61 protein-coding genes (2 of these 61 running past the window's edge) are annotated in these 57,671 nt (G+C 42.6%); 43 read left to right on the top strand and 18 right to left on the bottom strand.

The features are described 5' to 3' along the window. A protein-coding gene (gene smc / locus AC27HD_RS02850) for a chromosome segregation protein SMC (protein ID WP_487103625.1) crosses the window boundary here: on the bottom strand, positions 1-126 show its start. 3,423 nt of this gene lie to the left of the window's left edge; only the first 126 of its 3,549 coding nucleotides appear in the window; the start codon lies at positions 124-126; the stop codon falls past the left edge of the window. 453 nt (positions 127-579) lie between these two features. Between smc and cysZ the strand changes: the two genes are divergently transcribed. Continuing rightward, the gene (gene cysZ / locus AC27HD_RS02855; RefSeq protein WP_487103627.1) at positions 580-1,329 is read left to right on the top strand and encodes a sulfate transporter CysZ; all 750 of its coding nucleotides are present in this window, start codon (positions 580-582) and stop codon (positions 1,327-1,329) included. A 24-nt stretch (positions 1,330-1,353) separates the two neighbouring features. On the opposite strand, the gene AC27HD_RS02860 is transcribed toward cysZ, so the two are convergent. Both AC27HD_RS02860 and nlpI read right to left on the bottom strand, forming a co-directional pair. Continuing rightward, the gene (locus tag AC27HD_RS02860; RefSeq protein WP_487103629.1) at positions 1,354-3,072 is read right to left on the bottom strand and encodes an SEL1-like repeat protein; all 1,719 of its coding nucleotides are present in this window, start codon (positions 3,070-3,072) and stop codon (positions 1,354-1,356) included. Between the two features lie 13 nt (positions 3,073-3,085). Beyond that, positions 3,086-3,988 carry a lipoprotein NlpI gene (gene nlpI / locus AC27HD_RS02865; RefSeq protein WP_487103631.1) on the bottom strand — a complete coding sequence of 301 codons (903 nt, stop codon included), beginning with the start codon at positions 3,986-3,988 and terminating at the stop codon, positions 3,086-3,088. A gap of 135 nt (positions 3,989-4,123) precedes the next feature. On the opposite strand from nlpI, the gene cdd reads away from it, so the two are divergent. Further along, a complete protein-coding gene (cdd, locus tag AC27HD_RS02870; RefSeq protein ID WP_032094242.1) occupies positions 4,124-4,531 on the top strand; it encodes a cytidine deaminase in 408 nt (135 codons plus the stop codon). Positions 4,532-4,720: 189 nt separating this feature from the next. On the opposite strand, the gene AC27HD_RS02875 is transcribed toward cdd, so the two are convergent. The 3 genes from AC27HD_RS02875 to AC27HD_RS02885 all read right to left on the bottom strand — a co-directional run bounded on the left by AC27HD_RS02875 (position 4,721) and on the right by AC27HD_RS02885 (position 7,444). Further along, on the bottom strand, positions 4,721-4,846 hold the full coding sequence (locus AC27HD_RS02875) for a hypothetical protein (protein ID WP_487103633.1): 126 nt from the start codon (positions 4,844-4,846) through the stop codon (positions 4,721-4,723). A 61-nt stretch (positions 4,847-4,907) separates the two neighbouring features. Continuing rightward, positions 4,908-6,632, bottom strand: coding sequence for a gamma-glutamyltransferase (gene ggt / locus AC27HD_RS02880; protein ID WP_487103904.1), 1,725 nt, complete (start codon positions 6,630-6,632; stop codon positions 4,908-4,910). A 47-nt stretch (positions 6,633-6,679) separates the two neighbouring features. Beyond that, entirely contained in the window at positions 6,680-7,444 is a 765-nt protein-coding gene (locus AC27HD_RS02885; protein WP_487103635.1) for an enoyl-CoA hydratase, read from the bottom strand. A gap of 116 nt (positions 7,445-7,560) precedes the next feature. On the opposite strand from AC27HD_RS02885, the gene rrtA reads away from it, so the two are divergent. The 3 genes from rrtA to AC27HD_RS02900 all read left to right on the top strand — a co-directional run bounded on the left by rrtA (position 7,561) and on the right by AC27HD_RS02900 (position 9,397). Beyond that, the gene (gene rrtA, locus AC27HD_RS02890; protein ID WP_032094245.1) at positions 7,561-8,145 is read left to right on the top strand and encodes a rhombosortase; all 585 of its coding nucleotides are present in this window, start codon (positions 7,561-7,563) and stop codon (positions 8,143-8,145) included. Positions 8,146-8,673: 528 nt separating this feature from the next. Beyond that, the gene (locus tag AC27HD_RS02895; RefSeq protein ID WP_487103637.1) at positions 8,674-9,201 is read left to right on the top strand and encodes a hypothetical protein; all 528 of its coding nucleotides are present in this window, start codon (positions 8,674-8,676) and stop codon (positions 9,199-9,201) included. Further along, positions 9,194-9,397 (top strand): helix-turn-helix transcriptional regulator, encoded by a 204-nt coding sequence (locus tag AC27HD_RS02900; RefSeq protein ID WP_032094247.1) that lies wholly within the window; start codon positions 9,194-9,196, stop codon positions 9,395-9,397. Before AC27HD_RS02895 ends, AC27HD_RS02900 begins: the two co-directional genes overlap by 8 nt. 180 nt (positions 9,398-9,577) lie before the next feature. On the opposite strand, the gene AC27HD_RS02905 is transcribed toward AC27HD_RS02900, so the two are convergent. Beyond that, positions 9,578-12,064 (bottom strand): prolyl oligopeptidase family serine peptidase, encoded by a 2,487-nt coding sequence (locus AC27HD_RS02905; RefSeq protein WP_487103639.1) that lies wholly within the window; start codon positions 12,062-12,064, stop codon positions 9,578-9,580. 223 nt (positions 12,065-12,287) lie between these two features. On the opposite strand from AC27HD_RS02905, the gene AC27HD_RS02910 reads away from it, so the two are divergent. After that, positions 12,288-12,842 (top strand): glutathione peroxidase, encoded by a 555-nt coding sequence (locus tag AC27HD_RS02910; protein ID WP_487103641.1) that lies wholly within the window; start codon positions 12,288-12,290, stop codon positions 12,840-12,842. A 476-nt stretch (positions 12,843-13,318) separates the two neighbouring features. After that, positions 13,319-15,517 carry a fasciclin domain-containing protein gene (locus AC27HD_RS02915; RefSeq protein WP_487103643.1) on the top strand — a complete coding sequence of 733 codons (2,199 nt, stop codon included), beginning with the start codon at positions 13,319-13,321 and terminating at the stop codon, positions 15,515-15,517. Positions 15,518-15,591: 74 nt separating this feature from the next. Here the strand turns inward: AC27HD_RS02915 and AC27HD_RS02920 are convergent, their stop codons facing one another. Then, the gene (locus AC27HD_RS02920; RefSeq protein ID WP_487103645.1) at positions 15,592-16,839 is read right to left on the bottom strand and encodes a cystathionine gamma-synthase family protein; all 1,248 of its coding nucleotides are present in this window, start codon (positions 16,837-16,839) and stop codon (positions 15,592-15,594) included. A gap of 102 nt (positions 16,840-16,941) precedes the next feature. After that, positions 16,942-17,628, bottom strand: coding sequence for a 1-acyl-sn-glycerol-3-phosphate acyltransferase (locus AC27HD_RS02925; RefSeq protein ID WP_487103646.1), 687 nt, complete (start codon positions 17,626-17,628; stop codon positions 16,942-16,944). Positions 17,629-17,792: 164 nt separating this feature from the next. On the opposite strand from AC27HD_RS02925, the gene AC27HD_RS02930 reads away from it, so the two are divergent. The 34 genes from AC27HD_RS02930 to AC27HD_RS03095 all read left to right on the top strand — a co-directional run bounded on the left by AC27HD_RS02930 (position 17,793) and on the right by AC27HD_RS03095 (position 41,791). Next, a complete protein-coding gene (locus tag AC27HD_RS02930; RefSeq protein ID WP_487103648.1) occupies positions 17,793-18,599 on the top strand; it encodes an NRDE family protein in 807 nt (268 codons plus the stop codon). A 170-nt stretch (positions 18,600-18,769) separates the two neighbouring features. Then, positions 18,770-19,960 carry an amino acid aminotransferase gene (locus tag AC27HD_RS02935; RefSeq protein WP_487103650.1) on the top strand — a complete coding sequence of 397 codons (1,191 nt, stop codon included), beginning with the start codon at positions 18,770-18,772 and terminating at the stop codon, positions 19,958-19,960. 408 nt (positions 19,961-20,368) lie between these two features. Further along, positions 20,369-21,172, top strand: a complete 804-nt coding sequence (locus AC27HD_RS02940) for a TIR domain-containing protein (protein ID WP_487103652.1) — start codon at positions 20,369-20,371, stop codon at positions 21,170-21,172. A gap of 115 nt (positions 21,173-21,287) precedes the next feature. Beyond that, entirely contained in the window at positions 21,288-22,022 is a 735-nt protein-coding gene (locus AC27HD_RS02945; RefSeq protein WP_487103654.1) for a hypothetical protein, read from the top strand. A 607-nt stretch (positions 22,023-22,629) separates the two neighbouring features. Next, the gene (locus AC27HD_RS02950; protein ID WP_487103656.1) at positions 22,630-22,809 is read left to right on the top strand and encodes a hypothetical protein; all 180 of its coding nucleotides are present in this window, start codon (positions 22,630-22,632) and stop codon (positions 22,807-22,809) included. A gap of 120 nt (positions 22,810-22,929) precedes the next feature. Continuing rightward, positions 22,930-23,958, top strand: coding sequence for a hypothetical protein (locus AC27HD_RS02955; RefSeq protein WP_487103658.1), 1,029 nt, complete (start codon positions 22,930-22,932; stop codon positions 23,956-23,958). A gap of 148 nt (positions 23,959-24,106) precedes the next feature. Further along, complete coding sequence (locus AC27HD_RS02960) at positions 24,107-24,586, top strand: hypothetical protein (RefSeq protein WP_487103660.1); 480 nt, start codon at positions 24,107-24,109, stop codon at positions 24,584-24,586. Between the two features lie 214 nt (positions 24,587-24,800). Next, complete coding sequence (locus AC27HD_RS02965; RefSeq protein ID WP_487103662.1) at positions 24,801-25,040, top strand: hypothetical protein; 240 nt, start codon at positions 24,801-24,803, stop codon at positions 25,038-25,040. Between the two features lie 116 nt (positions 25,041-25,156). Next, a complete protein-coding gene (locus tag AC27HD_RS02970) occupies positions 25,157-25,678 on the top strand; it encodes a hypothetical protein (RefSeq protein ID WP_487103663.1) in 522 nt (173 codons plus the stop codon). Between the two features lie 108 nt (positions 25,679-25,786). Continuing rightward, complete coding sequence (locus tag AC27HD_RS02975) at positions 25,787-26,902, top strand: hypothetical protein (protein WP_487103665.1); 1,116 nt, start codon at positions 25,787-25,789, stop codon at positions 26,900-26,902. Positions 26,903-27,488: 586 nt separating this feature from the next. Next, the gene (locus AC27HD_RS02980) at positions 27,489-28,094 is read left to right on the top strand and encodes a hypothetical protein (protein WP_487103667.1); all 606 of its coding nucleotides are present in this window, start codon (positions 27,489-27,491) and stop codon (positions 28,092-28,094) included. 1,108 nt (positions 28,095-29,202) lie between these two features. After that, positions 29,203-29,448 (top strand): hypothetical protein, encoded by a 246-nt coding sequence (locus AC27HD_RS02985; RefSeq protein WP_487103669.1) that lies wholly within the window; start codon positions 29,203-29,205, stop codon positions 29,446-29,448. A gap of 103 nt (positions 29,449-29,551) precedes the next feature. Beyond that, complete coding sequence (locus AC27HD_RS02990; RefSeq protein ID WP_487103671.1) at positions 29,552-29,836, top strand: hypothetical protein; 285 nt, start codon at positions 29,552-29,554, stop codon at positions 29,834-29,836. A gap of 161 nt (positions 29,837-29,997) precedes the next feature. Then, positions 29,998-30,798, top strand: coding sequence for an alpha/beta hydrolase (locus tag AC27HD_RS02995; protein WP_487103673.1), 801 nt, complete (start codon positions 29,998-30,000; stop codon positions 30,796-30,798). Positions 30,799-30,997: 199 nt separating this feature from the next. Further along, a complete protein-coding gene (locus AC27HD_RS03000) occupies positions 30,998-31,291 on the top strand; it encodes a hypothetical protein (RefSeq protein WP_487103675.1) in 294 nt (97 codons plus the stop codon). A 263-nt stretch (positions 31,292-31,554) separates the two neighbouring features. Then, positions 31,555-31,869, top strand: a complete 315-nt coding sequence (locus AC27HD_RS03005; RefSeq protein ID WP_032095861.1) for a hypothetical protein — start codon at positions 31,555-31,557, stop codon at positions 31,867-31,869. A gap of 32 nt (positions 31,870-31,901) precedes the next feature. After that, entirely contained in the window at positions 31,902-32,381 is a 480-nt protein-coding gene (locus tag AC27HD_RS03010; RefSeq protein ID WP_487103677.1) for a hypothetical protein, read from the top strand. A 105-nt stretch (positions 32,382-32,486) separates the two neighbouring features. Then, entirely contained in the window at positions 32,487-32,744 is a 258-nt protein-coding gene (locus AC27HD_RS03015) for a hypothetical protein (RefSeq protein ID WP_487103679.1), read from the top strand. A 101-nt stretch (positions 32,745-32,845) separates the two neighbouring features. Then, complete coding sequence (locus AC27HD_RS03020) at positions 32,846-33,271, top strand: hypothetical protein (protein ID WP_487103681.1); 426 nt, start codon at positions 32,846-32,848, stop codon at positions 33,269-33,271. Between the two features lies 1 nt (position 33,272). Further along, a complete protein-coding gene (locus tag AC27HD_RS03025) occupies positions 33,273-33,602 on the top strand; it encodes a hypothetical protein (RefSeq protein WP_487103683.1) in 330 nt (109 codons plus the stop codon). Between the two features lie 187 nt (positions 33,603-33,789). Further along, complete coding sequence (locus AC27HD_RS03030) at positions 33,790-33,993, top strand: hypothetical protein (RefSeq protein ID WP_487103685.1); 204 nt, start codon at positions 33,790-33,792, stop codon at positions 33,991-33,993. A gap of 57 nt (positions 33,994-34,050) precedes the next feature. Beyond that, positions 34,051-34,647: a DUF6624 domain-containing protein gene (locus AC27HD_RS03035; protein WP_487103687.1), complete on the top strand. Its 597-nt coding sequence runs from the start codon at positions 34,051-34,053 to the stop codon at positions 34,645-34,647. 108 nt (positions 34,648-34,755) lie between these two features. Next, the gene (locus AC27HD_RS03040) at positions 34,756-34,965 is read left to right on the top strand and encodes a hypothetical protein (RefSeq protein WP_487103689.1); all 210 of its coding nucleotides are present in this window, start codon (positions 34,756-34,758) and stop codon (positions 34,963-34,965) included. 145 nt (positions 34,966-35,110) lie between these two features. After that, positions 35,111-35,308 (top strand): hypothetical protein, encoded by a 198-nt coding sequence (locus AC27HD_RS03045; protein ID WP_487103691.1) that lies wholly within the window; start codon positions 35,111-35,113, stop codon positions 35,306-35,308. A gap of 55 nt (positions 35,309-35,363) precedes the next feature. Then, positions 35,364-35,789 (top strand): GNAT family N-acetyltransferase, encoded by a 426-nt coding sequence (locus tag AC27HD_RS03050; RefSeq protein ID WP_487103693.1) that lies wholly within the window; start codon positions 35,364-35,366, stop codon positions 35,787-35,789. Positions 35,790-36,173: 384 nt separating this feature from the next. After that, complete coding sequence (locus tag AC27HD_RS03055; RefSeq protein ID WP_487103695.1) at positions 36,174-36,632, top strand: hypothetical protein; 459 nt, start codon at positions 36,174-36,176, stop codon at positions 36,630-36,632. Between the two features lie 24 nt (positions 36,633-36,656). Continuing rightward, positions 36,657-36,905: a hypothetical protein gene (locus AC27HD_RS03060; protein ID WP_487103696.1), complete on the top strand. Its 249-nt coding sequence runs from the start codon at positions 36,657-36,659 to the stop codon at positions 36,903-36,905. Then, positions 36,892-37,395, top strand: coding sequence for a TFIIB-type zinc ribbon-containing protein (locus AC27HD_RS03065; protein WP_487103698.1), 504 nt, complete (start codon positions 36,892-36,894; stop codon positions 37,393-37,395). Before AC27HD_RS03060 ends, AC27HD_RS03065 begins: the two co-directional genes overlap by 14 nt. Positions 37,396-37,646: 251 nt before the next feature. Further along, positions 37,647-37,898, top strand: coding sequence for a superinfection immunity protein (locus AC27HD_RS03070; protein WP_032095849.1), 252 nt, complete (start codon positions 37,647-37,649; stop codon positions 37,896-37,898). 270 nt (positions 37,899-38,168) lie between these two features. Beyond that, positions 38,169-38,537: a DUF3703 domain-containing protein gene (locus AC27HD_RS03075; RefSeq protein ID WP_487103700.1), complete on the top strand. Its 369-nt coding sequence runs from the start codon at positions 38,169-38,171 to the stop codon at positions 38,535-38,537. 185 nt (positions 38,538-38,722) lie between these two features. Next, complete coding sequence (locus AC27HD_RS03080) at positions 38,723-39,304, top strand: helix-turn-helix domain-containing protein (protein WP_487103702.1); 582 nt, start codon at positions 38,723-38,725, stop codon at positions 39,302-39,304. Between the two features lie 162 nt (positions 39,305-39,466). Then, positions 39,467-40,141 (top strand): hypothetical protein, encoded by a 675-nt coding sequence (locus AC27HD_RS03085; RefSeq protein WP_487103704.1) that lies wholly within the window; start codon positions 39,467-39,469, stop codon positions 40,139-40,141. Positions 40,142-40,202: 61 nt separating this feature from the next. Continuing rightward, complete coding sequence (locus AC27HD_RS03090; protein ID WP_269521140.1) at positions 40,203-40,532, top strand: DUF1801 domain-containing protein; 330 nt, start codon at positions 40,203-40,205, stop codon at positions 40,530-40,532. A gap of 89 nt (positions 40,533-40,621) precedes the next feature. After that, positions 40,622-41,791, top strand: coding sequence for an iron-containing alcohol dehydrogenase (locus AC27HD_RS03095; RefSeq protein ID WP_487103706.1), 1,170 nt, complete (start codon positions 40,622-40,624; stop codon positions 41,789-41,791). A gap of 43 nt (positions 41,792-41,834) precedes the next feature. Here the strand turns inward: AC27HD_RS03095 and AC27HD_RS03100 are convergent, their stop codons facing one another. The 5 genes from AC27HD_RS03100 to AC27HD_RS03120 form a co-directional block, all read right to left on the bottom strand. Next, positions 41,835-42,296, bottom strand: a complete 462-nt coding sequence (locus tag AC27HD_RS03100; RefSeq protein WP_487103708.1) for a YaiI/YqxD family protein — start codon at positions 42,294-42,296, stop codon at positions 41,835-41,837. Positions 42,297-42,344: 48 nt separating this feature from the next. Further along, positions 42,345-43,106, bottom strand: coding sequence for an SDR family oxidoreductase (locus AC27HD_RS03105; protein WP_487103710.1), 762 nt, complete (start codon positions 43,104-43,106; stop codon positions 42,345-42,347). 52 nt (positions 43,107-43,158) lie between these two features. After that, entirely contained in the window at positions 43,159-43,926 is a 768-nt protein-coding gene (locus AC27HD_RS03110; protein WP_487103711.1) for an SDR family NAD(P)-dependent oxidoreductase, read from the bottom strand. Continuing rightward, positions 43,923-44,930 (bottom strand): NADP-dependent oxidoreductase, encoded by a 1,008-nt coding sequence (locus AC27HD_RS03115; protein WP_487103714.1) that lies wholly within the window; start codon positions 44,928-44,930, stop codon positions 43,923-43,925. Before AC27HD_RS03115 ends, AC27HD_RS03110 begins: the two co-directional genes overlap by 4 nt. Before the next feature lie 71 nt (positions 44,931-45,001). Next, positions 45,002-46,804, bottom strand: coding sequence for an acyl-CoA dehydrogenase (locus tag AC27HD_RS03120; RefSeq protein ID WP_487103716.1), 1,803 nt, complete (start codon positions 46,802-46,804; stop codon positions 45,002-45,004). Between the two features lie 150 nt (positions 46,805-46,954). Between AC27HD_RS03120 and AC27HD_RS03125 the strand changes: the two genes are divergently transcribed. Beyond that, entirely contained in the window at positions 46,955-47,944 is a 990-nt protein-coding gene (locus tag AC27HD_RS03125) for a GlxA family transcriptional regulator (RefSeq protein WP_487103718.1), read from the top strand. Between the two features lie 162 nt (positions 47,945-48,106). Then, positions 48,107-50,383, top strand: a complete 2,277-nt coding sequence (locus AC27HD_RS03130; RefSeq protein WP_032095840.1) for a TonB-dependent receptor — start codon at positions 48,107-48,109, stop codon at positions 50,381-50,383. Between the two features lie 129 nt (positions 50,384-50,512). Here AC27HD_RS03130 and AC27HD_RS03135 read toward each other — a convergent pair whose 3' ends face one another. From AC27HD_RS03135 to AC27HD_RS03150, 4 genes are all read right to left on the bottom strand, one after another. Further along, positions 50,513-50,869 (bottom strand): hypothetical protein, encoded by a 357-nt coding sequence (locus AC27HD_RS03135; protein ID WP_032095839.1) that lies wholly within the window; start codon positions 50,867-50,869, stop codon positions 50,513-50,515. 242 nt (positions 50,870-51,111) lie between these two features. Beyond that, the gene (locus AC27HD_RS03140) at positions 51,112-53,364 is read right to left on the bottom strand and encodes a prolyl oligopeptidase family serine peptidase (protein WP_487103721.1); all 2,253 of its coding nucleotides are present in this window, start codon (positions 53,362-53,364) and stop codon (positions 51,112-51,114) included. Between the two features lie 33 nt (positions 53,365-53,397). Further along, a complete protein-coding gene (locus AC27HD_RS03145) occupies positions 53,398-56,547 on the bottom strand; it encodes an efflux RND transporter permease subunit (protein ID WP_487103723.1) in 3,150 nt (1,049 codons plus the stop codon). After that, positions 56,544-57,671, bottom strand: the 3' portion of a protein-coding gene (locus AC27HD_RS03150; protein WP_487103725.1) for an efflux RND transporter periplasmic adaptor subunit. Its footprint extends 120 nt past the window's final position; 1,128 of the gene's 1,248 nt are visible here — the last part of the coding sequence; the start codon falls outside the window, past its right edge; the stop codon is at positions 56,544-56,546. The genes AC27HD_RS03145 and AC27HD_RS03150 overlap by 4 nt, the downstream gene beginning before the upstream one ends.

Consider the following 57,671-nt stretch of genomic DNA (forward strand, 5'->3'; position numbering starts at 1 on the left):
ATCAATAACGTTAGATTTTCCGCAACCGTTTGGCCCAACCACAGCCGTCATTTCACCAGGAAATGGTATCGAGGTAGGCTCAACGAAAGATTTAAAGCCCGCAAGCTTTATCTTTTTAAGTCGCACACACATTCCCCAGTGGATGGCTGCCATCTATGTGCACAGCACCACTCGAACTCACAGTGCCAGACATACGCACAGTGCTAGCCATGAAAAAAGAACCACGAGTGTTACAGGAAAAGTGATGCGCCCCTGCTGAACACTGTTGTTGGGACTTAGGGTGATTTTTAGCTAAATAGCTAAGCGGATAGTCAACTAGGATGTTAACTATGCAGTGAAGTAAATAGCTAGGCGGAGAATTAAGGGTAATCACGTTAGTTGCGTATACCAATTAAAATACCATTACACGTACACTGCAATAGCACTTTGTTTTAGTTGTTATTATTCCAAGGACTCTACCAAAACATACAGCTTGTAACAATTAACATTTAAGTCTGACGCCCCTTGATATTAAGATGTTACTATTATTTTTATGACGTTTTATATCACCGAAGCAGCTGATTTATCAAAGGAGAGCGAATGAGTTCTGGCGGCGTACACTATTTTTTTATGGGTTTTTCGCTTATTAAAACCAAAGGGCTAAAGCGGTTCGTTTTTGTTCCCTTCAGCATTAACCTTATTTTGTTTTCGTTGGCCTTTTATTTCTTATTCGGCCAAATTGAAACCGGTATCTCCTATGTGATTAATTTAGTCCCAGAATGGTTAGGATGGGTCAAAACAGCAATTACCTTTTTATTGTGGCCACTGGCAGTAATAAGCGTTTTATTAATATTTGCGCTTATTTTTGGCACCCTTGCCAATTGGATTGCCGCACCTTTTAACGGCGTTTTGTCAGAAAAAGTAGAGCGCCATTTATCCGGTGAGGCTTTAGGGGATGAAGGTGTAATGGCATTGGTTAAAGACATACCGCGCACTATTGGTCGAGAATTGACTAAGCTCGCATGGTATTTACCTCGCGCTATTGGTTTCCTTATTCTCTTTTTTCTACTACCCGTTATTGGCCAAGTACTGTGGTTCCTCTTTAACGCTTGGATGATGGCGATTCAGTACTGTGATTATCCTTACGACAACCATAAAGTGTCCTTTACACGCATGCGCCTTCATTTATCAGAACACAAAGGCAAAGCGCTAACATTTGGCATGATGGTGAATGTGTTTTCACTTATTCCCGTGGTTAACTTTATTATTATGCCCGTAGCCATTTGTGGCGCGACAGCAATGTGGGTAAATGAACTGAAACAAGACGCACAAACGTCGCTTGGAAACTAGATAGTTTGAAGGGTCTTTATTTTATTAAGAGGTTTTACCAACAAAAGCTTCGTATTTGGCAAGCCAGTGTGCGGCCTCTTTTTGGTCGCCCTGGTGGTGAAATGCTTGGAAAAAATTCATCGATATAGGACGTTGAGCCTGCTGTTTCTCTAGCTGCTGTTGCCATAGCACCAAGTAAAGTGGCGGTATGGCTCCTGTATCGTGGTGTTCCATAAAGGTAATGCGCCTGCTTGGCTTATAGCTATTTTTAGATACGCCTTCACAGGTTTTGGCTTTCGCCACTATTGTGTTGGGGTCTATTTTCGCCCACCGGGACACGGTATCGACAGGGGCGTAATAGTGCGGGCTATCAATCACGAGGTTTGGCGGAGAGAAGTCACTGATACGCTGAATATCACATATCTTTCTGGCCATACTTCTGGCAATGGGATATTCATCGGCAAAACCTGCAAAATGCGCTAACTCGTGCACAAACACCGAATACGTATCACCAATGTCTAAAAACATCACCCCATTTTGAACGTTCGCCTTTCCTTGCTTAGCAACCACTACCGCATGACTAAACTGCCTCTTTTTCGCGATATTAGCTAATGGCTTTACGTCGCATCCCAGCACGTTTCTATTATTGTAATCGTCGCTGCATGACAACGCGTCTTTTGGTAACCAAATTGGCGGGGCAACACACAGCGACAGCGACGCTAGCCGCTCGTCATCATTGAATTGGCGATAAAAACTATCGGCACGGATCATGGTAGCCAGCGAGGCCGCAAATGGCTGAATTCGTTGCAAACACTGATTGCCACCAGCCCAGTCAAACGGCTTTACATCGCCAAGCGCTGTTACGCTGTAACGCTGTGTAATGGCAAGCGCATCTTTAGCCTGTTGCTGACCGAGGTTAGCGGCTTTCGTTAAGTAAATTTTTGCTTCATCAATGTTGCCCTCATCCCATAACAACCGGCCATATTTAAATGCGCTTTGCATATCTAATGATGCCGTGGCAGCAAGTAAAGGCTTGGCTTTCTTGTTTTGATCATGCAGCAAATACCAGTCGGCCAGTGCCGCTTGGGCAGGCAAATATTCCTGTTCGGCAGCGCGAATTAACCACTTCTCACGCTTGTCAGGTGACTGCGACGACATGGCGTACGCCAATTGCGCTTCAGCAACATTGCCTTTAGCGGCAAGTGCCATAAAACGCTCAGAAGCACTCTCCTCACCTATAAGCTGGTATAGCAACCACGCTGCGTCTGCATTATCTAACGACACCAGGTTCTCAAGCCAATATATGGGATCTAGCTTACTTACTTGAGCTGAAGTGGTGGCGGCTGTTTGTTCGTTTACCCGTTGTTGGGATAGCTCATCTGAATCGTCAGATTCCCCTGGCGGGGTTGGAAAACTTGACTCTGGGTTTAACTGATTAGACGTAACCTCTTCAATAGACGTCATTAGTGTTTTCTGTGCTTCATCGCTATTTAATTGTGCTGCGTGCCACAGTAGGGCGAATGCAGCTCGCACCCGATAGGTGTTTTCAGCAGTCAATTCGGATGGTAGCTTTAGCTGTGCTTGGGGTTGTTTTTGGAGCTGTGCCTGATCTTGAGACTGTGCGCTAGGCTCAACGTGAGACGCGGCTTGCTCTCGCACATAGGAAAGCGCGGTTGTCGCATTAGCCACAAGCTGAGGTGCGTAGCGACCAGCGTCGCCCACTACAATGAGCAGTGCGAACACTGCTAGGAATAAACCGCGCATGGGCTAGGCTTATTTATTCATCATCAGTGGACACTTCAGCTGTGCGCTGACGCAGTCGGCTCAACTCTAACCGAGCGTAGCGGTGTTCAACGTAGTCATAAACATTCGTGCTAAGCGCCAATTTGAAGTAATTTGACGCTATTCCCCTATTGCCATTTTGACTGTGGAACTTACCTAGGTAAAAGTACGCTTCGCAAAGTCTGTCCGTAAGCGCTTTTTGACTGGTAATGCCCTGTAGCAAAGAGTTCAGTACGGTGTTCTCGTCAACAACACCCAGAAACAAATCGATTAACGAAGTGGCCCAATGCTCGTTATCGAGTAACGGCCTAACCGACGCCAAATACTCGGCGCCTTGCTGTGGTGAAATAGCGTAATTAGCAAAATACGACCATAACGCTCTAAACGGGTCTTTTTCGTCCTTTTTAAAGAAGGTTTCTAAATCGCCTGTGGCAAGTTCTGCCCTGCCGCCGTAGTAAAGTGCAATACCGCGATTTAAAAAAGCAAAATCTAGATCTGGGTTAATTTCTAACGTTGAATCGAACGCCTCATACGCTTGAATGAAGTCGTTTTGTTGAATGTAGTGAATGCCAATTGAATTATAAGCTTCAGCAAGGTCAGGCTTTAAATTTATCGCTTGGCTATAGTCAAACTGAGCTAAACCGTTTAGCCCTACGCTGTCGTACAACATACCGCGCTGGAAGTGAAGTTCTGCTTTGTCGTCATCTGATAATGCGGTACTCGTGAGTACTTGATTATAGCGGGCAATGGCCATTTGCGAACGTGGATTCGCGGGTGCTGGCTCTGCTAAAAGCAAGTTCCCCATTTGACTGCGTTGCTCGACAGGCTGCGTTTGTGCGCAACCGGTTAAAATACAAACGAATAAAGAAAAAAAGATGAGACTAACGTTTCTGCGCATGGTAAAAAAGCATTCTGTAGAAAAAGAAAAAACCGCCAGTATAAGAAGCATACACTTGAAGCGGCGCTGATGCCGCCAACCTTCTCGCATTTGATAGGAAAAGTAAAGTGCATTAGGCGGGTAACAAAGGTACCCATGAAGAAAAATAACCTAGAACAACTTTCACAACTTGCATTTAATGCACAGCAACACTCACATTCCCCCTACTCTAACTTTAAAGTTGGCGCCGCCATCGAAACAAGTACTGGGGAGACTTTCGCAGGCTGTAATGTTGAAAGCGCTGCGTTTCCGTTAGGGCAATGTGCTGAGGCCACTGCAATTGGCAATATGGTGTCAAACGGACACAAACGCATTGGTCACATTGTTATTGCGAGCCCAAATGAAGAACTGTGTTTTCCGTGCGGAGGCTGTCGACAAAAAATTGCAGAATTCGCCAGCGATGATACGCCGGTTACTATGGTAACAAAGAGTGGAGATTCGCACGAAACCACTATTGGTGAATTACTGCCCAATGCGTTTCGTGCTCACGACCTCGACAAGTAATGTTGCGTCACAAGCACAAAGCTAGATCTCTTAAAAAACCCTTACACAAAACTCTTATACAAAACAGCCCAAGGCGTTCACACCTTGGGCTGTTTCGTTTTACAAAGTCTTTAACCGAATAAAGGTCTTTAACCGAATAAAGGTCGTTAACCCTGTAATAGCCATGCAGGCTTCATAGGTTATTAACGCTTATGGCTTATCATCGCTGTTGCTGTCTTGGCGCTTGTTTAACTTTACCGCTGCCATAAAGCCAATAAAAAATAGCGCAAAAATAACAACACCAACCCAAATTAACACGTTCAGCACAAAATCCATGTTTCGTTTCCCTTTTTTTTATCGATGTTGCTCTTTGCTACTTTGCACAAACGCAAAGCAATCATTTACCGACAGCAATACCTTCTCTTCGAGGGTCTGCGCCGCCAATTAATTTTCCAGATTTAAACTGAATGCCATGTAGCCCACTGTTTAAATCAATAACCTTAACATTATGCCCAAGCGCTTTAAGCGGCTCCTCTAATTCAGCAATAGGCGTACCCTTTTCTAACGCAGTGTAGTCGTTTCTATTGGTGATCTTAGGAAGGTTTATCGCCTCTTGAATGTTAAGATCAAAATCAATCATACCTATAAGGGTTTGAGCAACATAGCTTACAATTCTTGAACCACCTGGTGAGCCTACTACCACTTCTAACTCACCTTCTTCATCAAACACCATGGTTGGGCTCATAGCACTACGTGGACGTTTACCAGGTTCAACGCGGTTAGGAACTGGGAAACGGTTTTTTGTTGGCGAGAAAGAAAAGTCGGTTAGCTGGTTATTGAGTAAGAAGCCACCTACCATAATACCTGAGCCAAACATGAATTCGATGCTGGTTGTCATAGAAACCGCATTTCCATCTTTATCGACGATAGAAACGTGGGACGTGTTAGGTAACTCCATCGATGTGCCCATGGCTATTTCTGTGCCAGCGTAGGGATTGCCTGCTCTCGCTCGATGCCACTTTTCATCCAAGCTGATGCCTTCGGCTCTGCGCTGTAAGTAGGCTGTATTGATCATGGCTGCAAATGGCAAGTTAGTATAGTCACTATCTGCTATGTATTTTTCTCTGTCGGCATAGGAAAGCGCACTTGCTTGAGTGTATAAGTGAGCGAACTCTGCCGAGTCTGGTGAGTATGCACCAATGTTTTTATCTTCAAGCATCTTTAAGATTTGAAACACATTGACGCCACCTGAACTTGGTGGCGGCATGCCGCAAATGCGTTTTGCATGGTAGTTACCGCACACTGCATTACGCTTGATGGCCTCATAATTTTCCAAGTCTTCAAGAGACATGCTTCCAGGATTTATTTCTGCAGAGTTTACTGCGTCCACAATTTCCTGTGCCAGCTCGCCTTTAAGCAAATAATCACTGCCATTATCGGCAATGCCTTTCAGGGTTTTGGCTAATTTTCTATTTTTCTTGGTTGTCCCTTCTTTTAACGGCATACCTGCCGGGAAAAAATAGGTAGAGCTAGCAGGAAACTTTTTTAGACCTGGGTGATAGTCTAAAGCAACCAATTTGGCTAAACGGGGTGAAACTTTAAAGCCGTTTTTGGCCGTATTAATGGCGTCGTCGAACAAGGTATTCCACGGTAGCGTACCAAACTCAGCATGGGCTAGTTCAAGGGCTTTTACGGCGCCTGGCACGCCCACCGATTTACCGCCAACTACAGCATCAATCCAACGCATTGGCTTATTACTTTTGATAAACCAATGCGAGTTGACAGCTTTCGGCGCAGACTCTCTGCCATCAAAAGTGTGCAGCACTTTGTTTTTGTTATCCCAGTAAAGAATGAACGCACCGCCACCAATGCCTGAAGATTGAGGTTCTACCAAAGTAAGCATAGATTGTATGGCTATTGCGGCGTCTATTGCACTGCCGCCTTTTTCAATGACGTTCTTTCCCGCCCATGATGCATAGGGGTTAGCAGCAACCACCATGTATTCGTCGGCCTCAAATGCTTTCTTTTCAACATACCCAGTGGCCGCTTCGGGCTCGCCGACTTCGCGAGCCTGTTTACCGTGTACATTGGAAAGTAAACTGCCGGTTAATGCAAAAGCCAATACTGACGTGCTTAACAAAGAACTGAACCTCAAAATCGTGTTTCCTCTTATTTAAATTTCTCTGGGTTAATGGGACGCTTTTTCAAGAACGCATCAAATGCTTCTTGTGCAGCAGGAGTACGCAGCGCTTCTAGAAAAATATCAAATTCGGCATTCATTTGCTGATTGACATAATCTGCCTCACCTTTGAGTAGCGCTTTTGTCTGCAATAAGGCAAAGCTGGGTTTACTTATCAATTTTTGAACGGTTGCTGAAACTGCATCATCGATGGTTTGTGACGACACCACCTCAGTAAGCATGCCAAATTGATATGCGTCATCGGCTGTGAATGGTTCGCCTAGCATCAACCACTGAGCAGCTTTCACGTGTCCCGCCACTTTGGGTAAAAGATAACTTGATGCATATTCAGGAACAAGCCCTAAATTGATGAAAGGGAGAACAAATCGGCTGTCTTGTGTGGCATAAACAAAATCACAATGTAATAGCAACGTGGTTCCTATTCCTACTGCTAACCCGTGCACTTGTGCAATAACGGGCACAGGACAGGTCATCAGTGAACGCATGAACGCCGCCGTTTCGGGTACCTGGCCCCCTTCTTTTTGTGCGGCAAAATCGTTGATATCGTTGCCCGCGGTAAAACAGTCGCCGTTTCCTTTAATTACAACAGCTTTTGTTACGCCATCATTTTTAATGCTTAAAAGCGCATCTGCCATTAGCTGATACATTTCTCGGGTTAATGCGTTCTTTTTGTCCGGTCTGTTTATAGTAATGGTAAGGGTATGGTTACTTTGCGAAGTTAAAACTAAGGACATTATCTTTCCTTCTCTGTCGACATTTTTATGGTATCGGGCGCATATCTATTTTCACCCGTAGGGTAATTTTCTGTATCATAGCGAGCAAATTCAAAATAAAAAAATAACTAACGCTGATGATTTCACTGCCGTTTTCGTTTAAGTACAGTGCAGGCCCTTTAATAATAGCGCTCTGCGCTTTGATTGCCTTTTTCTTTGAACCACAAGCAAGCGAATGGCTTGCTTACGACCGTTACGCCATACAAGGGCTGGATACGTGGCGCTTGATCACGGGTAATTTTGTGCATACCAATGGGTATCATTTATTGCTTAATATCGTTGGGCTAATTTTACTCTGGGCCCTACATGGCGAGCACTACCTGCCAGCTCGATTTTTAAAAGTGTTTATATGGTGCTGTATAGCCACCAGCGCAGGCCTCTATTTCTTTTCAGAAAACCTGATTTGGTATGCGGGTTTATCGGGTGCGTTACACGGCTTATTTGTATGGGGAGCCTGTATGGATATCAAAGAAAAAATGACATCGGGGTGGCTATTGCTCATAGGCATTGCGATTAAAGTAGGTTACGAACAATACAATGGCAGTAGCTCTCAGGTTGCTGAGCTTATTGATGCAAAAGTAGCCGTTGATGCCCATATGTTTGGCGCAATAGGCGGATTGATTATATTTCTACTCATGATAAGTACTGCAAAGCGGGCGTAGCCTTTTATAGCTTATATTTTAATAAGCTTCGCTTGTCATAGCTTCAAAGTTTCGCTTTATTGCCTACATTGTTGCTCGCCCGCTGTTTGCTTAAATATGCGGGCGTTTCCTAGTTAACTCACTTTTTAACCTTTTTTTCTCCTACGCCACGTTTTTCCTAACTTCGTCTTACACCGGTTACAAGGCACCTACTGGCAGTATTTTTTGGCTTAAGATTGGCTACTTAAGATTGCCTAAAGGTTAGCTAAACTTTGCCAAAGATTGGCCAACGAGTGGTTAGCTTCTGAACAATTAAAGCCCAAACACCGCCTCAAAAATTTCTCAATATCAAAGCTCACTAACCTAATAAATGAAAAAATAGTTTGCATTTATGTAACCCTAGGGTATCATTGATACCTAGAGGTTACATTTGGTGTGTTTAGGTATCACATGTAATGTCAAATACAGTGTGCAAGCAGCGGCACCTTTATCGCAAACAAAGAGTTCGTCGCATATAAAAAGTTCGTCGTTCAAAAAAGGATTATAAAAATGGCAAGATCAATAGCAGTATTACCAGAAACGGAACATCAATATTTAAGCATTACGGGAAAAATCAGTGTTGTTTTAGCGGTTTTTCTGTTCGCCCAATTGTGTTCAGAAACAGTTACTGGCACTGATTCAATTGTTAATTGGATTTTGGATTTAACGCTATTTGTAAGCGTTATTTATTGCATCGTGCTGTCAGTAAAGTCGATGAAATTTGCAAAACACATAACGCGCATGGGTTTTTGGACGCTAAAATTTAACGATGAGTATGTGGATCATGTTAGTTCGGCTAGTCTTCGCGCTACGTGTCACATCATGGTTATTGGCGCAATTTTTCTCGCTTATAGCGGTGACAATAAGTGGTTTGTCGAACTCATTGCTCCCTTTGGACTGACAGATGCAATTCAGACGCTGCTTGGCTTGGCTGCGGCCACCCATGGCGCGTTGATTTTATGGAGCCTTCGTGAGGAAGAGCACCGTGAAAAAGAGCATTTTGATGAGGAACGTGGCGAGGAAGTGGTTGATGAATGAAGATTTAGATAACCACATACACAAGCTTAGATTACAGCATAAGATTTCTCAGCAAGAGCTCGCCGACGCTATTGGCGTATCTCGAAAGACCATTAGCACTGTTGAGACTGGACGCTTCACTCCATCGGTGGTCATCGCGTTAAGAATTGCGGCTTATTTTGCAATTCCAGTAGAGCAAGTTTTTGTGTTGAAGTGAGGGTTTGTTTGAATAAATGTCTTGCCCGAAAAAAAGCCTGCTTGTAAAAATGGCTCATAAAAAAGGGCTCATTGATTATGAGCCCCTTTTGTACGAGTAAAACGTTATTTGTAATAGCTCAACTAATACCCAAAGAAAGCCCAACGAATGTTGGGCTTTTTTTATGAATCTTGAATACGACTACAGATTTTCTTCAAATAACTTATAGATCCTACGGTATTCATCTAACCATGAACTTGGCTGAACGAAGCCGTGTGGCTCTACAGGGTATATTGCCGTTTCAAAATCTTCTTTTTCTAGTTCAATTAACCGTTGTACCAAACGAACGGTATCGTGGAAAAAGACGTTATCATCAACCATAGGCGCATTTATCAGCAGTGGTTTTTCTAACCCTTCTGCAAAATAAATAGGTGAACTGCGCTCGTAGGCAATGGGGTCCACATCAGGCGTATTGAGGATATTAGATGTATACGGCGTATTGTAATGCGCCCAATCGGTAACCGGTCTTAACGCGGCACCAGCAGCAAATAAATCTGGCGCTGTGAACATAGACATAAAGGTTAAGAACCCACCGTATGAACCGCCATATGTGCCAATGCGCTCTCTGTCTACGTTAGCATTTTCTACTAAATAGTTGATGCCATCGCGTAAATCCTGCACCTCTGGCGTGCCCATTTGACGATAAATAGCCGTTCGCCAATCTCTGCCATAGCCAGCAGAGGCACGGTAATCCATATCTAGCACCACATAACCTTGTTGTACCAACATGCTATGGAACATGTACTCGCGGAAATAGCCCGACCACCCCATATGGGCATTTTGTAAATAGCCCGCGCCATGATTAAACACAACCGCTTTGTTTTTCTTTGTGCTGTCATACCCTTCAGGCAGGTAAACACGAGCATAAATTGGTGCGTCGGTATGTGAAGATTCAATGGCAACAATTTGCGGCACAGCCCATGGCAGCGAAGCGAAATCCTCGCTGGTGCTAGACGTAATTTGTTGCGCCTTTTGTTGGCTAGCAGACGATTTCACGTAAAGTTCAGCTGGCTGATTTACCTTACTGTGGCTTAAAAGCAAAGTAGCATCATCTGGACTGAGCGTGTAATCGGTGATGCCGTTAAGATCGGTTAGGGTTTCAATGGCCTTTGTTTGCGTATTGACACGGTAAATTTCATAAATACCTGGGTGTTCGCTGTTTGCTTTATAGTAGATGTATTGATCATCAGCGGTTAACGTAAGGTCATCAACAATATAGTTGCCGCTAGTTAGCGCAACGGGCGCTTCGCCAGGTGTTTGTAAATATAGGTGCGAATAGCCTGTATGTTCAGATTGAAAGTACAACGTCTCGCTGTTATTTAACCAATCAAAAGAGTTAAAGCGATAGTTTACCCATGCGTCATCATGAAGGCGGTGTTGGTTTTCAAGCGTTTTGCTGTCTAAGTCGACGGTGGCAATCCATCTGTCTTTGTTGTCCCACGCTTCTAACATAACAGCCACTGCGTTGCCGTTTTTATGCCAGCGTATAGATGGCTTGGTCCAGTACCAGCTTTGTAATAATGTTATTGGGCGAGGCAACCTGTTTACTTCGTAGGTTTCACCATTTGCCTTTGCATTTTCGGTTTTCACATCGGCCAATACGTCGTCGTTATACCCAGGCAAGTCGAAATAATTTAACGCTTGTTTTTCACCGGTAGATAAATTGAGAAGCCACAGTTCGTGGTTTACAGGCTCGGCATCGGCCACACGTTGTCTTACTGATTTAGCCGCAATACGGCTATCTTCTTGAATATAATGGGGCATGATGTCGCTATCATCACGGGTAGGCTTGCTTTCAGTGGTTGCCACTACAGCAAAATTTCCAGCAGGTGATACGCTAATGCCAGCTAAGCGATGTGATTTGTCGAAATAAAACGGTTCTGGAGCTACCGCTTTATTGGCAGCCGCAAGTTGCGCACTGGCGCTATCACGCTCTTCGCTTATTTGTCTTTGTAACTTAATATACTCAATGAGAGATTGCTGCTCTTCGGCAATATAGTCTTTTGCTGGCTTTACCGGCTCTGGCTTATCATCGAATACCCAGCTTACTAATTCTTCTCTTACGCCATTGGTTAGGTCGATAGCAATAAACTTGTTTCCGCTTAACGCCATTAAGCGCCCATCGGTCATAAACGTGAGTGTAGATAGTGCATTTCCACCGCGCGTAAGCTGCACCGTGTTCCCATTGGTAAATTGCACGTACACGCTATCTTCAAACGTGTAAGCAACAACGCCATCATCCCTCACTACCCTCTCATCGAACCGATACTTATGCATGTCGGCTAATGGGACTTTTGCTTCGTTTTTGAGGGTACTCGCCTTTACAGCAAATACATCGGTGAGCGTACTATTTTGTTTTTCACGCTCAAAAACAATGGCGCTGCCATCAACCGACCACCCCATGTTAGTGGGCAATGCACCTATCCACTGCGGGTCGGACATAATTCTTTCTAGGGTAATTTCACCCTCACTAGCTGCAGACATCTCTGCCGTTTGTGGCGTAACCATCGACTGAATATTATTTGATGGTGTAACTGTATTTGTGTCTTTCTTATCGTTAGTGCTTACACAACCACCTAGTGCAACCGTTACGCTGGCGGCGATAAGCAATGCTTTATATTTTTTCATTTTTTTCATCATTGTTATGTGAAACCCACTGGCATTATACGCAAAGCTACATTCATGTAGTCAACACTCATCGTTATCGTTAGTGCAACAAACGCATAACAAACACGGTTATTAATGTTCCTTTTTACAAACCGGAACCGTATAACTTCGCAAGTAGCGTTTTATTTTGCCAATAGCGCTTTAAAAAAACCAAGTCCACATGTTATGTCAGAGGGTACGAACAATGAAATTGAAAGGAATTACTGCAGGTGTTGTCACCATAGCTGCTTTGCTTTTCCAGCCGGTGATGGCAAACGAATGTCCTAGTGTATTAAAGTTTATGAAGCGTAAACTGAATTCTCAAGAAACCGTTAATTTATGCGATCAGTATGCTGGCAAGGCCGTTCTTGTTGTTAACACGGCAAGCTATTGTGGTTTCACACCTCAATTTGAAGGACTAGAAGCCCTATACAGCGAATATAAAGACGATGACTTTGTGGTATTAGGCTTTCCATCTCACGACTTTAACCAAGAAGCAAAAGACGAAGGCAAAACGGCGGAGCTATGCGAGCTAACCTATGGCGTGAAATTTCCAATGTTTGAACCAACGTCAGTGCGCGGCGACGATGCAGACCCAATGTATCGCATGTTGAAAGCAGCCACAGGTAAGTCACCGTCGTGGAACTTTAATAAGTACCTGATTGATAAAACGGGCACTAAGATAACGCACTACCCAAGCTCTACAAAGCCAACCGATGCCAGCTTTGTGGCAGATGTAGAAGCATTAATTAACGACTAACCCAGCGTTTAAACCAGTCAATTAAACTAGTGCCAATCAAGCATAAAAAAGCCCCGCTACATTGGCGGGGCAAGAAACACACTCAACTTGGAACACACATTTTGAAACAGAAGAAAAATTAACTTTCTGTTCACACACACTTGTTAGTCCTCACGAATTAGAAGTAGTTCAATATTTCTTTATTTTTTCCTCAAAAAGCCATTTCAATACTAAAAGAAGGCTCACTTCCTTTAGTTCTAAATTCATAAAAATACGAACCAGAAAAACCAAGACCATCAATATTAAACCTTAATATCAGTACTATAGATGTCTTTTAATTTATTTTCGCTTTCTTGTACGGCTCTTAAAATTGATGATTACAAGCCGGTTTAATCTTTAAAATTAAGAAGTTTTAATCATGCTACTTTAGTAGAACTTTATAAATAAAGGTTGCGTATCACCTCTCGTAACGTTTGTTAATAAAAGGAAAATTAAGTATGAATTTAAAAGTGAAAGTAGCTTTTTTGGCGGTTCCGCTCACCCTTTCGGGTTGTTGGTTAGATGATGACGACGACTCACCAGCACCACAACCTGTTCCACCACCAGAGGCAACGACAATTGTTGATGTTGCTGTCGCAGATGGAAACTTTACGACGCTAGTTGCAGCCCTGGAAGCGGCTGATCTAGTAACCACACTTGACGATGAAGATGGTACCTTTACTGTATTTGCTCCTACCGATGATGCTTTTGAAGCGCTTGGGCAGGAAACAATTGATGCATTACTTGCAGACACAGATACACTTGCCGACATCCTCACTTATCACGTTCTTTCGACAGAAGTTAATGCCGAAGCGGCGATTGGGCAAGCGGGAAGTTTGGTTGAAACAGTTAATGGCGACTCAATCGCCCTTTCACTTTCTGGCGATAACCTTTTAGTTAACACTGCTACTGTGACAATGACCGATATCGCAACAGACAACGGTATCATTCACGTAATAGATGCCGTATTGATGCCTCCTGAATTTGTTGACGCGAGCGACAGCACAATAGCGCAAGTTGCTGCGGGCGATGAGCAATTTTCTACATTAGTAGCGGCTCTGACTGAAGCTGATTTGGTGAGTACCCTTGATAATCCTGATGCAACGTTTACAGTTTTTGCGCCAACAAACGATGCCTTTGATATGATTGATGAGGGCACACTGGCTGCTTTGCTAGAAGACACAGATGCGTTAAGTGCAGTATTGCTACAGCACGTAGTGGCTGACGTGGAAGCGGATAGTGTAACTGCGTTTTCTCTAAACGGCACCAGTATAGAAACCGTTTCAGGCGCATCTGTACCAATTTTGATCAACGAAGAAACTGACTCGTTGACCGTGGGCGGCGCTACTGTTGTGGTATCAAACATACAAGCAAACAACGGTATTATTCACGTAATCGACACGGTTATTGTAGGCGATGTTGAATTACCTACTCCAGCGATGTCGATTGTCGATGTTGCAGCAGGAAACGAAAACTTTTCAACGCTAGTTGAGTTATTGCAGTCGACTGGTTTAGACACAACCCTTGCTGACACTTCAACAGAGTTTACTGTTTTTGCACCATCAAATGCAGCATTTGATGCTGTTGATGATGCGACCTTAGATGCACTTGCGCAAGACGCTGATGCATTAACAGAAGTTCTCACCTACCACGTAGTTCAAGGTGCAACAGTACTTCAAGATGGTGCGGTTCAAATAGCTCAATCGGCTGAGAACAAAGTAGAAACAGTAAATGGCAGCGAAGTCGCTTTATCGCTATCAGGAACTGACCTTTACGTTAATTCATCACTTGTGTCTCAAACCGATATTATGGCTGACAACGGAGTAATTCACGTTGTAGACCAAGTCATACTGCCAATTGAAGAGACGGATGCAAGTTCGCAAACTATCGCAGATATTGCTGCGGGCAACGATGATTTCTCAACACTTGTCGCAGCATTAAGTGCCGCAGATTTAGTTGACACGTTAGATGATGAGACGGCAACTTTTACCGTTTTCGCTCCAACCAACACTGCATTCGATAAAATAGAAGACACTGCACTAAGTGGTTTGCTCGCAGATACCGACGCACTATCACAAGTGTTACTCCAACACGTAATTGCTGACGCAGAAGTAGGCGCAGTAGATGCATTTGCTGCTAATGGAACTGCGGTAGATACAGTATCTGGCGAAGATGTTGCAGTAGACATTATAAACTTTACGCAAGGTGAAAATACTCAAGACGACGAAGTTGCCTATGACGTTGCAAACGGTCGTTTGGTAGGCGGTGCGGGAAGTGACAATGCAGGCTTTACGCTTTACACTTTTGACAATGACCTTGGCAGTGCAACGAGTAACTGTAATGATGCATGTGCAGATACTTGGATGCCGCTTTTGGTCACTGACGCAAACGCTTCAGGAACGCCTGGCCTTTCATCGGTAGAGCGTAACGACGGCAGTGTGCAAGCTACATTTCAGGGCCGCCCACTTTATTTCTTCGCTAATGACAGCGCAGCGGGTGAAAACTCGGGTGATGGTGTAAACGATGTGTGGTCAAACGTAACCCTGCCACAAACAGCGTTGATGGTTGAAGGTGCAATAGTAACGACAACTGATATTAAAGCTTCAAACGGAACACTTCATATCATAGAGAGTGTTATTACCGAAACTTTGAACTAGTAATACGTTATCATAACGCAAAAAGGGGGACGCAATGCGTCCCCCTTTTTTGTATGTGTTGTGTTGCCTAACTACTAGCTAGCTACTGCATGTAGCGCATTTCTAAAGTCGGCAATAAGGTCGTCGGTATCTTCAATACCCACTGAAATGCGAAGCATGTTGTCTGATACACCCATCTTCTCTCGCTCTTCAGCGGTATTTTCAAAGTAGATAGTAGGCGCTACTGGTAACGCCAGTGTTCTATTGTCACCCAAATGCGTGGCGCAAATTACCAGCTCCATTTCGTTTAAAAACGCTACTGGGTCGATATTACCCACTAAATTAAAACTTAAGATGGCACCGTAGCCATTACTCAACTGCTCTCGAGCCATAAAATGCTGTGGATGGTCAGCAAGACCAGGGTAAAAAACCTCACTCACGCTGTGGTGGTTATCGAGGAATGTGGCTAACTTTAACGCGTTCTGCTGACTGCGCTGAAGGCGAAGTCCAAGGGTTTCCATGCCTACTGCAATGGCGGTGGCCGACTCTGGCGCAAGTGTAGCGCCTAAATCTCTCAGGCCCTTTTTCTTAATTTGTGTAATTCCCCACTGCGCCGTGTCGGCTACCTTGTAAGCGGGTTTAATATTGCTGTATTTTTCCCAGTTAAAATGACCGGTATCGGTAACAGCACCACCAAGCACGTTGCCGTGACCTGCAATGTATTTAGTTAACGAACAAAATATCAGTGACGCTTTATAATCTTTTGCGTAACAAAGCGGAGGCGGCGTCATTGTATTATCAACCATAAAGAGAATGTGCTTCTCTTCACAAAACTGCCCTATGGCATGCAAATCTGAAACTTGGGTAACCGGATTGGCCACGGTTTCACAGTAAACCCCTTTAGTATTGGGCTGGTATGCATCCACAACCTGTTCAATATCGGTCACATCGGTGTAAGTCACGTGAATACCGAAGTCTTTCAAGGTTTCAAAAAAACTGCGCGTATTACCAAACAGATACTGACTAACAATAAGATGATCGCCTGCCTTAAGCAGCGCAAACAAGGTGCTACTGATGGCTGCCATTCCCGTGCTAAAGCAAAGTGTGCCCACTCCCCCTTCTAGCTGATTAAGCATGTTTTGCAACGCGGCCACAGATGGTGACGAAGAGCGAGAATAAACATGCGCGGCACGTTTACCCTGAAAGGCATCAATAATGCCTTGAGCATCTTTAAATTCAAACAGCACAGAATTTGATGTACTAGTATGGACACCGCCGTGTTCTGGCGTGTTAAGCATGCGATCGGCATGGACTTGTCGGGTAGTGAATCCCTGTTTTGTCACGGGTAAAACTCCGGTAGTAAAGTTACGCGCCGACCTCAAAATTTACCAGATAGCAAATCGATGCAGTGCGCATAGAAAAAGCCGTGGTGGTTTTCAAGTGGGCTATTGAGGCCGTGTTATGCATTTTTCTGGGTATTTTGGGCAAACATTATCATAAAATGTATAGATAGTTTGCATTTGTTCATCAATGTTTTCGACCTTTTGAATGACGGGGCCAAAACGGATTATTTTAGTGCGATAATCTAGCGAAAGCAGCTGAATGGGTATATCCGCCTCTCTCGCAATGTGCAGAAAACCTGTTTTCCATGGGAAAATTGGGCTTCGCGTACCCTCAGGTGCCAGAGCCAATACTAATTCATCAGATTGTTTAATCTTTTCAACAATACTGGTTACCACCCCGTGAGCCTTACTGCGCTTAATGGGAATGCCGCCCAATTTTTTAATGATGTACCCGAGTGGCTGAACAAAAATGGTGTGTTTGCCGAAAAAATTCAATTTTAAACGCAGCGAAAACACCACAAACAACCCAATGAAAAAATCCCAATTGGTTGTGTGAGGCGCAACCGCCAGTATGGCTTTCTTTTGATTGATAAAGGCCCCTTCTACACGCCAGCCCCGTTTGGTAAGCACAAAGGCAGCAAATGACGATAACCAGTGCGGCCACTGCCGTGGTATGTGCTCGTGTATCTCAAGCTCATTGATTTTTAAATTGGTTTTTATGCTGGCGCTTGTGTTGGAAGCGCTTTTTGCCTCGTCTTCTTTCTTGTTGAGAGTTTTATTGCTATTCATTTTTATTATTCTCATACTGCTCAAGGCGTTAAGAGTAATGAAAATCAAAACGCAAATCTACGATTAACGGCAAGCGCACAGTAAAGCATAGGCTAAAACGACTCGATTACAGCGCGATAGTACGCACAGACAGGCGATACTGGCATACCGAATAAGGTGTAATTATGTGTATTTTATTTATTGCTCGGCAGCAGCATCCTCGCTACCCGCTCATTATTGCGGCGAACAGAGATGAGTTTTATGCAAGACCAACGGCTCCTGCTGCATTTTGGGACGATGCCCCCTCTATACTGGCGGGCAGAGATTTGGAAGCAAACGGTACATGGATGGGCGTTACACGAAGCGGAAAAATTGCGGCAATCACCAACGTACGTGCCCCGTCTGAAGTGCGCACAGACGCCACTTCCAGAGGTGAGTTAGTAACTAACTGGCTGAAAGACGATAAAGCTCAAGTTAATGGGCATCTTACGGAGCAGTTAACGGAGCAGCTAACCGAGCAGTATTTACAAACGCTGAGAGACACTAGACACCACTATAACGGTTTTAACCTGGTGTTTGGTAACGCAAATGCACTCCATGTTTACAATAACGTGAACAACTCTGTACACCCTATAAAACAGGGTGTGTTTGGTCTTTCAAATGCCGACATTATTACCCCATGGCCAAAGGTTACCCAAGGTGTAACAAGTTTAAATAAGTACGTATCTCAGCACGACACTATAGACACCGAAGATTTGTTTGCGCTATTGCGCAATGAGGACAAAGCAGACGACCAACACCTTCCTAGTACGGGCATTGGTTATGAATGGGAAAAAGCGCTGTCTTCCATTTTTATTAATATACCCAGCTACGGTACGCGAACATCCACTATTTTGCTGGTTGATAGTAGCGGCGAACTCAGCTTTAAAGAACGAACCTTCACTGAAAAGGGAGAAGCAACGCAAACACGAGAATTTTCCTTCAAAATTTAACGGGTTTGTAGAATAAATCTTTCGAGGTTTACAAAATTCGATATTAAATTGAAATATTTTCAACGAATAGGTGTCGTTTTTTGTATCAGCAATGGCATAATGCGTGCCTGCTAGCATTTGCTTTCCATAATTTGCAGACCACTATTTGCATACCAAAGTGAGGACATATCGTGTTTGAAGTATTACCCTATCTTGCCCCAGATCCAATTCTTGGCCTTTCTGCTTCTTATAAAGAAGACACCAACCCGAGTAAAATAGACTTAGGTGTTGGCGTATATAAAGATGAGCAAGGTAATACCCCTATTCTTTCGAGTGTGGCAAAAGCACAACAACTGTTACTAGAGCGCGAAACCAGTAAAACCTATATTACTCCTCAGGGTAACCAGGGTTTTATTGATGGCATGCTTTCGCTACTACTTGGTAAAAACAGCCCGGTACTTATGGCCGATCGCGTTGCTGCCGTTCAGGCTCCAGGTGGTTGTGGCGCCCTTCGCATTCTTTCCGAGCTTTTAGTGCGTTGTAACGACAAAGCAAAAGTGTGGGTAAGCGACCCAACATGGGCGAACCATATTCCGCTTATCGGCTCTGCGGGTTTAAAAATAGAAACGTACCCGTACTTCGATAAAGCATCTGCAAGCATTCGCTTTGACGCCATGATGGACACCCTTCGCAACGTAAATAAAGGCGATATAGTGTTACTTCACGGCTGCTGCCACAACCCAACCGGTGCAGACTTAACCAATGCACAATGGGATGAAGTATTAGCGGTTGCTAAAGAACGTGAATTTTTACCGTTTATCGACGTGGCCTATTTAGGCTTTGGTGAAGGGTTAGAAGAAGATGCCTACGGTATGCGCCTTCTTGTTGAAAACCTTCCTGAGGTTATTGTTGCTGCATCATGCTCTAAAAACTTCGGTTTATATCGCGAACGTGTTGGCCTTGCCGCTATTGTTACCCAAGACACAGCAACCCGCAAAATTGCGCAGGGACAAATACAGTCAATTGCTCGCGCTATTTACTCAATGCCACCAAGCTACGGCGGTGCACTTGTTGACTTAATACTATCTGACGAAGCCCTTAACAACGAATGGGTGACTGAAGTGAATGAAATGCGCGACCGAATGAAAACGTTACGTGCGATGCTGGTGCAAAACCTTCATGACAACGGTTCACCAAAAGACTTCAGCTTTGTAAACGACCAAAAAGGTATGTTCTCGTTTTTGTGCATCACGCCTGAGCAAGTGCGTGAAGTAAGAGAAAAGCACAGTGTATACTTTGTAGATTCAAGCCGCGTAAACATTGCTGGAATCAACAAAAACAATGTTGAAACCTTAGCAAAAGCATTGGTTTCTGTTCTTTAGTTCAAGGCTATTGATGCATAAACTTAAAACTACAGTTTAAGCTAAATGAAAAGCCGCCGCGTTTGATAACGCCGCGGCTTTTTTGATCTCCTCCCCCTCACCTATAGCTTGATAGCAACATTTTTAAATCATGCCTCTTCGGATTTCATTCTCCATATAGCGCTTTTATAGTTTTGAAGAAAATAAGAAACCAGCGCTAAATACACCAAAAGAAACTGCAACCCGATTTGGTATTTTTAAAACCTGAGTTAAAAACGACAAATCATAATTTACTTTACGTACTAGTGAGTTATAGTAAAAAACAATATGGATAAATAAACAAAAAGCTCATAATGGTGTGTTTAAACAGACCGATTTGAGGCCTAGTAGACTGTTATGCGTCTCTTACAAATTTAACAAGGAGGTATTTTGAACGTTTTTTTAAGTTGGTCAGGTGAAAGAAGCAAGCGAGTTACAGAATTGCTCGACGAGTGGTTGCAGTGCGTGATTCAAGCTTGTGATCCTTGGATGTCTAGTAAAGATATTGATAGAGGATCTCTTTGGTTTACTGAAATAAATAATCAATTGCAGAATACAACTATTGGGATTATTTGTTTAACTCAAGAAAACCTTACAAAGCCATGGATTTTATTTGAGGCAGGAGCTCTCGCAAAGGGACTATCAACATCTAGAGTCTGTACATTTCTAATCGACCTCGAACCAACAGATGTATCGACACCATTATCTCAATTTAACCATACCATTCCAACGAAAGAAGGAATATGGGAGTTAGTCAGAACTTTAAATACATCATTAAAAGATAAGGGATTGAAAGAGAGTATTCTAGAACAGGTCTTTGAAACTTATTGGCCATCATTTGAAAAAAAATTCAATGATATTATATATTCAACAGAGGTCGCTGGACCTGTAATTAAACGTGATGAAGATGATATTTTAATGGAAATTCTTTCTGCCACACGGTCTATGGATAGAAGAATAAGAATGCTCGAAGGTAAGACATCCAAATATATTAAATCTAGCACGGGCAATTTCTCAAAAATTAACAACGATCCATTTATGTTGCAAAACTTAATAAAAAAACTCTTGAAGGATGATGTACCTAAAAGTGCAATAGTCGACATAGTTGGATCAGAGTTAGAGATTCCATCGTTTTCAGCTTTAGAATTAGTTAATGCCGTAATGGAAGAACTAGTCAAATCGGACGACGCATAACAAACCGCTGTAGTCGGTCGCAAGCTCCCTGGGACAATAACATGTGGGCTCAGTCGCTTCGCTCTAATTTTAGCCCGCGTGTTGTTGGCCCTTAGCGGGGCGTTAGAAGGTAAGAATGGATACTAAAGAATCTATCGCGAAGGAAGTGAAGGATCTATCCCAAGAAGGTGTAGAACTTGCGCAAGCCTTCCAAAAAGAAGATGAAAAACAGAACTTTCCATATGACTATCAGACTTGGTATACAAAGTCTTTAAGGGTGGTAGAGGTTCTTGCTCCAGATCGATACCAAGAGTTCAAGTCTTACTACGAAATTGATTCGAAGAGAAAAAGCCTGGGATATGGAACTTATGTCATTCAAGATTTTTTAAAAGGTGTTGCTCCTTCAGCACACCGAATTCATGATTTTGATACGCGATCACAAACTCTACAGAATGTTTTTAATCAACTAACTCTCCTAAATGCTCTATCGAGTCGCGTTGACTCTGTTCTAGCTAATATCGACACTGAGCTTCTATCAGAAATACAAGATGCGGAGCTAGAAACTGCAAAAAAATTATCAAAAATTAGCTTGCGAGCAGCAGGGGCACTTACAGGTGTAATTATTGAGCATCACCTCCAGAAGTTGGCAGATAATCACGGAATTAAACTTCGAAAGAAAAACCCTACAATCAGTGATCTAAACGATCCACTTAAATCGGAAGGTATATTTGATACTCCAACATGGAGGAAGGTTACTTACCTTGCCGATATTAGAAATATTTGCTCACATAAAAAAGATTCAGAACCAACTAAAGAGCAGGTAAATGAGCTAATCGAGGGGGCAAATTGGTTAATCAAAAATACCTTCTAACAAGTCAATCAACTTCGCGCCTTCGGCGCCGGCCGCAGCAAAGCTGCCCCGGTTATTGAGGCCTTAGCTTTTAAAGGATTATATTAATGAAGTATGTAGTTTTGATTGTATCGTTATTAATTATGGGGGGCTGTACATTAATCTCTGAACTCAATGTGAGTCGAGCTGATATACAAAATACTGGGCAAAGTCATAGTGTAACGTTTAGTGATTATGGCAGTTGAATAAAGTTCGACGAAACTCGTGGTTTACATAAATATGTAGCTTATATTGGTGGTTTTGGTGGCTGTAAACGTTCAGTGCTTATTTATTCGAAGCCTGAAATGGATAAGTATATTTTTGATAATGATTAAATAGATTATACGGTCGTTGAAATTCACCATATAAAGAGTCCGCCAACAAGATGTGAATTGTAAATTTAATTCAAATCGCAAAGCTAACAAACAACTGTTGGCACTCACTGCGTTCGTTGGGCGTTATATGCCAAGGAGTATGGTTCAAGCATGAAAGTCCAAATCAAGAATATATCGGGTCATCAAACAAGTAAGGTTTTCGCGTTAACATTTGCCATATTAATGATTCCGTTTAGTCTTATTTCGGTTTTTTTATGGCTCCAGAATTGAAAACAGAAAGCGGTGAAACGATGCCTAACTTTCCATTTCTATTTTTTGCTTTAGCTCCTTTATTTTATGGCGTTATGTTTTACTTCATGCAAAGAGTGTTTTTCTGGGCATATAATCTAGTCGCTAAAAAAGTTGGTGGATTTGAATTTGAGACAAATGAGTAATTGGCAGATAACAAGCCAATCAAGCGGGACTAAAAACAGTTTGCTCGGTTTCGCTTTGCTACACATTTTAGCAAACAATTTTTAGCCCCTTAATGGGGCGTTAGGCATCAAGGAGGATTCGTGCCGTTAATTAATTTCCCATCCCAATGCAATGTTCAAGCGATTTTTGATTTTTGCTCAAAAATCGAAGAGTGCGCCGGTGAAGAAGAAGTAACGATCGACTTTTCAAATATGGGAAGAGTTGAGCCTTTTACTATGGTTTATGTAGCCAAGTTTATTCGTGATTTCAATAGGCGAAACAAAGAAACTCGAGTTATGTGTCGTGGACACAAAGAAAAAGACTATGCTGCAAACATGGGCTTTTTTAGGGCTTTTGGTCTAAAACATGGAAGAGAGCCTAATTGTGTCGATGGCAATGACCGATTCGTACCATTCACAATATTAAGAGTGCAGACAATTATAGACGAGGCATCCGCTGAATGGGAAGCTGGACAAAATGTAATAGAGCGGAGGTCGGAACACTTAGCCAAGATACTATCGCAAGAAGAGCACGGCGATTTAAACGATGCCTTAACTTTTTCTATTCGGGAAATAATGAGAAACGTCTACGAGCATAGTAATTCAAAAAGTCTCGAGTACTGCGCTCAATATTGGCCATATTATAACAAAGTTGAAATTGCAATTGTCGATAACGGGAAAGGCTTGAAGGCTTCGCTTAAGGACAATCCTCATATAGAAATAGAAAGCCATTGTGACGGCATCCAGCAGGCTTTGATGCCTGCAATTTCAAGTAAAAATTATAAAGGGGTAATAATTGATACAAAGGACCCTTGGCATAATTCAGGTTTCGGTTTGTATATGATAAATCGTATTTGTCGTTTAGGTGGCAGCTTTCTTGTTTGTTCAGGTGATCATGCAATTAAGTTAGACGATAACGGCAAGACGCATATAGATCTACCTCACCTTTGTAGGGGCACTGCAGTAAGAATGGTTTTAAATACGAGCCGACTAACGGCTCTAAGTGATATGCTCGCGAAATTCAGAGACGAAGGGTATGAAGTCGCGAGGCAAATTAAAGGTGTTGGAATGTACAAAGCATCAGCAGCATCTCAAATGCTTTCAAGAGATTTCGTGAAAAATGATGCCTAACAAACGCGTTAAACCTCGCTTTGCTCGTTGGGCCAACTACTCGTTGGCTGGCGATTCGCGCAAGTTTAGCCAACAAGTAGTTGCCCTTTATGCGAGGCGTTATGCGTTACTACCCAAATTATTTATATCATTATAAAAGGAAGCAAAGTTGGACACTAAAGAAATATTAATGACGATCGCTGCATGTTTATCACTTATAGCATTAATTGTAAGTTTTATGAGTTATCGAGTAGCAAATAAAAACCAAAAACAAAGTCAAAGATATTTTGATATAGAACACTCAAATACTCTGATTTGTAATTTAAAAGTAGAAGAAGTAAAGGGGCAAAGTTTAAAAACTAGTTTTAAGGTTTTAAACCACGGTAAAAATAGTATAACAATTAATAAAATACAGCTTTCTGGGCGTGCAAAATCATCTGTAGGCGATGACTACGGTATTTTGAATGATACATTAGGTTCAGATGGTACTAAAACAATAGCACCTGGAGGAGATGTAGATTTTAAAGCCAATTTTATAATTGGTTACGGCCAGTTGAAAACGATTGAATTATCTGCATTCGTTCAAGGGATTAATTCTAAACATAAAGAGTTTAGAATCGCTATACCTGTCTATGTCACGTACGCATAAAAAGCTGTTAAACAAGGGCAAAAGACAGTTAATACGGCGTTAGGATACTTACGATGATTTATGAGCCTAAGGTTGTAAAAGCAGAGAGTGATTTCGAATCAGACGCTACAGTAGACATTGATGAAATTACATTCGACAAAAATGCTTAAACATCTCTATTAAATCGAAGAGTTGGAGTATAAGAGTTCATTTCGATGCTATTTATGGTTTTAGAGTGCTTGATGAAGGTGATTTAGGCGAGTTTTGGAGTGCGTGTAACTTAAAAACTTGTTGGTGTTTTGAAGTAATCGACGGTGGCTGGAATGCACTAGAAAAAAATAGAAAACACTTCATTACTGGTAAGCTATATCAGCCGAGGGAATATCTAATTACTGGTTTAAACGAGTTTGTTTCGGTTTTAGCTTTTGAGCAACCAAAGGAAGTAAAAACATCGTCTTCTAACAAACCACTGTAGCCACTCGCGGGCTCGCTGGGACACAAACACAGCGCGGCTTCGCCATTATACCGCTGCATTTGTGCCAGTTAGCTTAGTGTTATACGGTTCTCAAGTTTTGGAGTTTAAGTAAAAAAATGCTCGATCTAAATGATGATCTGAAAAAAATAAAAACTAAAGTTTTAGTTATGTCTGGGATATCGCTATTTATTGCCTTAACCCAAGCCTTACCTCAGAAAGTGGCGATCCTTGGTTTGGATTTATCCAAGAATGAGACTATGGCAGGTTGGTTTGTTTTGGCTGTTACCGCATATTTCTTAATAAGTTTTATGTTTTTTTCAATCATTGAAATAATTCAGTATTACCTTCCAACTTTGATTGCTCGAAAAACTTTAAAAACCACAGGGAATACAATCGGTTTAACTGCAGATGAATGCTTTCCTGATCACGAACATCAATACTATGATGAATATGCCGGGACAACGAGCGCTGAAATGAACGATATAAAGCGAAAGAACCAAGAAATTACCGATAGATACAAAAGTAACTTTGTTCAAGTTTCTAATTTAATAAAATTGACCACTGATTTTGTATTTCCAATTGTATTTAGTTTAATAAGTTTAAAGCTGCTGTCTTGCTTTTTATTAGGTCTTCAATAAAACCATATAACAAGCAAATCAGTCAGGACAAAAAACAGCTGGCCTCGCTCGTGCCTCGCACAGTAAAGCCAACTACTTATTTGGGTGTTAGGCACAAGGAGGTAAACGTTGAATATTGTATTTCTCTTCAATTCAGATCATGAATCACTAAGTGGTTATTATGGACCAGAGGTTATGGAGTCCATATTAAGTGCAGGTGTTCTACAAAAATCAAACCGAAACATAAGAGTATCAGTCGGTGATATCCTTACATACGGGGCATGTGCAGGGAAAACGTACAAAGAATTAAGGCTATTATGTGAAGACGTCTATACGCCAATTAATTATAACCAATTGATCGTTGAACGTTTGAGTAAAACCTACACTGAAGCAACCGTTTATAGCTGGTTATTTCAAAATATGACGATAGAAATTGCTGATAAATTGAATGCATATTTAATTGAGAATGATAAAACATATTTGGGGGCAATGGATGTTGATTTCTCACATCCAATTCACTTAAGGTTTTTCCGTAATTCATTGATTGAAAACTATCGACTCCAAGGAACTAAGTGCTCAATTTTTTATATAATGTCGAATAATGAAGATCCAGATCAAAGTTTAAAGTCCGACTTCGAATCAGCAGGTTATGCTGTTATTTATGAAGATATTGGAGCACGAAGAACTTATTTTGATAATTATGACAAAATAGAGCACTTTAAAAGAGTTGAAGATTTTCGAGATGCTTTTGCTTCTTTCGAAGGAATTAATACGGACATTACCGATGATGTCATTGCCTCTTTAGAAGAAATTCACCCCAAATTATTCGATATTTTTGCAGCTGCTTCTAGAACACTGGCAAGGGCTGAAACTGAAGAAGATCTAGCTCAAGCTTCTTTATCAGGAAGGAGAATACTGGAAAAACTAGCTGACTATCTATACCCACCTTCGAAAACAAAATATAAAGACCGAAGAGTCGGTAATGCTGAATATAAAAATCGACTTTGGGCATATATTGAAATGACTATTGAAGAAAGCTCCAGTGATTTAAGCCTGTTGACAGTTTTAGGTAAAGAAGTGGACAGATTGATAGAGTTGTTTAATAAAGGACTACACGCTAACCCTACAAAGTTAAAAGTAGAAGTATCTTTTAGAGATTTAATTTATTGGATACAAAAAGTTATAGATTTATCGCCAGAAAAAGTAAGAAAGCCATATTTGGCTTACGAAGGCTCATTATATTAATCGTGTTGTTCCTAACAAGTCACTTAAAAGGACAAATAACAGTTGGTTTATGCTCCTTCGTCGCTTATTTTAACCAACTGTTATTTTCCTCTTAGTGAGGCGTTAGATGCACAAGGTAGCATATTGAATTTATTAAAATGTTTTGTCATTTTTGCTTCGTTGCTTCTAATTTCTTGCACTACCGGTCAACTTTACTATGTTGACCCGCAAGGTAATAAAAAACGTGGCTGTGACGTTGAATTTGTAGGCTTACCAAGCGTTGATAAGTACGCTGTAGAGTAAGCTTTAAGTCTGTGTGCAAAAAGTATCGTCAAAAAGGGACACTCGATAACTGAGACTCATTTATTAGAAGTTGATACGACTATTCCCGATGCGCCATGCGGTGAGACATGGACGCACCGCTTAGCAAAACAAAAGTATAAACGTGGTAATCTTTCTAAAAAAGAATATGGTTATATTGTGGCACATATAGATTTGGGGCTGGCTGTTTTAAATGAGTGCATCTAACAAACGACAATGGCGTCAACCATCAATTTAAACACACTACTTTCGCAGGGGCACATACACGCGGGGCGACTGCTCCATTATGCCCCACCTGTCTTCTCCCGTTATTGGAAAGTTAGAACTACAAAAAATGAAACAGAGAAGACTTATAAAATCACAGATCATTCAGGCATGGAATGAATGTATCGATGAAGACTACTGCAATCAGCGAATAAATTCTGAGCGAAGTTTGCAGGCATCTTTTTGGGCGCATCTCAATAAACAGTTATCCAAAAATAGGCGTGTATTTATAGAACCGGCGATTTCGGTGAGAACAAAGCAAGGTCTAAAAAGAGTTATGCCTGATATCGTTGTGTGTAACTCAAAGGAAGTTATCTCCGTCATTGAGTTAAAATACTTGCCTCGCGCACAACCAAAATATAAAAAAGACATTGAAACCCTCTCTTTAATAGCTCAGAACCGCCAACAAATTGCTATTGCAAATGATCGTTTCAGGGGCGCTAAAAAAGATGCTAATAAGTACGAGCTATCAAAAAATATTCTGTTTGTCTGGGCTGGAGTTCATGCAAAGGAGAAGGCTACTGGTGAACTGTATTCTCTAGGTTGCGAACAGCTTGAAGGGTGTTATTTACAGCTACATGCGATTACTGAAAGTAATTCAAAACCAGAGGTTTATCTGAGAAAATGAAAAACCAGTGCGAATATCAGTTCTAACAATTGGGGTTGTCGCCAAAAAGCGGGCAACTCTCCCAATACGTTATGAATCCAAAGGAACTCGATGAAACTTGAAAAACTAGGAACTGTTAATTTACTCTGGTTTCTTGTTTCGCTTTTTCTAGTCTTTTGGCTGGGTCATCAATTACTAGGTGCAATGGAAACTCAGGAAATACAAAGTCTGCGCAGCACCGACATAGTTTCCTTTGCTAACAGCCCCATATGGTTTGTCCTTGTATGCCTAGTTAAGTTTATAGCTTGGCTTTTAAGCTTCGGTGTAGCCGTGTTTTACATTAAACGCCGAGTTAAGGTCACATAACATAAAGATTATGGCTCTCGCTTCGCGTGATGAGGCCTTAGATGCAGGACTTATGGAAAAGGAAAATCAGATGCGGCTATTTTTTATTACATCTCTCATTGTACTTGTTTCGGGTTGCGCTCTTAATATGCCTTCGAATAAAAAGATAGTAGAACTGTCACACTCTCAGCTCGAATGCTCAAAAGAAGATGTGTCTGTTGTTCACAGGCGCAACACCCTCACAAGCCGTGACTGGGTGTTGTCATGTAACGACAAAAAATACTTTTGCGAAATGCATGCAAATAATTCAGTTAACTGTAGTTCCAAGTAATAACATGGTTTTGTGTGCTCGCACCTAATAAAAATCAAGTAACTCGCTTCTTTCTCCGGGGCGCAGGGCCACATCGCTACTATGCCCTACCCGTTATCGTCCTTGATTTGAAAGGTAGGGCATAAAGGTATATACGTGAGTTTTCAATAATTTGTGACCGATTACAGCAGCAAAAAGAGCAATGTAAGCCCAAGCCGGTCTTTCCAGAAGTTTGCGATATAGCATCTAACGCGCCGCTAGTGTGGGAGTTATATACAAAGTAAACTTCAACTGTTTTTATAAGGATAAAACAAGGACAACGTATACACCGAGGGCAATAAGTCGGCTTTAAATCCTGCAAAAGTGGCGTTAACGCTGTCACTTTATGACACCTTTGTGGCCGTTAGTTTTTATATCAATTTAAGCTACATCGTGAAACTGGAGAGGTTATCTCTTTCTATCCAAGAAAAGTATATGGCCGCACTTGTGGCTTCACTCGGTCTATCTTTATTGTTGTTACTCATCACCCAATTTTGGGCAGATTATCGCGGATTTAGAAATGCTATTCGGTCAGTATTTGGGGGCCCCGTCATAACTCTTCTTGGATGTGTGTCTATTATCTTTGCCAACCTTGAACAGGCTTTATCGCAAGCACGTAGCAAGGCGCTTCGCGTTTATGCCGCTAACACACTGCCCACTCGCTGTGCGTTTTACCCATAAGTAGATTATGAAGATTTATTGCTTAACTATCGGAATATCCTTACTAGTTGGTTCAGTTATTTTGCTGTTACATAGGATTCTATTTATATATCGGGCAAAAACAGTGAGTGCGGTTGTTGTAGAAAAAATTTTTCGTAACGCAAGTACCGAAACGCGTTCAAGTAAAGCAATGGTTTTGAAGCTCAACTTTGATCTTCCAACTTCTGGCGCAACAAGTTATGTTTGCGATACCAGCATACTTACCCCCTTCTTTGATATAAATGACAAGTTAAAGCTATCAATCTTGGGCAATAGGGTGTTAATAAAACACTGGTTCTATGTGATTTTGGCACCAACAGCGTTGTTAACTCTTGGCATTCTGTGCATTATTGTGTGGTATCAACTTTAGCGCTAGGTATAACAAAACATTAAAAGTTCTCGCGCTTCTCGCTGATACGCTAACACATGGACTGCGTCACTTCGTTCCTGATTTAAGCCCATGTGTTAGCCCCCCTTAGTGATGTGTTATATGCACTTTAAAAATTTCAGCCAGAAACGGAGTTTTAGATTTTGAGAATTGTTTTTTTAGTACTTACAGCCTTCTTTTCAATCGGAATTAATGCGTCGAATTTCGTAAGCATGAAAGTTCCCCAATCAACAAATATGGTAGAGACGCCAAATATAATTGTAGCGCTGCCGCCATCCTATAAGTCAGATACAACAAAAAAATATCCGGTTTTATTTGTTCTAGATGGAGTGGACAATGGTGAATTATTTAATGGAATGCTGCAAAGGCTACATTTATCTAAAGGCTCAAATGAGCACATTATTGTCGGCGTTACTAGCAGTAACCGTTTGAGAGATTTAGCGCCCACAGTCAACAGAGATCCAAGAGGGCCTCTTGGAGAAGGCGGTGGTGGTGATAAATTTTTGGACTTTTTAGAGATGGAGCTTATCCCAGAAATAAATACAAAGTACCGAACTAATGGCCACAATGTGATTGCAGGGCATTCAATTGCGGGGCTTTTGGTTATTCATAGCTTCCAATCTCGTCCTAATTTATTTCAGGGGCATTTAGCATTCAGTCCTGCTGTTTGGTGGGGAGAACGAGAAACATCTCAAGCTACAAAAGAATATGTCACCACAGCCAAACATATTCAAAATTATCTTTATATGGCTATAGGTAGTGAAAGTGGCGAGATGCGACAAGTTTATGACTCCCTAGCTCAAACAATTTTAAGAAATCGTAATATTGATTTTAATGTGCGATTTGATGAGTTTGAACATGAGGGTCATGATTTTACTATGGCGGCCGGACTCTATAATTCCCTTAAAGGATTATTTCAGCATCAACAAAAGCTCGGCATATAAAAAGCCGTTAAGTCTGGACGAAATTAAGTTGGCTTTTCGCTCCTTCTTCGCTAATTTTAGCCAACCAAGTTTGACCAATTAGTAAAGGCCACTGTGTGGCCGGCAACACACTCACTGGCTGTGCTCGTGCCTCGCATTTATATTTTTGCCGGTACTTCGGGGCGTTATGTGCACGGTTGTTTTCATTAGAGAGAAATAAATGGAAGAAATGGAAGAAATACAAGTTACATGGACATGGGCGATTAAAATTTGGTGGAGTTGGTGTTGGAGAGCGCTAGCTTGGACCATTCCTTCAGCTTTTCTGTTTGGTTTCTTGGGCGGTATAGTGATTGCAGTTATGGGCATTGATTCAAGTGGAATGATCGCTTGGTCTCAATTAGTAGGCATTTGCATAGGCACCTTTTTCGGCATATTTACACTCAAAACTGTTCTCAGTAAAAAGTTTAACGGGTACAGGTTGGCGATAATCAAAACAGCCACCGATAAAGAATAGTGCATCAGCAGGCCCAAAAGTGTTTATTACACAAGCAGCTTTTTGTGTATTGGCACTGTTCATTACTCATTTTTGGGTATTTGCTCTTAGTTTCTTTAGCAAGCCTATTGTTAAACGGGGTTTTAATATAGGCGTGCTTAATAAGTCACTAAAAGCTCTGGCTTTGTTCGCTGAGGCGCATACATGCGGGGCAGCTTGGCTACTATGCCCTACCCGTTATCGTCCTTTATTTAAAAGTTATTTACCAGTATAGGCAGTAAGCGATGAAACTGATTACCTATTTATTCTTAGGTACTGTTGCTTGTTACAGCTCGTTTGCAATATCAGACATGTATAAAGATGTTGCGAAAAACCACCAAGGTTTTGGGCTTAGCGAAGATAAAATAGGGAGTGCGAAGCTCCAGGGTGAATGCCTGGTGCAGCTCAAAGAGCTTACATTCAAAAGAAAAGATAAATTTGACCCTATATCAGAGTGGATAAACTATAGATCTGTTTCTCTGCTTGAACAATACTCGCCGTGTGAGGTACTCATAATGCTAGAAGTAGCTAATAAAAAGATTCGTGGAGCAAGCGAGTAAAATTTAAAGTTAAAATTTTTAAGGAAGAAAATATGAAGAAGTTTTTAGTAATTGTTTTCATAGGGTTATTAACTGGTTGCGCATCAATTAATTACTCGGATATTGAAAATAGCGCGGCGACAGTCAGCAACATAAAAGTTGTAGAACTTGGTGAGGTTGGAACTGATAAACATCAGCTCGATGTGAAATTCGATTACAGCATAACTAATTATCACGATACTTTTAAGCTATACACGTGCTCAGTTTTGTTTGCAAATTCTCAAGATGAATTGGTCACTACATCCAAAAAAAGAAATCCCTGCGATATAGACGCTAAAAATGGCTCGATATCAGTCAAGTGGGACACTCCTTTATCAACGAGTGCGGGCTATTCAAAACAAGCTCTGAGTAAGTTGGTTTTTCCTCTTAAATTTTATGTAGCGATACATCAAAAGAAATCCAAAAATACAAACCATATTATTGGTAAAAGCGACGCGCTTTTTTTAAGCCCAAAAAACATAACTACCCAATAGACTTACTCACCTCGTTCGATGGGTTGCATAAAGTGGGCTGTCTTGCATTACAGCCCTCTCCCCTGCGCCAGGGATTTGAGAGTAAACTGCCGAGAGGGATTTTAAATGGGATTTGAAATTTGGTACGCCGCGATTGGAATTGCAATTCTACTCAATACAGTTGTTTCTATATTTCTTGGCCGTCGTGATGATTTAGAAACCTTTCAGAAAAGTGCTCAGATATTTTTTGTTTGGCTAGTCCCGTTTTTCGGGGCTATTGGGTTATGGTTGTTAAACCGTAGTCAGGATACGCCAGTAAGAGCACACAAAAGTTTTGGAGGCGGCCCACAAGATAGCAGTGGCGGCGGTTCCTCGGGTGACTAGTTGTATATGACAATCACACTAACGCTCGCTGCACTCGATATTATAGTTTAAGTTTTGTGTCCGCTAAGCGCCCGTAATTTGCTGTTAAAGGAATTTAACATATGTTAAGCAATGAAGCATCCATTCAAAAAAGCTTGTTAGTCTTTAGCCATTTATTCGTAGGCGCTTCTCTTATCGGGCTAGGAATAGTTCGAGATAATCTCGGTGCACAAGGGATATGGTTTATCCTTTTAGCGCTTGCTTTACATTTTAAGATGAAAGTAGCTTGGGTTGGAATGCTCGCTACAGCTGTGTTCAGCGCTCTCATATGCCTAAATCTAATTATTTCATTGCTCCCTCCATCTTTAAATGCTGGCTTGCACTTTAGCGCTAACAACAGCCAACTTTTTCAAATAGGCTCGATAACACACTTATCATTGGCTATTCTATGGGCTGCGTATTTTGCACTGCAGTTTTACTTTTTAAACCAGCCAAGCACTAAGGCTTATTTTATACACACAAAGCAACAGATAAACACAGGAAGTTAATATGAGTGTAAAAGCTCGCAAAATTTTGGAAGCTTTGGAATCGTCCGGTAAAGAGGGTCGAGGAATAATTACACTCTCCTTAGAAACTGGCTATAGCCAATCAGATCTACGAAGATTTTTTAAGAACAATAAACAGTTCTGCGTTCCATTAAACGGACAAACCAAATACAAGTTATGTCAATTCACAGAAGAACGAGGTTCAGTTGATGAGATGGTGGCGGAGATTGAACGGAAGAAAGTGGAGGCGCGAGTATCTAGGTCGTTTAGCTGCGGTTTGTTTGCTGGATTGTTTATAGCGAGTATTGATAGCTTTATTGGTCTGTTGTTCTGATTACAGCCCATAACGAGCGCATTGACTCGCAGAGCGGCTTAGCCATTATCACTCCTAATGAAAAGCCCGCTAGTTTTTACACCGTTGGAATCTTCTGGCAAATAAGGGCGAGTAGTCATTACATTTATTAAGCAAGCTGATATGGTGTTATCAACGTGGACATTTTTTGTATACATAAGGAAATAATATGACTAATAAAAGTAAAGTTGTTCTTATTCCAGCAATGATGAGCATTGCTTTCATGTTGTATTTTTGGATTTCGAATGTGAGAGAATCTCAAAGCATATTAGGTGCTAGCTCAGACATAGCAAGTGGCCTAGCACTTGGTCTTGGTATAGGGTTAGCCATAGCGTTACTATCAACGCTTAAAAAGCCAGCCTCTTCTAATTAGGTGCCACAGTTAGCCTAAAAAATTTTGATGGGTTTATCAGAAAAGAGATTTTCGACAATGCGTTTACTCGTTTTACTTTTTTTCATTCCATTTTTATCTTCTGCAGCAACAAACGAATCATTGCAATCTCAGCTTATTGAAATGGCAGAGTTGGATCAGTTGCTTCGCAACCAATTGGGAGAAGCCGGTTGGGATAAAGCTCCTAAAGAGCTTCGGGCCCATTTATCAAAGGTTGATAAAGACAATACGGAAGCACTCAAAGCAATCTTGAGCGACCGCCAGTGGTTTACAGAAAAAGAAGTCGGAAGAGACGGTATAAGCGCTGCATTTCTTATCATTCAGCACTCCCCTGATGAACAGTTTCAAGAAAGAATGCTTCCTATATTAAAAAATTCGTACTTAAATAACGAGGGAGTATCTGGGCAAGAAGTCGCGCTATTAACCGATCGAGTTTTAATCCACATGGACAAAGCGCAAATCTATGGCACGCAAGCAGAGATAAAAAACGGTGAAGTTACGTTTATGCCTATTTCTGACAAAGATTTAGTGGATAAAAGAAGGGCCGAAATGGGTATGCCACCGTTGGAGTATTATAAAAAGCTCTTAGAAAAAATGTATGCCATAAAAGACCATCCAGAAATAGACTTGAACTAGGGCGCTATCAACATTTCCATGTACTCGTGGAAAGTCTAACCCGGCTTAACACTTTGTATGGGTTCTTTATACAAAACAGGTAATTTTTAAAAAGAAGGATTTTTGATTATGAAACTAAGAACAAAACTTGGTCTTTCATTCAGCGTTTTGGGTTGTGCGGTCGGCGCTTACTTTGGGCTCTCCCCTGTTTTTGCAGAGTTACAGTCTGGAGCCCTATCTGGTCAAGAAGCTGGGTTAATATTCAGTTTTGTGGGCATATTCATAGGCACTACATTAGCAACGGCGAGTATTCTAGCTTCGAAAAAGCAAGCCGTATAATACCTATCAATGTTTTTGAGGCTCTCGTTAGCACGTTCCCTCGAATAGGGTGCGCTAGTATGCCACCCTCTTTAGACCTTATTCGAGCAAAGTTTTTTTGCCCCAACAAATGTGAAGTTTTATTTTTTTAAAGGGAAATTTGAACATGGATGCTACTTTTGGAAGTTTCGCAGGTCTTGTCTATATAGTGCTAGTCATGTTGTGGCTGCCTGTTCCCATCTTTATTTTTCTTATTTCTAAGCGTATAAAGGAAATGCGAGATATGGCCCGTGAATCGAACTTAGCGGTCAAAGAATTAAACGCAAATATAAAGTACCTTAAACGAACAGGTAATGAAGCGTAAATTCACTGCTGTGCCCTGCTTAACTGGCTTAGAAATTTGAGGACTAGAATACTTGATGACTATCTCATTTGTGCGCACTGCAGATTTAAAGCGAGCTGCTAGTATCACTTTTGACAACATGCGAGTTTATTACCAGCAATTCGCCCCAGAGTGGGACGTGTCGAAAGTATTTGAGGCGACATTAGAACTTGAAAACTATGACATCCTATTTCAGCAACAGGTTGTTGGCGTAATGCGATTGCAATTCAATGATGACTGTTGTGTTTTACGAGATTTACAGATTATTGAATCGGCAAAAAACAAAAGCATTGGCAGCGCATCGTTAAATGAGGCTAAAAGGCGCGCGTTAAATGCAAATTTAAACACCCTCACACTTAGGGTGTTTAAAAGTAGCCCAGCGGTTGCTCTTTATAAAAGAAATGGTTTTGTTATACAAAGTGAAGATGAACGCTTTTTCAATATGGTAGCGAAAATATCTTAGCAACACGCTATAGTGGCTTGTAGGTTTACCCTCTCCCTTGAATTGGGATATAAAAACAAGGATTGCAAAATGGGGTTTAAAGTTAACTTTTTTGCTAGGCCCATTGACTCTAATTACCGGCTTGCTTGGGAGTCATTTTTAATCGAATTCTCTTTGTTTGTAATCTGCACCGTGATGGCCATTTATGGTTGGAACAACGGTTCACTACTAATGGCAGTGCCAGCAGCGGTTGTGGCATTATCATGTTTTGGGCTGGTGATTTATTCACTCTTCAATTTTTTTGCAAATAGCCAAGCAAGCAAATAAAGTAGCACCGTGCGCTCATAAAATGGATACGCATTCAACAGCATTATAAATATGCTATGCACTTACAGGGAATTCATGATGAAAAACATTCTTTTACTACTCGTTTTTGTTCTAGCAGGCTGCACTTCCACAACGTTGCCACCCACAACTGCCACTTACCCCCTTACCGACTCAATGAAAATTATCGAAGCCGCTGCTAACGCTGCTCCCAGAAGTGTAGTTGGAGAGTATACGCTTCGAATAGTTGCAGCAGGCAGTCAAGGCCACTTTGTTTATCTTAATACAGAGGCCGATTATCGCGACCAGCGCGCCGTAACGGTAGCCCTGCCCCCACGAGTAATTGAGCAACTCACGGCTTATTATAAAATGCCTCCGCAAGAATTTTTTATCGGCAAAAAAATAGTGGTGAGAGGAAAAGCGAAACGAGTAAAAATAGCGTTTTTGTCAAAAGGTAAGCGCACAGATAAATACTATTACCAAACACACATAAGGGTAATGGATATAGCGCAGTTAAAAGTTGTAGATGAGCCCGTTTAATAAAAGAAAAATAATGGAAGTAGTATGTCTAATTTGAAAAAAACTGGAACCTGGTTACTGTTAGTTATTGCCGCGGTGGCGTTTATTGCTGCCGTGTTTGTACTTGGTTCCACACTCGGTAGTCTGTATGCCGCAGGCTCAATCGAACTATCATTTGCTCAGGTTGGTGTACTTTGCGGTGGGATTGTAGCCATATCAGTTTTAGTTCGCTGCATTAAACAGCTAAGAAATGATGCCGAATATACGGAAATATTGAGCAATGAAATGCCCTAGAACGCACACCACTTTAAAGAAAGTCAATGTAGGCAAAGTCCCCGTTTATTCCAGTGAAGCATGCGGCGGCGTGTTATTGGAAAATAATACCCTGAGTCACTTTGAAAACCCTCAAGATAAAAGAGGCAACGTTTTAGCTAAGCATTTAAGCCAATTTCATTTTGAGTTGATGCCGAAAAACAAGCGCATACGATGCCCTAAGTGCCCTGATACAGTGATGCTGCAGCGATTTTATAGCCCTTTGCATGTAGTGGAAATTGACGAATGTCCAGGTTGCGGTGCTATTTGGTTAGATACCGGCGAACTCGGAAAAATTCAGTCGCTAATGCTGAATGAAAAGGAACGTGCCTTGCTACGCAACGAGCTGATGAAGAAGCATGAACGAATAGAAATAAAAGGCATGCCTCACCAACACGATAATTGGAGTCGCCGCAGCGATAAAGTAGATGCTTTTTTTGATTTAGCATCCTATATATCGAATAGTTGGTAGGCTTTAATGGGACGCGCGTGATTAAAGGACACTAAATGCTGACTAGTTTACTTAAACGCTTTACTTCACAAGCAACGCTTTATTAGAAACGACACATATTTGCCTACGAACTCCTAATCAACGTCCATAGCTCAATAAATAATTCTTTATTCTGTGTAATAAATTCTACAGCTTAAAGACTACTTAGTTTGAAAGCTGAATATCACAGCTAAATAAATCAACTTTGAGCTAACTTTAAGGACAGAAAAAGAATGGAATATATCAACACAGTTTTGGAAAGCGGCAACTACGCATTTATAGGGTTTGTAATTCTCGGCGTGATCGTATTGTGGTTTCTCCCAGCTATGCTAGCCCTTATTTTTAATAGAAAACACTTTAAATATATAGTGCTAGCATGCATTCCTGCCGGCTTTTCTGTTATTGCATGGGTAGGTGTTTTAATTTGGGCAACTACAGGAAAAGTGTTTTCCAAACATGCCCATCAAATAAAAAATGAAGCTTAGGCAGTACTGAAAAAGAGGTGGTGATGTCGACATGTGCGAAACTAAAATGTTGCGGCAATTGAGCTCGGCTTTATGCTATGTATAAGGCCTATTTCATTTTATTTACATTCACCAAAATATAACTCAGTATATAAATTACCTAATCATCGTATTGGTTTAAAGCGTGTCGTGGCAGCCACTTAGCTTTGCATTTTAGCCAGTGTAAAAAGCGAATATGCCCCAATTCACCTTAGTAACCAATTAGTTTCACGCTACTAACAGGATGAACGTATGCTGAGTCAATTCTCTAAAAATATAGCTGATAGGGTACAGGCTGAGATAGCTATGGCCGCCACACAGGAAGCGAACGGCGATGTTGCCGCCTCTTTTCGTCATCTTGAAACAGCGCATGTACTAGGACAGGAATCTACATGGTGGCATGTGAAAGCTCATACTCTCATGTTTGGCTGGGCGTTTCGGCAGAAAGATGTAAAAGAGTGTTTAGGGCAAGTTTTTCGCATTATTGGAGCTGCAACCAAAACAGCTATAGGTTTAGTGCCCGCAGGAAATACCGGTGGCTCAAACATTAGCCCATTTAAAACGCTACCAATTAAAGCAGAGATTCAGCACGCTATTTTAAAAGCCAAGGGGCAGGTTTAATTTGGCCATCGATAACTTTCTTGATATTGCCTCTTCTGGTGAAGAGCCTAGGTAAGAAGCGTATTAAAGCTTGCTATATATAGCGGTGGCGGCTTTCTGGCATTTCGTGGCGGGTAATTGACGTAGTAAATATCACTAAACCCTAGATACTAGATTCCTCTTTTAAACCTTTAGGGGAAACAAAAATGGAAACGGAATTAATGGTAAATTCGACGTTAATTAAACAATTACGAAAAAAGGCAGGATGGTCACAAGAGCAGCTTGCCGTAGCATCTGGCCTAAGCCTGAGAACGATTCAACGAGTCGAGTCTGAAGGTAAGGCGTCGGTGGAAACAAAAAAATGTTTATCTGCTACCTTACAAATTTCAATGCAAGAATTGGAGCTGTCATCTACTCATTCGCCAGCAAAGAGTAAAAAGTTTAATCGCGTATTTTTACTTTTGATTGCTGCCTCAACGGGTATTTCTCTTACGGGCTATTTTTTTGATGTATCGAACCCAATAACCTTCGTCGCTAACTTACTTACTGTATTTGGTATTGTTTACTGTGTATTTAACTGGTTTTTCGATGCGGGTTTACCCATCGAGACCACTGCAAAGTCACAGTTTAGGGCGAGCTTCATTTACGTTTCAGTGTTCTCTATTTTTGCAGTGCTAGGAAATTTTGGTGAAGCAATGATTTTACCTATGCTGATAACCCTCTCAGTATTTAGTTCTGTTATCTTTTTAGTGAGCAAAAGCCCTCAGCTGTTTAGGAAAAAAACCTAAAATTAAATAAAGGGGAAACCTAAACCATTGATAATAATACTTTTATCAATGATAAATAAAAAGTATTTCGACCGATAGCAAATTATAACTTTGATATTTTTACTTAAGCTTCCGCGGTGGTCATTGTTGGAGCGTTGTAGCTTGACTGGAGCTTCAAACAGAATGTTAAAAAGGACGTTTTCATTTGTAAGCATCGCTTTTATTTATTTTATTATTACTGTTTTAATTCATGAAGCTGGCCATGCATTCATTGGTCAGGTTTATGGATTAGGAACGGCTAGTATTCACGTATGGCCTGGTATAGAAGTGCCGCTAGATATAAGCGCATGGTCATTCTCTTCTTATTGGCCTGAACATGCCTTAGCGTATGTAACTTTCATACCGGAAACTACCAGCCTTGTAGTCGAATATCCCGAAAACCCGCATTATATAAGCGTAAACCCGCAGCTTAGAATAATGTTAGAACACCCAAACAATAACAATTACTTGCCACCAATAGTTGGCGTCATGGGGAGTGGCATCACATTCGCTGTTTCGCTGCTCTGTACTCTTTTCCTGTGGTTTTGTAAGCCAATAGGTATTGTTCGCACTTTTTCTGTATTTGGCGCGTTCTTATTTTACGACATACTTAGTTATACAATATTTCCCGTTTTCTTTGGTCTGCAACATCTTATCTTTATAGGAGGGAATTATGCAGAGCCAATTTTTTTTCTTGCCGAAATGGGTATCCCCTCTTCTGTCTCAATATCTATGGTTTGCGTTTTGTGTATTCTTCAGATGATTGCACTTGGCTACATATCTAAAAGTGAAGGACTGATTTACACTGATAATAGGTAAGCCGCATACGATGAATAGCTTTTGTGCGCCTAACCGCAATATCAACTAAACGAGTAATTCAATGGAAAACAATAGCGCGTTAGATCTAGTTTCACTTGCCAATGAACTTGAAGCTTTTATTCAAGTTTGCGTACCGGATAGTAAAACAGTCAATAAATACGGCGGCACCCTATTTACCTTGAAGCCAGATGAAAAAGAGGGTCAGTTTTGCGGTGTTTTCATTTATTCGGCCCATGTACAGCTGTCATTCAGTCATGGCCCTCAACTGGTAGATGAACGCAATATGTTATGTGGCACTGGAAAATATAGGCGACATATTAATTTTAAACGTGTAGATGAAATTGACTACCCCTACATTGAATCGCTTTTATGCCAGGCATCCGCATTTTAAGGTCAATACCAAAGTCGTAAGTGTGCTGCAACACAATGTTATGATACTGTTAACAGTATATTAAATATAACATTTTTGAGTGAGCACACATGACTGTAGATATACATTTGCCAAGCATTATGAAAGTGGGTGGAGGCGCTATTTCACAGCTACAGGATATGCTTGCTACCTTGGGTGTAAAACGGCCGTGTATTATTGCCGACCCAATTATGGTGACCCTAGGCAAAGTGGAAAATATAACATCATCGCTTTCAGATTATGCCAACGACATCCATGTTTTTAGTGATGTAAAGCCCGAGCCCGACGATAGGTCTATCGATGGTGCGGTAGCCCTAGTTAAACAGCAGCAGTGTGATGGCTTAATTGCACTTGGTGGTGGTAGCGCAATTGATAGTGCCAAGGCTATTGCACTTTTGGCAACCCACGGCGGGCACATGAGAGACTACAAAGTACCCCGTGTAGTTTCAGAGCAAAGTATTCCAATTGTCGCCATTCCAACCACAGCAGGTACAGGGTCTGAGTGTACGCGAGTAACGGTGATCAGCGACTCACAATCTGCGGAAAAAATGCTGTGTATGGGCCCGGGGTTAATGCCCAAGGCGGCCATTCTTGACTATGAACTTACGCTGTCAGTACCTTATCGGGTGGCGGCAGATACGGGGTTAGATGCCCTTACTCACGCAATTGAAGCTTATGTGAGTAGAAAATCCAACCCGTTTAGCGATCAACAGGCCATTGCCGCTATGCGATTGATAGCCCCACACCTTATTGCCGCATGCAAAAACCCAGATGATATTAAAGCCAAAGAGGCCATGATGCTGGGCGCAAGCTTGGCTGGCTTAGCATTCTCAAACGCGTCAGTTGCATTGGTGCATGGTATGAGCAGGCCGCTTGGCGTGCATTTTCATGTACCCCACGGCATGAGTAACGCAATGCTTCTGCCTCTGGTTACAGCGTATTCGCTTTCGGGAAGTCCATCTAAGTATGCTGAGGTTGCTCATCATTTAGGCTTAACTGGAGAGCCAGGTAGTACTGGTACTCACGAAGATGCGCATGAAAAGCTCATCGACTTTTTGCACCATTTAAATCGTGAGCTTGACGTACCTACCATGTCTTCATTTGGCATCGAAAAAGCGCCCTACGACAACATAATCGAATTGATGGCGTCACAAGCACTGGCTTCCGGCTCACCGGCTAATAATCCCAAAGTGCCTGAGCCTGAAGAATTAGAGCAGCTTTACCGCGATGCGTATGCCTAGCACGTGTCGATAGCAACAATAGTTGTAACAGCAGGCAGTGAGGTTAGTTTTTTGCTGCCCTAATTCCCTGCATAAGCAGTCTATCTAGTGCGTTGGCGAAATTTTGCTTATCGCGTTGAGAAAACGCTTTTGGCCCGCCCGTGTGCTCACCGCTAGAACGCATGGTATCCATGAAATCGCGCATTGTCAGCGCAGCCCGTATTGATGATTTATCAAATTCATCACCGCGGGTATTCACTGCACTGGCGCCTTTAGCCAGTATGTCCGCTGCCAGTGGAATATCGTTGGTAATCGCTAAATCACCCGGTTCAATTTTTTCTACAATATAGTCATCTGCCGCATCAAAACCCGAGGGAACTACTGTGAGTGTGATGTGCTTGTCGGGTGGAACTGACATTGAGTGGTTGGCAACTAAAGATAAAGGCAGCCCAGTGCGTCGGGCTGCCTTAAATAAGATTTCTTTAATTGCACCGGGACACGCGTCTGCGTCTACCCATATATGCATTGTGTCACCTTAAAACGCTTTTTAAGCGCTTATACGTTGTTTATATCCTTACGCAAGCATACCACCATCAACCACCACTGTCGTGCCTGTGGTGTAGCTAGACGCATCAGAAACAAGGTATAACACGGTGCCAGCCATTTCGTCAGGATCGGCGACTCTGCCAAGCGGGATCACTTTAAGCGCGTGCTTTAAAATTTGATCGTTAGAAGTCAGCGCAGAAGCAAACTTAGTATCGGTTAACCCTGGTAATAATGCATTTACGCGAATATTTAAGCTGCCGCATTCTTTCGCGAATGATTTAGTCATGCTTATCACCGCTGCTTTGGTAATAGAGTAGATACCTTGCATGTCACCTGGGGTTACACCATTTACCGAGGCCGTATTTAATATTACGCCACCGCCCTGCTCTTTCATCATTTTGCCCGCTTCAATAGACATGAAGAAGTAACCGCGAATGTTGACGTCTACGGTTTTGTTGTAAGCGCCAAGGTCGGTGTCTAGAATATGGCCGAAGTACGGGTTTGCCGCAGCATTATTCACCAAAATATCGAGCTTTCCGAAGTCTTGCTTAATAGTAGCAAATGTTTCAGTAATTTGCTCCATTTCGCCCACATGACAGGCCAATGCTGTTGCTTTACCGCCAGCATCGCGAATAGATGAAGCTACCGCTTCGCAGCCGTCTATTTTGCGGCTTGAAACAATAACGTGAGCGCCATACTGAGCGAGCAAACGTGCAATAGACTCACCAATACCACGGCTTGCGCCAGTTACTAGCGCTACTTTTCCAGTTAAATCGAATAAATCTTTCATTGTTATAATCCTTATTCAGTGTTCTTTGCTGTATTTATTTCTGTGTTGCCTTTTAAGCTAACATACCGCCATCAAGTACTACTGATTGGCCTGTCATAAACGACGATTCATCGCTACATAACCACGCAATAGCATTGGCAATTTCTTCTGGTTTACCCAAGCGCTTCATTGGATTAGCGCCCACTAAGCCTTTTTGACCGCGTTCGTCTAGTTTAGACAGTACGCCTTGAACCATAGGAGTATCGACAAAGCTTGGGCATACTGCATTAATGCGAATGTTAGCTCGGGCATACTCTACAGCTGCCGACTTGGTAAGACCGATAACACCGTGTTTCGACGCGCTATAGGCACTGATCATAGGTGCAGAGCGAAGGCCAGCAACAGAGGCTATGTTAATAATATGGCCGCCGCCGGTTGCAGTCATATGCTTAAGGGCATTTTTCATGCAATACCAGACGCCCGCGAGGTTAACCTGAATGTTTTTCATAAACATGGCATCGTCTACCTCGGTGAGAGGCGCAGGAAAGTGATCGATACCGGCATTGTTAATCACCACGTCTACTTTTTCGTGCTGTGAATACGCCGTTTCAAACATGGCTTTAACTTGCTCAGGGTCGGTGACGTCTACCGCAACTGCGTAGGCTTTACCGCCAGCTTGGCATAGCGCTTCAGCAAGGGCTTTGGCATTGTCTAGATTTAAATCTGCTACCCCAACCAGTGCCCCTCGCTCACACAGCACTTTAGCAGATGCCGCGCCAATTCCCGAGCCGCCGCCTGTAATAACAATATGCTTACCTTGTACATTTGCCGCTACGTTCATTCGCTGTGCTCCACTTTTAATACCAGCTTTCCAAAGTTCTCGCCCTTAAACAGCATCATTAGCGTTTCAGGGAAGTTTTCTAACCCTACTTCAATATGCTCTTTCGCTTTCAGCTTTCCTTCACCAATCCAGGTTGCCATGTCTTTTGCTGCTATTGGGTATTCTTTTACGTTATCGAATACCACAATACCTTCCATGCGCGCTCTGTTGACAAGCAGAGACAAGTAATTAGAAGGGCCTTTCACTGGCGTAGTATTGTTGTACTGACTAATAGCGCCGCAAATCACAATTCGAGCTTTAATATTGATGCGAGTAAGCACGACATCGAGAATGTCGCCACCCACGTTGTCAAAATAAACGTCAATCCCCTTAGGACATGCTGCTTTTAATGCTTTGGGTAAATCATCATTTTTATAATCAACAGCAGCGTCGAACCCTAATTCATTGATTAGGTAATCGCATTTGTCTTTGCCGCCTGCAATACCAACAACTCGACAACCTTTTATTTTGGCTATTTGACCAACCACAGTGCCCACGGCACCGGCAGCGCCTGAAACGACTACCGTTTCTCCTGCTTCAGGAAGCCCAGTTTTCAATAAACCAAAATAGGCTGTCATGCCCGGCATTCCCAGTACGCCAAGGTAGCGTTCCAGTGGCGCTAAATTAGGGTCTACCTTATGAACGCCCTCATCGCTTACTACCGCGTACTCTTGCACACCAAAGTGTCCGTATACATGATCGCCAACGGCAAAATGTGGAGACTGTGAATCTATGACTTCCCCCACAGTGCCCGCACGCATGACGTCGCCAAGCTGAACAGGTTCAATATAGCTTTTTCCATCGTTCATCCAACCACGCATTGCGGGGTCTAGCGAAATGTACTTAATTTTTACCGCTATCTGGCCTTTTTCTAAGGCAGGTAGAGTTACTGTTGCGAGTTGCCAATTCTCAAGTGTTGGCTCTCCAACTGGACGTTTTGCCAGTTGCCATTGCTTATATTCCATTCTCAATTCCTTGTTAGCTGCATTGCCTGCATTTGCGGCCCTTATCAAAAAGGGCCGACATAGCCACGCACTTAAAAATAGGCTGCTTTTACGCTATCGCACGTTGTGTCTTGAGACGATAATACTTCGATGTCTCTTTGCACTAGCGGTAATTCCCAACTTAAAAAGTATTCCGCAGCGGCAAGCTTGCCTTCATAAAAATCTACGTCTTGGCCTTTGGCACCTTGAGTTAACGCCTGCTCTGCCACATTGGCCTGGCGCAACCATATCCAGCTAACTACACAACTAGAAAACACATTAAGGAAACAGCTTGCGTTAGTGAGTAGTATCGACTGTTTGTCTGAACGTAAGTCGCCAGCCGCTTGTTGGATTAACTCGCCTAGCTTATCGAGATAAGGCTTAAGTTTTTTAGCAATGGCCTGAGCACGGGGTGTTTCCGCTCGCTTCATATCAGCGGTAACGCGAGCAAGAAGCACTTGAAGGCCTTTACCGTCGTGTTGCCATAGCTTTCTGCCAAGCAGGTCAAGAGCCTGAATGCCGTTGGTTCCCTCATGAATAGGGTTTAAACGGTTATCACGCCAGCACTGCTCTACTGGATATTCGCGGGTGTACCCTGCTCCACCCAATACTTGTATGGCCAAGTCATTGGCTTTCGGGCCGAATTCTGACGGCCAAGCTTTAAATACAGGAGTCAGCAAATCGAGTAGTTGAGAAAGCTCGGTACGCTTGGCTTCATCTTGTTCTGTTTCTAGCTCGTCTATCAGCATACTTCCGTATAAGCAAAGAGACATACCGCCTTCGCAATACGACTTTTGCGCTAGCAACATACGGCGAACATCACCATGATTAATGATTGGCGTTGGATCATCCTCAGGCGCCAAATTGGGAGCAGAACGGCCTTGGGTTCTGTCTTTTGCATAATCGAGAGAGTAACGATATCCGCGATAGCCAATCATGGCAGCACCATAACCAACCCCAATTCGCGCTTCGTTCATCATCATGAACATATAGCGCAAGCCTTGATGAGGTTCGCCAATTAGATAGCCGTGACAATCATCGTTATCACCAAAAGTAAGCGCCGTAGAGGTAGTACCGCGATAACCCATTTTATGGATTAGGCCAGCGAGTGACACATCGTTTCGATCGCTTGGGTTGCCTTCTGCGTCTAATCGGAACTTAGGCACAGCAATAAGCGATATGCCTTTAACGCCAGCAGGGCCACCAGGAATTTTTGCCAGAACAAGGTGAACAATATTGTCTGAAAGTTCGTGCTCACCGCCTGAAATATAAATTTTACTGCCTTTTACCCGATAGCTACCGTCTTGTTGAGGCTTCGCTGTGGTGCGAATGTCTGCAAGTGCAGAGCCTGCATGTGGCTCTGTCAACGCCATCGTGCCGGTAAAATCACCGGTGAGCATTTTCGGTAAAAACGCATTTTTGATCTCGTCTGAGGCAAAGTGCTTAATTACGTTCGCAGCTGCCGCAGTTAAGAAGGGGTACGACGTGGTTGATGGGTTTGCCGCAAGGAAATAGCCAGCACACGCATTCATTACGGTTACAGGTAGCTGCATACCGCCGTCTTCATAATCAAAATGTCCGGCAATAAAGCCCGATTCTCGGTAGGTATCAAAGGCCACTTTGACATCGTCAATCATGGTTACCTTTTTACCGTCAAACGTAGGCTCGTTTTTATCTGCAATGGCATTATGAGGAAGGAAAAGCTCTTCAGCCATTTTTTCTGCCATATCGACAACGGCATTAAATGTCTCTACGTTATGATCTTCAAATCGTGTTTTTGAGCAAAGCGCTTCTGTGTCTAGCACTTCATATAACTGGAATTGCATTTCTCTGCGGGGAATAATTTGATCGGCCATGTTCGTCTCCACGAATAATTGTTAACGCATTGTGTCATATTCGTTATCGTGCCATTATTGTCATTAATGACACAATAATGGTCAAAACAGCCATCAATCACTTAAACTAATTAAATATCATAAGTCGCATTATCTTCATGAATGAGTTGTATGAATAACGCCCCGTTTACCGTCACCGTTTTTGGTTTTAATCACGCCCTCGCCTCGGCGATTACCGGGGCACTTGATGTATTCGCCTTTGCGGGAATTAGTTGGCAGCGAATTCACAATCTGCCCACCTCACAGAAGTTCAAAGTTCAGCTTGCTAGCGCTCATGGACTGCCTTTTCATTGTTCAAATCAGCTTACTCTCACTCCAAATATTGCCATTGAAGATGTAAGTCATACCGATATATTGCTTATCCCCACTATAGGCGGCGATATTGACGCTGTGCTCACTGAGAATCAGTCACAGCTGGTGCATATTAAACGCTTACACAAAGTAGGCGCTGATATAGCGGCAAACTGCACTGGCACCTTCTTATTAGCAGAGACTGGCTTGTTAGACGAGAAAGTAGCAACCACCCATTGGGGCTATGCCGATAAGTTTACACAGCGATATCACAACGTAGATTTACAACCTGAGAAAATGGTGACGGAGCAGGATAATATTTATTGTGCGGGTGGCGGTATGGCGTGGATAGATTTAGCTATTTTGCTTATAGAGCGTTACTGCGGCCATCAGATTGCCAGTGACACCGCAAAATCCCACGTGCTCGATTTCTCTAGAACCAATCAAACCGCTTATGCAAGCAGTCGGCAACGCCGTTTTCATACTGATGAAGATATTATGGCGGTACAGTCATTCATAGAAGAACACCTCGCTGAAAGTATTACTGTAAGTGCGTTGGCAACTACCCATAACATGACCGAGCGCACATTAACTAGGCGTTTCAAGCTTGCCTGCGGCACAACGCCTGGGCAGTATCTTCAATCGTTGAGAATAGAGCAGGCTCGAAAGCTATTAGAAACCACCGCAATTTCTTTGGAGAAGATTATTAATGCCGTGGGTTACGAAGATTTAAGCTCTTTTACCCGTTTATTTAAAAAAATAACGGGCCTTTCACCATCCCAGTACAGAGCGAAGTTCAAGCGTAATTAGCCGATATAATCATTTCGACTGATATTCAAATTAAGGGTAATTTCGCTAAAAACTGCAGCATTTTCTTATAAATTTAGGTAAACTCGCGCCCGTTGCGCAAATCCAAAAAATAACAAGCGCACGACACTACAAAGAAACTGACACAATCATCTTGGTGAAAACATGAGTTCATATAAAATCGCGACATTGGCGTTAGCTATCAGCGCCGCTTTTAGCACGTCGGCACTAGCTCAAGAAGCTACAACGACTGAAAAGAAAGAATCAGCCCTTGAAAAGATTACTGTAACCGCGCAAAAGCGAACGCAGTCTATTCAGGAAGTTCCTATTTCTGTTGCTACATTAAGCGGCGAGAAGTTCGAAAGCATTTTCTCAGGCGGTGAAGATATTCTTGCACTAGCTGTTCGCGTTCCGGGTCTTTACGCTGAATCATCAAATGGTCGCGTAGCACCACGTTTTTACATTCGTGGTTTAGGTAACACCGACTTCGACCTTGCCGCTTCACAACCTGTTTCTATTATCATGGACGAAGTGGTAATGGAAAACGTGGTTCTAAAAAGCTTCCCACTGTTTGACGTTCAACAAGTAGAAGTACTTCGCGGTCCACAAGGCACACTGTTCGGTCGTAATACCACTGCAGGTATTATCAAATTTGACACCGTTAAGCCTACTCAGGATCTTGAAGGTTATGCCAAAGCTGGCTTCGGCTCTTTTGGTACAATGAACTTTGAAGGCGCAATCAGCGGTGGTTTAACTGACGATCTTTCTGCTCGTTTATCTGTTTTATCGCAAGATCGCGATGACTACATTGATAACGCATTCACAGGCGAAGACGATGCAATTGGTGGCTATGACGAAAAAGCATACCGTTTACAACTTCTTTGGGAACCTTCTGCAGACTTCTCAGCACTACTAAACGTGCATGGTCGCGACCTTGAAGGTACAGCGTCTATTTTCCGTGCGAACGTTTTCGACAAAGGCAGCAACGACCTAAACGGTAACTACGACCGTGAAACTGTATTCTATGACGGTGACCTTGAAGGCGACGGTATCGACAACAACCCACAAGCATACGAAGGTTTTGGTACATCACTAAAACTTGAATATGACATGGACGACGTTACTTTCACGTCAATCTCAGCACTAGAAACGGCTGACGGTTCGAGCCTTGGTGATGTTGACGGCGGCTTTAACAACGCAGACGGCACATCTGGCCCAGGGTTTATTCCATTCTCTGCAGTGACTAAAGATGAGCTGAACGACCTTGAGCAATACACTCAAGAGTTCCGTATCTCTAGTAACACTACAGACGCTATGAACTGGCAACTAGGTGCATTCTATTACGATGCATCATTTAACGTTACCAGTATCGACGGCTTCTTCGGCGCAACCACAGTTTTCCACGAAAACCAAACTTGGGCGGTATTTGGTCAAAGCTCTTACCAAGTAAACGAAAAGCTAAACGTAACAGCCGGCGTACGTTACACGCACGACTCTAAGAGCCTTGTTGTAGGTGATCAAAACGTAAACGGCTTTGCGTTAGTGATTGGCGCTGCAAGCGTTCAAGACTATGACGACGTGAATGTAAGTGACGGTCAAGCGAGCTACGAATTAAGTGCAAACTACCGTATTACTGACGACATGTCTGTATTTGCACGTTATGCAAACGGTTTCAGAGCGCAAACTATTCAAGCTCGTGACGTAGCATTTGAAGCCTCACCTTCTGTAGCTGATTCAGAAACCATTAATTCATTTGAAATTGGTTTCAAATCTGACCTGCTTGATGACTCTGTACGCTTAAACGCTGCTGCTTTCTACTACACGGTTGACGATATGCAGTTCTCTGCAATCGGTGGTGGCAATAACTTCACTGCACTGGTAAACGCAGACCAGGGCGAAGCGTATGGTTTTGAGGTTGACGCGCAATGGTTAGCCACTGATGAGCTTAGCTTTACAGCAGGTTACAGCTACAACCACACAGAAATACAAGATGATTCTCTGACTATTTCGCCGTGTGGTACTAATGCAGATTCAGGGTTTACTGGTAATTGTACAGTAACCGACCCACGCCCTGACGGTTTTGTTGCGTCTATCGACGGCAACCCTTTCCCACAGGCACCTGAGTCAATCTTCAACTTTACAGCTCGCTACACCATTCCTATGGGCGACGACGGTGAGTTCTTCGTATTTACCGATTGGGCATTCCAAGGCGAAACCAACATCTTCTTATACGAATCCGTTGAGTTTACTACCGACAATAACTTTGAAGGTGGCTTGCGCGTAGGTTACGAAAACTTCGCTCATAACTACACAGTAGCCCTATTTGGTCGCAACATTACTGACGAAGATAACGTTAAAGGTGCTATCGACTTCAATAACCTAACTGGTATTGTTAACCAGCCTCGCATCTGGGGTGTAGAGTTTAAATACACATATTACTAAGCCATTTATTAACAAATAGCTTTTGTAATAAATAGCTTTTTATAATAAATAGAAACGGTAGCCAATTGGCTACCGTTTTTTTATGCGGGTTACAAACACTGCGTGGTTCTATCTGCGTAAGTTCTCCAATTATGCCGCTAACTGAACGTCTTGCTTACCACGTCTTACTAACTGTTCTAACTTTCTGCATACTTTCACCCAACGCGCCACACGTTGATAGTAAACCTGTTCTATGAGGTTACCTTTTTCGTCAAATAAAAAACTAGCCAGCTTTCCTTTATGTGAAGGCAAGTAGAAGTGGTGAACATTAAAACACTTCGATAACGGCGCATGCGCTACTTTTTGGTACATGCAAAACGGTAAGTTGTTTGCTCTTTCGTCACCGCCAGTCAGTCGCACCCGACGTTGAAATTCATCTGCACCAGGACTCACTAAAATGCCATATTTAGTAATTAACGTATCTACTGACTTAATACCTGTTTGCATATCGTCTCTCCTGCCAAAGCTTAATCATCATCGGAACACGCTTTCTACATAGTTTTTCTACTTAGTTGCAGAAGTAAGAAAGGGTGAAACCATTTTGATTCGAATTATTTTAAACCACACTGTATATATACAGTATATGTATATTCGTACAAAATGCAAACAAAAAAAAGCCGCTCATAAGAGCGGCTTTCAAATGTAGAGTAAAAAAGGTGAATTTTAGTGGGTCATTAAGGCATAAAAACCTAGTGCAAAGCAGCCTCTAGAAAGGCCCATTGGTCGGCATAGCCCTGAATTCTCATCCATGTGGGTGTGCCAGCGCCATGACCTGCTCTGGTCTCAACTTTTAGCAGTATGGGGTTATCACATCCTTGGTCTGCTTGAAGCTGAGCAGCAAATTTATAACTGTGCCAAGGTACAACCCTATCGTCGTGATCGCCTGTGGTTACCATAGTCGAGGGGTAACAGGTGCCCGCTTTTGTGTTATGTAACGGCGAATAAGCATAAAGCGCCTCAAACTGCTCTTTGTCTTCACTCAATCCATAGTCTGAAGACCATGCCCGGGCATTGGCGCTTGGCGTATGGTAGCGCAGCATGTCTAACACGCCCACTGCCGGTAGGGCTGCTGCAAATAGATCTGGTCGTTGAGTGATAACAGCTCCAACCAATAAGCCTCCGTTTGAACCGCCCTGCACCGCCAGCTTTTCACTTGATGTGTAGCCCTTATCTATCAGAAAGTTAGCCCCTGATATAAAGTCATCAAACACGTTCTGCTTGTTTAATTTAGTGCCAGCTTGGTGCCATTGCTCGCCGTATTCGCCACCACCACGAATGTTCGCGATAGCAAGCACGTTACCCTGCTCTACCCACACCATGCGAGAAATAGAGTAGCTAGGCAGTAAAGAAATATTAAAACCGCCATACCCGTACAATAATGTTTTGTTATTGCCGTCTAGTTCTATGCCTTTTTTATGCACAATAAACATAGGTACTTGGGTGCCATCTTTGCTGGTATAGAATACTTGCTTGGTCACGTAGTTGTCGTAATTGACGCCAGTATCAATGGTTTTAAAAACAGAGCTTGTTCCGGTGTCTAAATCGTATTTAAAAACCTGCCCAGGGTTTGTAAAACCGGTCAGCTTATAAAATGTCGAGTTTGCATTTCTACTGCCATTAAAGCCGGATACATTCCCAATATCTGAAAACGCTAACTCCTCTAGCTTATTGCCTTTGGTGTCAAACACAACAACGTTTGCTTTCACGTCTTTTAAATAACGCACGAACAGTTTACCGCCAAGCAGAGATACACCGCGAAGCGTTGCATCACGGCTTTGTATGATGGTGGTTCTATCACTGACGACTTTGCCCATTGATGACGTATCGCTTGCCGGGCTATCCGTTAGGGAAACTTGAATTACCTTTCCGGTAGGTGCGTTTTCAGTAGATGAGAAAAAGAGCATGTTGCCTTCTTCACCGATAAGCTCGTACCTGCCATCCCATTTATCAAAAATTGGCACCAGAGGCCTTTCTTCGGTAAGGGATTTCGCATAGACACCGTTTGACTGATAGCCTTCGAATACAGAAATAAGCAGCGTTTTGCCATCTTGAATTACCTCAGGATATGGGTTCCATGTTGGTTTATCATCAAACTTAAATACAAGCTTGTCTTCGCCTTGCTCGGTGCCTAATTGATGAAAGTAAATTGAAACGGTTTGGCTATCGTCATACTCACCGTTTTCATCTTGTGGATAGCGAGAGTAGTAAAAACCCGTTTCGTCAGGCAACCAGGCGATATTAGTGAACTTCACACCGCTTACGATATCGTTCATGTCTTGCTTTGTACTCACATCACGTACGTGCACTGTTTTCCAATCGCTGCCGCCGTCAGACAGTGTATAGGCAAGATAACCTGCTTGAGGGCTCACCTCAGTAGAGGCCATAGACACGGTGCCATCGTCACTTAGCGTGTTGGGGTCGATAAGTACGTCGAAGTTTCCTTCTCCTTTCCCTTCGCCTTCTGCATCGCTGGACACATACATGACATACTGATTCTGTAGCCCGTTGTTGTAAGTATAAAACACCTTCGAATTAACCATATAAGGTGTCGAGTACTTCTCGTAATCCCAAAGCGCAGTTAGGCGCTCTGTATAGCGCTCGTGAGATGGAAGCGCACTTAACAGCGGTTTAGCTAACGCATTTTGTGCATTAACCCACGCTTTCACCTCAGGTGTATCCTGCGCTTCTAACCATCGATAAGGGTCGTTTACTTTCACCCCGTGATAATCATCTACTTGAGAAACCGTTTTTGTCGTTGGGTAAGCCCCCGATGTAACAGACAGCGCAGGCATTGAAGTAGCGGTGCCCGTTTCTTGTGGGCTTAGGCTTGAGATGTCTGCACTTTCTTTTAAGGCCGAATCAGATTGGTACGCCGAATTACAGGCAACCACCGCACCGGCCGCTAGCACCACAGCAAATGAACGTATTGATTTAATTTTCAAATTACTCTCCTTAAAAACACGACAGATCTCAGATCAGCCTGCATTTTCAATTTCAGAATTACTGTTTGCCGCGTTATTCTTACCTTTAAAAATCATTCTTATGTCGTTAAGAATTAAGTACAGCGCAGGAACAAGAAGCAGTGTAATGACAGTGGCAAACAAAATACCAAACGCCAGTGAAATGGCCATTGGTATTACAATTTGCGCCTGTAAGCTGCGTTCAAATACGATAGGCATCAAGCCCATAAAGGTAGTCAGTGAAGTCAAGATAATGGCCCTAAAGCGCTGCGTACCCGCACTTATGGCGGCATCCATTAACGACAGTCCCTCTTTACGTGCCCGGTTTACAAAGTCAACCATAATGAGGCTGTCGTTTACCACAACACCCGACAGCGCAATAATTCCGCAGATGGACAGCACGCTTACCGCCATACCAAGCACCAAGTGACCAATAATGGCACCCACCACGCCAAACGGTATCACCGACATAATAATAAGCGGCTGACTGTAAGAGCGAAGCGGAATCGCCAACAGGGCATAAATGGCAAACAGAGCAAACAGCAGTCCTTGCATCAGGCTGAAAATAGCGTCGGCTTGTTCTTTCGAATTACCCTGTAGTTTAAACTCAACGTTGGGATAGCGAGCAAGTAAGTCTGGCATGATGTTATCTACAACATCATACGTCACCTCTGACGGGTCCATTAAGGCCTTATCCACTACACCTGTAATGGTGACCGAGCGTTTACCGTCAACGCGAATGATAGAGTCGAAGCCTTGACCTAAATTGAAGGTCGCAACTTGCTCAAAAGGGATCTCTTGGCCGTTTGGCGCTCGCACGCGCATATTTTCAAGGTGCTCAATAGAGCTGCGTTCAGATTTTGGATAGCGCACCATCACTTTAATTTCTTCATCGTCACGCTGAATACGCTGTACCTGCGCGCCGTAAAAACCAAAGCGAACTTGTTGACCTAACTGCTGCAGCGTAATGCCAAGGGCATCCGCTTGTGGCTTAAGCGCCAGCTGAATTTCATCGCTACCACCAGAGAACGTATCGTTAATGTCGGTAACGCCTTCGTAGGTATCAAGAACTTCTTTTATTTCATCCGTAATGGCGCGAAGCGCATTAATATCGCTAGAACTAAACTCGAAACTGAGGTCTGCACCACCGCCTGGCCCACCTGGCGAGCTAATGCTAAAGGTTTTCACACCGGGAATTTCTGGTACTTCTTCCCGCCAGCGATCTTGAATATCAAAGTCTGACAGTGTGCGAGTTTCCCCTTTGGTGAGCTCTGCAAAAATTTCACCACCCAAGTTTCCGTTATCGAAAGTCATGGCGTGTTTAATAACGTTAGAGCCCGTTTCTTCTTCAATCTTTTTGTCCATTCTACTCATGGCATCTCGAAGGGTATCGAGCACGCGATCGCGCTGAGCAATGGACGAGCCAGGCTCTAATTCAAAGCTTGCCGACATAAAGTCGCTTGGAATACTGGGGAAAAATACAAACCGCACAATCCCGCCACCAAATAAACCAACCGTTAAAATAAGCATGGCAAGGAAAGAGGCTACGGTGGTGTAGCGGTTTCTCACGGCCTTAGCCAAAAATGGGGCATAGGTATTGTGAATAAACTTCTTAATGCCTTCGCTGAAGAAGTCTCTAAAGCGCTGAAATTTATTTGCTTTTGCCGGGTCGTATGGCTTCAGCTTCATGTGCACTAAATGCGCGGGCAATATCAGCTTTGATTCTATTAGAGAGAAGACAAGACAAACAATAACCACCATACCAATGGTTTTCCAAATAATGCCGAAGGGCCCAGATACCATTAGCATTGGCGAGAATGCGGCAATGGTTGTTAACACGCCAAAGGTTGCAGGCATTGCTACCTTTTTAACTCCAGCGATAACATTTTCTGCACTGTGGCCTTTTGCGTCTATTTCGGAATAAGCAGACTCCCCCATAATAATGGCGTCATCTACCACAATCCCCAGAACTAATATAAAAGCAAATAAGCTAAGCATATTAATAGACACGCCAATCATGTCTAAAGGCATTACCAATAAGGTACCTAAGAAGCAAACAGGTAGCCCAATAATGACCCAAAACGCCAGCTTAATTTTAAGAAATAGAGACAACACCAAGAAAACTAACAAGGCACCGAAAAACATGTTTTCTAGCATCATGTTGAGTCTGTCAGCGAGGTAAAACGAGCTGTCTCCCCATGTGTCTGCTGTAATGTGCGCTGGGAAGGACTCTTTTTCTTTGTCGATGTATTGGTTAACTTGCTCAGATATTTCTAAGGCATTTTGATCGCCCACAGCGCGAACACGCAAACTGACCGCAGGCTTTCCATCAAATAAAGCGTACTGATTATTCTCGATAAAACCGTCGTTAATGTAGGCCACATCGCCTAAAGTTACCCGAGTACCGTTGCTGTTTGACACTAAAATAATTTGTGAAAAATCCCAACCGGTATACGCTTGGCCTTTCGTTCTTAATAAAATGTCGCCATTTTCAGTTCTAATTGAACCGCCAGGTAAGTCGATACTTGACTGGCTAAGACGCGCCACAACATCGGCAAAGGTGAGGTTATATTTTTGCAGGTCTGATTCAGAAAGCTCGATTGAAATTTCATAATCGCGAGCACCCACCACCTGAACACTCGATATGCCGGGCAGGTTTGCAATATCATCGCGAAGGTCTTTTGCAAACTCTTTTAACTCGCGCTCGTTAGCATCGCCATACACCGATACCCAGATAACGTCTTGCTGAATCTTTTGTCGATATATAACCGGCTTTTCTGTATCGGCAGGAAAGCTGGGAATTGCATCAACCTGTACCTTAATTTCATCGAGCAAAGACTTTACGTCGTAGCCCTCTTCAACTTGAATACTGACGGTTCCCATGCCCTCAACTGCAGTAGCGTTAAGCTGCTTAATTCCCTCAAGCTCTTTTACTGCTTCTTCTATTTTAAGCAGTACGCCCTCTTCCACTTCTTGTGGCGCAGCGCCCAAATAAGGAACTCGAACATTAACTACATCAATTTCGAAACTTGGAAACACTTGTTTTTGAATTGAAAATGCACCAAATAAGCCACCAACGACCAATAGCCACATCAATAAGTTAGCGGCTACGTTGTTGCGTGCAAACCAAGCAATCAACCCGCTATGTGTATCTATACGACTCATTCGCTGCCACCTTCTGAGGTATCAGTATTAATTTTTTCTTTATCTGAATTATTATCAGTGCTTTTATCTAGATCAGCTTCTTCGGCTAACACTATTTCATCGCCTGGTAGTCTAACTTTCATTCCGTTATAAGGGTTAGGAACTGCACTTGTCACTATCAGAGTGCCTTCGTTTATACCGCCGCTAATAAACACGTCTTCAGCCGTGGTGCGTGTTACATCAACAGGAACAATTTCAAGTTCGCGATTTTCATTCACAGTCAGTACGGTGTTATCTAAACGAAGAATATTGCGGGGAAGTACTATTAAGCTTTCGTCTCTGCCTGAGGTAATCTCGGCCTCAACAAATTGTCCAAATCGAAGTGGAGAGTCTTGCTCGTCATTAATTTGATAAGGCAATGTCACTTCAACAACAGCAAAAACTACACGACTGCCGGTATCCAAAATACCTTCAGAGCGAACTAGACGCCCAGTCCAACTGCGTTTTGCACCGCCCACCGTAGCCCGCAAAGTAACCTCTGCACCGTCTGATGACTGGTCGGCAATGTTGATAAACCTTAGGTCGCCATCGGTAATAGGCAGCCTTACCTCAGCGGTATCAGTTGAATACACTGTACCAATTGGCGTTCCCATTGCTACGAACTGACCTAAATCGATATTTCGCTCAACCACAATACCGTTGTAAGGCGCTTTTATTTTTGTGCGCTCCAAGTTACGTCTTGCACGCTCTAATTTTGCCTCGGAGGCTTTTACATTCGCTTGTTCTTTGGCGAGTTGCGGCTTGCGCAACCCCAACTCGGGAGGCGTTGAGTTGCGTACTGAACGCCATTCTTGTTCAGCAACTTTTCCTCTCGCAATTTCTTCTTGTAGCGCAGCCTGCGCTTGCGCAAGTTCAGCCTCAGCAAGCTTCATATCGGTCATGTAATCTTCTTGCTCTAGCACAGCAAGCACATCGCCTTTTTTAAACGTTCCCCCTACTACAAAATGGTCAGATAGAGAGACGACTTGTCCACTTACCTGAGCACTCAATGCAGTTTGATGTTTTGGGACAACATTACCCTGTGAACTGACGACAAAACTAATAGACTCGGGTGACACCTCTTGCGCGTCTACCAAAAAGGCCGG

The sequence above is a fragment of the Alteromonas sp. 4NS20-0143 genome (genome assembly GCF_057542855.1).

Coding starts and splice junctions, on each gene's coding strand:
- AC27HD_RS03105 (WP_487103710.1), bottom strand. CDS start 43,106: ATGAAAGATTTATTCGATTTAACTGGAAAAGTAGCGCTAGTAACTGGC.
- AC27HD_RS02930 (WP_487103648.1), top strand. CDS start 17,793: ATGTGTATTTTATTTATTGCTCGGCAGCAGCATCCTCGCTACCCGCTC.
- AC27HD_RS02945 (WP_487103654.1), top strand. CDS start 21,288: ATGGATACTAAAGAATCTATCGCGAAGGAAGTGAAGGATCTATCCCAA.
- AC27HD_RS03060 (WP_487103696.1), top strand. CDS start 36,657: ATGTCTAATTTGAAAAAAACTGGAACCTGGTTACTGTTAGTTATTGCC.
- AC27HD_RS03000 (WP_487103675.1), top strand. CDS start 30,998: ATGGAAGAAATGGAAGAAATACAAGTTACATGGACATGGGCGATTAAA.
- AC27HD_RS03080 (WP_487103702.1), top strand. CDS start 38,723: ATGGAAACGGAATTAATGGTAAATTCGACGTTAATTAAACAATTACGA.
- AC27HD_RS03120 (WP_487103716.1), bottom strand. CDS start 46,804: ATGGCCGATCAAATTATTCCCCGCAGAGAAATGCAATTCCAGTTATAT.
- AC27HD_RS03090 (WP_269521140.1), top strand. CDS start 40,203: ATGGAAAACAATAGCGCGTTAGATCTAGTTTCACTTGCCAATGAACTT.
- AC27HD_RS03015 (WP_487103679.1), top strand. CDS start 32,487: ATGGGATTTGAAATTTGGTACGCCGCGATTGGAATTGCAATTCTACTC.
- AC27HD_RS02910 (WP_487103641.1), top strand. CDS start 12,288: ATGAAATTGAAAGGAATTACTGCAGGTGTTGTCACCATAGCTGCTTTG.
- AC27HD_RS02875 (WP_487103633.1), bottom strand. CDS start 4,846: ATGGATTTTGTGCTGAACGTGTTAATTTGGGTTGGTGTTGTTATTTTT.
- AC27HD_RS03065 (WP_487103698.1), top strand. CDS start 36,892: ATGAAATGCCCTAGAACGCACACCACTTTAAAGAAAGTCAATGTAGGC.
- AC27HD_RS02895 (WP_487103637.1), top strand. CDS start 8,674: ATGGCAAGATCAATAGCAGTATTACCAGAAACGGAACATCAATATTTA.
- AC27HD_RS03035 (WP_487103687.1), top strand. CDS start 34,051: ATGCGTTTACTCGTTTTACTTTTTTTCATTCCATTTTTATCTTCTGCA.
- AC27HD_RS02900 (WP_032094247.1), top strand. CDS start 9,194: ATGAATGAAGATTTAGATAACCACATACACAAGCTTAGATTACAGCAT.
- AC27HD_RS03115 (WP_487103714.1), bottom strand. CDS start 44,930: ATGGAATATAAGCAATGGCAACTGGCAAAACGTCCAGTTGGAGAGCCA.
- AC27HD_RS02985 (WP_487103669.1), top strand. CDS start 29,203: ATGGCCGCACTTGTGGCTTCACTCGGTCTATCTTTATTGTTGTTACTC.
- AC27HD_RS03110 (WP_487103711.1), bottom strand. CDS start 43,926: ATGAACGTAGCGGCAAATGTACAAGGTAAGCATATTGTTATTACAGGC.
- AC27HD_RS03005 (WP_032095861.1), top strand. CDS start 31,555: ATGAAACTGATTACCTATTTATTCTTAGGTACTGTTGCTTGTTACAGC.
- AC27HD_RS03010 (WP_487103677.1), top strand. CDS start 31,902: ATGAAGAAGTTTTTAGTAATTGTTTTCATAGGGTTATTAACTGGTTGC.
- AC27HD_RS02860 (WP_487103629.1), bottom strand. CDS start 3,072: ATGCGCGGTTTATTCCTAGCAGTGTTCGCACTGCTCATTGTAGTGGGC.
- AC27HD_RS03130 (WP_032095840.1), top strand. CDS start 48,107: ATGAGTTCATATAAAATCGCGACATTGGCGTTAGCTATCAGCGCCGCT.
- AC27HD_RS02970 (WP_487103663.1), top strand. CDS start 25,157: ATGCTCGATCTAAATGATGATCTGAAAAAAATAAAAACTAAAGTTTTA.
- AC27HD_RS02905 (WP_487103639.1), bottom strand. CDS start 12,064: ATGAAAAAATATAAAGCATTGCTTATCGCCGCCAGCGTAACGGTTGCA.
- AC27HD_RS03070 (WP_032095849.1), top strand. CDS start 37,647: ATGGAATATATCAACACAGTTTTGGAAAGCGGCAACTACGCATTTATA.
- AC27HD_RS03095 (WP_487103706.1), top strand. CDS start 40,622: ATGACTGTAGATATACATTTGCCAAGCATTATGAAAGTGGGTGGAGGC.
- AC27HD_RS03045 (WP_487103691.1), top strand. CDS start 35,111: ATGGATGCTACTTTTGGAAGTTTCGCAGGTCTTGTCTATATAGTGCTA.
- AC27HD_RS02925 (WP_487103646.1), bottom strand. CDS start 17,628: ATGAATAGCAATAAAACTCTCAACAAGAAAGAAGACGAGGCAAAAAGC.
- cysZ (WP_487103627.1), top strand. CDS start 580: ATGAGTTCTGGCGGCGTACACTATTTTTTTATGGGTTTTTCGCTTATT.
- AC27HD_RS03100 (WP_487103708.1), bottom strand. CDS start 42,296: ATGCATATATGGGTAGACGCAGACGCGTGTCCCGGTGCAATTAAAGAA.
- AC27HD_RS03055 (WP_487103695.1), top strand. CDS start 36,174: ATGAAAAACATTCTTTTACTACTCGTTTTTGTTCTAGCAGGCTGCACT.
- AC27HD_RS03145 (WP_487103723.1), bottom strand. CDS start 56,547: ATGAGTCGTATAGATACACATAGCGGGTTGATTGCTTGGTTTGCACGC.
- AC27HD_RS03075 (WP_487103700.1), top strand. CDS start 38,169: ATGCTGAGTCAATTCTCTAAAAATATAGCTGATAGGGTACAGGCTGAG.
- rrtA (WP_032094245.1), top strand. CDS start 7,561: ATGATTTCACTGCCGTTTTCGTTTAAGTACAGTGCAGGCCCTTTAATA.
- AC27HD_RS03085 (WP_487103704.1), top strand. CDS start 39,467: ATGTTAAAAAGGACGTTTTCATTTGTAAGCATCGCTTTTATTTATTTT.
- AC27HD_RS03135 (WP_032095839.1), bottom strand. CDS start 50,869: ATGCAAACAGGTATTAAGTCAGTAGATACGTTAATTACTAAATATGGC.
- nlpI (WP_487103631.1), bottom strand. CDS start 3,988: ATGCGCAGAAACGTTAGTCTCATCTTTTTTTCTTTATTCGTTTGTATT.
- AC27HD_RS02885 (WP_487103635.1), bottom strand. CDS start 7,444: ATGTCCTTAGTTTTAACTTCGCAAAGTAACCATACCCTTACCATTACT.
- AC27HD_RS03050 (WP_487103693.1), top strand. CDS start 35,364: ATGACTATCTCATTTGTGCGCACTGCAGATTTAAAGCGAGCTGCTAGT.
- AC27HD_RS02980 (WP_487103667.1), top strand. CDS start 27,489: ATGCCCCACCTGTCTTCTCCCGTTATTGGAAAGTTAGAACTACAAAAA.
- AC27HD_RS03040 (WP_487103689.1), top strand. CDS start 34,756: ATGAAACTAAGAACAAAACTTGGTCTTTCATTCAGCGTTTTGGGTTGT.
- AC27HD_RS03020 (WP_487103681.1), top strand. CDS start 32,846: ATGTTAAGCAATGAAGCATCCATTCAAAAAAGCTTGTTAGTCTTTAGC.
- AC27HD_RS02950 (WP_487103656.1), top strand. CDS start 22,630: ATGGCTCCAGAATTGAAAACAGAAAGCGGTGAAACGATGCCTAACTTT.
- AC27HD_RS03030 (WP_487103685.1), top strand. CDS start 33,790: ATGACTAATAAAAGTAAAGTTGTTCTTATTCCAGCAATGATGAGCATT.
- AC27HD_RS03125 (WP_487103718.1), top strand. CDS start 46,955: ATGAATAACGCCCCGTTTACCGTCACCGTTTTTGGTTTTAATCACGCC.
- AC27HD_RS02915 (WP_487103643.1), top strand. CDS start 13,319: ATGAATTTAAAAGTGAAAGTAGCTTTTTTGGCGGTTCCGCTCACCCTT.
- AC27HD_RS03025 (WP_487103683.1), top strand. CDS start 33,273: ATGAGTGTAAAAGCTCGCAAAATTTTGGAAGCTTTGGAATCGTCCGGT.
- cdd (WP_032094242.1), top strand. CDS start 4,124: ATGAAGAAAAATAACCTAGAACAACTTTCACAACTTGCATTTAATGCA.